The 57,671-nt window shown below is 35.7% G+C and carries 55 protein-coding genes and 1 pseudogene (2 of these 56 running past the window's edge); 51 read left to right on the top strand and 5 right to left on the bottom strand.

Annotation, left to right across the window (positions count from 1 at the left end; all coding sequences use genetic code 11):
• The 27 genes and pseudogenes from pgeF to A4G25_RS03265 form a co-directional block, all read left to right on the top strand.
• Nucleotides 1-702 carry the 3' portion of a peptidoglycan editing factor PgeF gene (pgeF, locus tag A4G25_RS03395; protein WP_047131320.1) on the top strand. 93 nt of this gene lie to the left of the window's left edge, so 702 of the gene's 795 nt are visible here — the last part of the coding sequence; the start codon falls outside the window, past its left edge; its stop codon occupies nucleotides 700-702.
• A gap of 12 nt (nucleotides 703-714) precedes the next feature.
• Nucleotides 715-1,389, top strand: coding sequence for a YggS family pyridoxal phosphate-dependent enzyme (locus A4G25_RS03390; protein ID WP_047131319.1), 675 nt, complete (start codon nucleotides 715-717; stop codon nucleotides 1,387-1,389).
• A 5-nt stretch (nucleotides 1,390-1,394) separates the two neighbouring features.
• Nucleotides 1,395-2,015, top strand: coding sequence for a cell division protein SepF (locus A4G25_RS03385; RefSeq protein WP_047131318.1), 621 nt, complete (start codon nucleotides 1,395-1,397; stop codon nucleotides 2,013-2,015).
• Nucleotides 2,016-2,027: 12 nt separating this feature from the next.
• A complete protein-coding gene (locus A4G25_RS03380; protein WP_047131317.1) occupies nucleotides 2,028-2,324 on the top strand; it encodes a YggT family protein in 297 nt (98 codons plus the stop codon).
• Nucleotides 2,325-2,445: 121 nt separating this feature from the next.
• Nucleotides 2,446-3,171 carry a YlmH family RNA-binding protein gene (locus tag A4G25_RS03375; protein ID WP_103163134.1) on the top strand — a complete coding sequence of 242 codons (726 nt, stop codon included), beginning with the start codon at nucleotides 2,446-2,448 and terminating at the stop codon, nucleotides 3,169-3,171.
• Between the two features lie 24 nt (nucleotides 3,172-3,195).
• Nucleotides 3,196-3,804 (top strand): DivIVA domain-containing protein, encoded by a 609-nt coding sequence (locus A4G25_RS03370; RefSeq protein ID WP_047131315.1) that lies wholly within the window; start codon nucleotides 3,196-3,198, stop codon nucleotides 3,802-3,804.
• Nucleotides 3,805-4,072: 268 nt separating this feature from the next.
• The gene (ileS, locus tag A4G25_RS03365) at nucleotides 4,073-6,820 is read left to right on the top strand and encodes an isoleucine--tRNA ligase (protein ID WP_047131314.1); all 2,748 of its coding nucleotides are present in this window, start codon (nucleotides 4,073-4,075) and stop codon (nucleotides 6,818-6,820) included.
• Between the two features lie 213 nt (nucleotides 6,821-7,033).
• Entirely contained in the window at nucleotides 7,034-7,828 is a 795-nt protein-coding gene (locus A4G25_RS03360) for a VOC family protein (protein ID WP_232011925.1), read from the top strand.
• Between the two features lie 8 nt (nucleotides 7,829-7,836).
• Nucleotides 7,837-8,325, top strand: a complete 489-nt coding sequence (locus A4G25_RS03355; protein WP_047131312.1) for a CHAP domain-containing protein — start codon at nucleotides 7,837-7,839, stop codon at nucleotides 8,323-8,325.
• Between the two features lie 106 nt (nucleotides 8,326-8,431).
• Entirely contained in the window at nucleotides 8,432-8,914 is a 483-nt protein-coding gene (lspA, locus tag A4G25_RS03350) for a signal peptidase II (RefSeq protein WP_047131311.1), read from the top strand.
• 12 nt (nucleotides 8,915-8,926) lie between these two features.
• Nucleotides 8,927-9,844 carry an RluA family pseudouridine synthase gene (locus A4G25_RS03345; protein WP_047131310.1) on the top strand — a complete coding sequence of 306 codons (918 nt, stop codon included), beginning with the start codon at nucleotides 8,927-8,929 and terminating at the stop codon, nucleotides 9,842-9,844.
• Between the two features lie 207 nt (nucleotides 9,845-10,051).
• Nucleotides 10,052-11,565 (top strand): annotated as a pseudogene (locus A4G25_RS03340) (class I SAM-dependent DNA methyltransferase).
• Nucleotides 11,555-12,823, top strand: coding sequence for a restriction endonuclease subunit S (locus A4G25_RS03335; protein WP_052766728.1), 1,269 nt, complete (start codon nucleotides 11,555-11,557; stop codon nucleotides 12,821-12,823). Before A4G25_RS03340 ends, A4G25_RS03335 begins: the two are co-directional and overlap by 11 nt.
• Nucleotides 12,813-15,932 carry a type I restriction endonuclease subunit R gene (locus A4G25_RS03330; RefSeq protein ID WP_047131309.1) on the top strand — a complete coding sequence of 1,040 codons (3,120 nt, stop codon included), beginning with the start codon at nucleotides 12,813-12,815 and terminating at the stop codon, nucleotides 15,930-15,932. The genes A4G25_RS03335 and A4G25_RS03330 overlap by 11 nt, the downstream gene beginning before the upstream one ends.
• Before the next feature lie 552 nt (nucleotides 15,933-16,484).
• Nucleotides 16,485-17,012, top strand: coding sequence for a bifunctional pyr operon transcriptional regulator/uracil phosphoribosyltransferase PyrR (gene pyrR / locus A4G25_RS03325; RefSeq protein ID WP_047131308.1), 528 nt, complete (start codon nucleotides 16,485-16,487; stop codon nucleotides 17,010-17,012).
• Nucleotides 17,013-17,236: 224 nt separating this feature from the next.
• Nucleotides 17,237-18,523 carry a uracil-xanthine permease family protein gene (locus tag A4G25_RS03320; protein ID WP_047131307.1) on the top strand — a complete coding sequence of 429 codons (1,287 nt, stop codon included), beginning with the start codon at nucleotides 17,237-17,239 and terminating at the stop codon, nucleotides 18,521-18,523.
• A gap of 41 nt (nucleotides 18,524-18,564) precedes the next feature.
• A complete protein-coding gene (locus A4G25_RS03315) occupies nucleotides 18,565-19,473 on the top strand; it encodes an aspartate carbamoyltransferase catalytic subunit (protein WP_047131306.1) in 909 nt (302 codons plus the stop codon).
• Entirely contained in the window at nucleotides 19,460-20,734 is a 1,275-nt protein-coding gene (locus A4G25_RS03310; protein ID WP_047131305.1) for a dihydroorotase, read from the top strand. Before A4G25_RS03315 ends, A4G25_RS03310 begins: the two co-directional genes overlap by 14 nt.
• A gap of 6 nt (nucleotides 20,735-20,740) precedes the next feature.
• The gene (locus tag A4G25_RS03305; RefSeq protein WP_047131304.1) at nucleotides 20,741-21,841 is read left to right on the top strand and encodes a carbamoyl phosphate synthase small subunit; all 1,101 of its coding nucleotides are present in this window, start codon (nucleotides 20,741-20,743) and stop codon (nucleotides 21,839-21,841) included.
• The gene (gene carB / locus A4G25_RS03300; RefSeq protein ID WP_047131303.1) at nucleotides 21,834-25,007 is read left to right on the top strand and encodes a carbamoyl-phosphate synthase large subunit; all 3,174 of its coding nucleotides are present in this window, start codon (nucleotides 21,834-21,836) and stop codon (nucleotides 25,005-25,007) included. Before A4G25_RS03305 ends, carB begins: the two co-directional genes overlap by 8 nt.
• A 186-nt stretch (nucleotides 25,008-25,193) precedes the next feature.
• The gene (locus A4G25_RS03295) at nucleotides 25,194-25,958 is read left to right on the top strand and encodes a dihydroorotate dehydrogenase electron transfer subunit (RefSeq protein WP_047131302.1); all 765 of its coding nucleotides are present in this window, start codon (nucleotides 25,194-25,196) and stop codon (nucleotides 25,956-25,958) included.
• On the top strand, nucleotides 25,955-26,872 hold the full coding sequence (locus A4G25_RS03290; protein ID WP_047131301.1) for a dihydroorotate dehydrogenase: 918 nt from the start codon (nucleotides 25,955-25,957) through the stop codon (nucleotides 26,870-26,872). Before A4G25_RS03295 ends, A4G25_RS03290 begins: the two co-directional genes overlap by 4 nt.
• Nucleotides 26,872-27,576, top strand: coding sequence for an orotidine-5'-phosphate decarboxylase (gene pyrF / locus A4G25_RS03285; protein ID WP_047131300.1), 705 nt, complete (start codon nucleotides 26,872-26,874; stop codon nucleotides 27,574-27,576). The genes A4G25_RS03290 and pyrF overlap by 1 nt, the downstream gene beginning before the upstream one ends.
• 1 nt (nucleotide 27,577) lies before the next feature.
• Nucleotides 27,578-28,189: an orotate phosphoribosyltransferase gene (pyrE, locus tag A4G25_RS03280; RefSeq protein ID WP_047131299.1), complete on the top strand. Its 612-nt coding sequence runs from the start codon at nucleotides 27,578-27,580 to the stop codon at nucleotides 28,187-28,189.
• A gap of 22 nt (nucleotides 28,190-28,211) precedes the next feature.
• Nucleotides 28,212-28,403, top strand: coding sequence for a hypothetical protein (locus A4G25_RS03275; RefSeq protein ID WP_047131298.1), 192 nt, complete (start codon nucleotides 28,212-28,214; stop codon nucleotides 28,401-28,403).
• Between the two features lie 347 nt (nucleotides 28,404-28,750).
• Nucleotides 28,751-29,152: a VOC family protein gene (locus A4G25_RS03270; protein ID WP_047131297.1), complete on the top strand. Its 402-nt coding sequence runs from the start codon at nucleotides 28,751-28,753 to the stop codon at nucleotides 29,150-29,152.
• Between the two features lie 159 nt (nucleotides 29,153-29,311).
• A complete protein-coding gene (locus A4G25_RS03265) occupies nucleotides 29,312-30,079 on the top strand; it encodes a tyrosine-protein phosphatase (RefSeq protein WP_306461138.1) in 768 nt (255 codons plus the stop codon).
• A 77-nt stretch (nucleotides 30,080-30,156) separates the two neighbouring features.
• On the opposite strand, the gene A4G25_RS03260 is transcribed toward A4G25_RS03265, so the two are convergent.
• The gene (locus tag A4G25_RS03260; RefSeq protein WP_047131295.1) at nucleotides 30,157-31,869 is read right to left on the bottom strand and encodes an Rqc2 family fibronectin-binding protein; all 1,713 of its coding nucleotides are present in this window, start codon (nucleotides 31,867-31,869) and stop codon (nucleotides 30,157-30,159) included.
• Between the two features lie 180 nt (nucleotides 31,870-32,049).
• Between A4G25_RS03260 and gmk the strand changes: the two genes are divergently transcribed.
• Both gmk and rpoZ read left to right on the top strand, forming a co-directional pair.
• The gene (gene gmk, locus A4G25_RS03255; protein ID WP_015900078.1) at nucleotides 32,050-32,673 is read left to right on the top strand and encodes a guanylate kinase; all 624 of its coding nucleotides are present in this window, start codon (nucleotides 32,050-32,052) and stop codon (nucleotides 32,671-32,673) included.
• Nucleotides 32,673-32,903, top strand: a complete 231-nt coding sequence (gene rpoZ / locus A4G25_RS03250; RefSeq protein ID WP_047131294.1) for a DNA-directed RNA polymerase subunit omega — start codon at nucleotides 32,673-32,675, stop codon at nucleotides 32,901-32,903. Before gmk ends, rpoZ begins: the two co-directional genes overlap by 1 nt.
• A 46-nt stretch (nucleotides 32,904-32,949) precedes the next feature.
• Here the strand turns inward: rpoZ and A4G25_RS03245 are convergent, their stop codons facing one another.
• Nucleotides 32,950-33,264: a thioredoxin family protein gene (locus A4G25_RS03245; protein WP_047131293.1), complete on the bottom strand. Its 315-nt coding sequence runs from the start codon at nucleotides 33,262-33,264 to the stop codon at nucleotides 32,950-32,952.
• Nucleotides 33,265-33,485: 221 nt separating this feature from the next.
• Between A4G25_RS03245 and coaBC the strand changes: the two genes are divergently transcribed.
• The 5 genes from coaBC to A4G25_RS03220 all read left to right on the top strand — a co-directional run bounded on the left by coaBC (nucleotide 33,486) and on the right by A4G25_RS03220 (nucleotide 39,457).
• Nucleotides 33,486-34,697: a bifunctional phosphopantothenoylcysteine decarboxylase/phosphopantothenate--cysteine ligase CoaBC gene (gene coaBC, locus A4G25_RS03240; RefSeq protein WP_047131292.1), complete on the top strand. Its 1,212-nt coding sequence runs from the start codon at nucleotides 33,486-33,488 to the stop codon at nucleotides 34,695-34,697.
• Nucleotides 34,698-37,106: a primosomal protein N' gene (gene priA, locus A4G25_RS03235; RefSeq protein ID WP_047131291.1), complete on the top strand. Its 2,409-nt coding sequence runs from the start codon at nucleotides 34,698-34,700 to the stop codon at nucleotides 37,104-37,106. It abuts the gene before it with no gap.
• A gap of 363 nt (nucleotides 37,107-37,469) precedes the next feature.
• A complete protein-coding gene (locus A4G25_RS03230; RefSeq protein WP_047131290.1) occupies nucleotides 37,470-38,102 on the top strand; it encodes an NAD(P)-dependent oxidoreductase in 633 nt (210 codons plus the stop codon).
• A gap of 195 nt (nucleotides 38,103-38,297) precedes the next feature.
• Entirely contained in the window at nucleotides 38,298-39,023 is a 726-nt protein-coding gene (locus A4G25_RS03225) for a tyrosine-protein phosphatase (protein WP_047131289.1), read from the top strand.
• Between the two features lie 116 nt (nucleotides 39,024-39,139).
• A complete protein-coding gene (locus A4G25_RS03220; protein ID WP_047131288.1) occupies nucleotides 39,140-39,457 on the top strand; it encodes a hypothetical protein in 318 nt (105 codons plus the stop codon).
• Nucleotides 39,458-39,556: 99 nt separating this feature from the next.
• Here A4G25_RS03220 and A4G25_RS03215 read toward each other — a convergent pair whose 3' ends face one another.
• A complete protein-coding gene (locus A4G25_RS03215; protein ID WP_047131287.1) occupies nucleotides 39,557-39,847 on the bottom strand; it encodes a hypothetical protein in 291 nt (96 codons plus the stop codon).
• 206 nt (nucleotides 39,848-40,053) lie between these two features.
• Here A4G25_RS03215 and A4G25_RS03210 point away from each other — a divergent pair, with 206 nt between their 5' ends.
• The 9 genes from A4G25_RS03210 (at nucleotide 40,054) to A4G25_RS03170 (ending at nucleotide 48,989) form a co-directional block, all read left to right on the top strand.
• Nucleotides 40,054-40,542, top strand: coding sequence for a peptide deformylase (locus A4G25_RS03210; protein WP_047131286.1), 489 nt, complete (start codon nucleotides 40,054-40,056; stop codon nucleotides 40,540-40,542).
• Nucleotides 40,535-41,467, top strand: a complete 933-nt coding sequence (gene fmt / locus A4G25_RS03205) for a methionyl-tRNA formyltransferase (RefSeq protein WP_047131285.1) — start codon at nucleotides 40,535-40,537, stop codon at nucleotides 41,465-41,467. Before A4G25_RS03210 ends, fmt begins: the two co-directional genes overlap by 8 nt.
• A complete protein-coding gene (rsmB, locus tag A4G25_RS03200; protein WP_047131284.1) occupies nucleotides 41,467-42,774 on the top strand; it encodes a 16S rRNA (cytosine(967)-C(5))-methyltransferase RsmB in 1,308 nt (435 codons plus the stop codon). The genes fmt and rsmB overlap by 1 nt, the downstream gene beginning before the upstream one ends.
• Nucleotides 42,774-43,868 (top strand): dual-specificity RNA methyltransferase RlmN, encoded by a 1,095-nt coding sequence (gene rlmN / locus A4G25_RS03195; protein ID WP_047131283.1) that lies wholly within the window; start codon nucleotides 42,774-42,776, stop codon nucleotides 43,866-43,868. Before rsmB ends, rlmN begins: the two co-directional genes overlap by 1 nt.
• Nucleotides 43,869-43,874: 6 nt before the next feature.
• Entirely contained in the window at nucleotides 43,875-44,618 is a 744-nt protein-coding gene (locus tag A4G25_RS03190; protein ID WP_047131282.1) for a Stp1/IreP family PP2C-type Ser/Thr phosphatase, read from the top strand.
• Nucleotides 44,618-46,657, top strand: coding sequence for a Stk1 family PASTA domain-containing Ser/Thr kinase (gene pknB / locus A4G25_RS03185; RefSeq protein ID WP_047131337.1), 2,040 nt, complete (start codon nucleotides 44,618-44,620; stop codon nucleotides 46,655-46,657). The genes A4G25_RS03190 and pknB overlap by 1 nt, the downstream gene beginning before the upstream one ends.
• Before the next feature lie 137 nt (nucleotides 46,658-46,794).
• Nucleotides 46,795-47,670 (top strand): ribosome small subunit-dependent GTPase A, encoded by an 876-nt coding sequence (rsgA, locus tag A4G25_RS03180; RefSeq protein ID WP_047131281.1) that lies wholly within the window; start codon nucleotides 46,795-46,797, stop codon nucleotides 47,668-47,670.
• The gene (gene rpe, locus A4G25_RS03175) at nucleotides 47,670-48,323 is read left to right on the top strand and encodes a ribulose-phosphate 3-epimerase (protein ID WP_047131280.1); all 654 of its coding nucleotides are present in this window, start codon (nucleotides 47,670-47,672) and stop codon (nucleotides 48,321-48,323) included. Before rsgA ends, rpe begins: the two co-directional genes overlap by 1 nt.
• A gap of 24 nt (nucleotides 48,324-48,347) precedes the next feature.
• A complete protein-coding gene (locus A4G25_RS03170; RefSeq protein ID WP_047131279.1) occupies nucleotides 48,348-48,989 on the top strand; it encodes a thiamine diphosphokinase in 642 nt (213 codons plus the stop codon).
• An 81-nt stretch (nucleotides 48,990-49,070) separates the two neighbouring features.
• Here A4G25_RS03170 and A4G25_RS03165 read toward each other — a convergent pair whose 3' ends face one another.
• Both A4G25_RS03165 and rpmB read right to left on the bottom strand, forming a co-directional pair.
• Nucleotides 49,071-49,433, bottom strand: a complete 363-nt coding sequence (locus tag A4G25_RS03165; RefSeq protein ID WP_047131278.1) for a hypothetical protein — start codon at nucleotides 49,431-49,433, stop codon at nucleotides 49,071-49,073.
• 184 nt (nucleotides 49,434-49,617) lie between these two features.
• The gene (rpmB, locus tag A4G25_RS03160) at nucleotides 49,618-49,806 is read right to left on the bottom strand and encodes a 50S ribosomal protein L28 (RefSeq protein WP_015900097.1); all 189 of its coding nucleotides are present in this window, start codon (nucleotides 49,804-49,806) and stop codon (nucleotides 49,618-49,620) included.
• Nucleotides 49,807-50,141: 335 nt separating this feature from the next.
• Between rpmB and A4G25_RS03155 the strand changes: the two genes are divergently transcribed.
• The 8 genes from A4G25_RS03155 to fabD all read left to right on the top strand — a co-directional run.
• Nucleotides 50,142-50,516, top strand: coding sequence for an Asp23/Gls24 family envelope stress response protein (locus A4G25_RS03155; RefSeq protein WP_047131277.1), 375 nt, complete (start codon nucleotides 50,142-50,144; stop codon nucleotides 50,514-50,516).
• Between the two features lie 12 nt (nucleotides 50,517-50,528).
• Nucleotides 50,529-52,172, top strand: coding sequence for a fatty acid kinase catalytic subunit FakA (gene fakA, locus A4G25_RS03150; RefSeq protein WP_047131276.1), 1,644 nt, complete (start codon nucleotides 50,529-50,531; stop codon nucleotides 52,170-52,172).
• 198 nt (nucleotides 52,173-52,370) lie between these two features.
• A complete protein-coding gene (gene sdaAB / locus A4G25_RS03145; RefSeq protein ID WP_047131275.1) occupies nucleotides 52,371-53,036 on the top strand; it encodes an L-serine ammonia-lyase, iron-sulfur-dependent subunit beta in 666 nt (221 codons plus the stop codon).
• A 16-nt stretch (nucleotides 53,037-53,052) separates the two neighbouring features.
• Nucleotides 53,053-53,922 (top strand): L-serine ammonia-lyase, iron-sulfur-dependent, subunit alpha, encoded by an 870-nt coding sequence (sdaAA, locus tag A4G25_RS03140; RefSeq protein ID WP_047131274.1) that lies wholly within the window; start codon nucleotides 53,053-53,055, stop codon nucleotides 53,920-53,922.
• A gap of 1 nt (nucleotide 53,923) precedes the next feature.
• Complete coding sequence (gene recG / locus A4G25_RS03135) at nucleotides 53,924-55,981, top strand: ATP-dependent DNA helicase RecG (RefSeq protein WP_047131273.1); 2,058 nt, start codon at nucleotides 53,924-53,926, stop codon at nucleotides 55,979-55,981.
• A 143-nt stretch (nucleotides 55,982-56,124) separates the two neighbouring features.
• The gene (fapR, locus tag A4G25_RS03130) at nucleotides 56,125-56,688 is read left to right on the top strand and encodes a transcription factor FapR (RefSeq protein WP_047131272.1); all 564 of its coding nucleotides are present in this window, start codon (nucleotides 56,125-56,127) and stop codon (nucleotides 56,686-56,688) included.
• A gap of 1 nt (nucleotide 56,689) precedes the next feature.
• A complete protein-coding gene (gene plsX / locus A4G25_RS03125; protein ID WP_047131271.1) occupies nucleotides 56,690-57,670 on the top strand; it encodes a phosphate acyltransferase PlsX in 981 nt (326 codons plus the stop codon).
• Nucleotides 57,670-57,671, top strand: partial view of an ACP S-malonyltransferase gene (gene fabD / locus A4G25_RS03120; protein ID WP_047131270.1) — a 2-nt sliver only. The gene runs 925 nt beyond the window's last position; a 2-nt sliver of its 927-nt coding sequence is all that appears in the window; the start codon is cut by the window's right edge — 2 of its three bases fall inside, at nucleotides 57,670-57,671; its stop codon lies beyond the right edge, outside the window. Before plsX ends, fabD begins: the two co-directional genes overlap by 1 nt.

Below are 57,671 nucleotides of genomic sequence, written 5' to 3'. Positions count from 1 at the left end.
GGAGAAAGCGATTATCCTAAAAATGCTTTTAATATGGCAAGATATATCGATGACAAGAGCGAAAATGTGACACAGCATCAAAAGCAGTTGGCTGAATTAATTGGCTACCCTAGAGAACAATGGGTATTTCCGATTCAAACACATGAAACAAAGGTAGTAGAGGTTACTAAAGAAGATGGTAATACGAATATCGATGCATTGACTGATGATCTTTATGGCGTAGATGGCATTTATACTTATGAATCTGATTTATTACTTACAATGTGTTATGCGGACTGCGTTCCTGTTTATTTTTATAGTAAAAAGCATCACTTTGTAGCACTTGCACATGCAGGATGGCGCGGTACTGTTGGTAGAATCGTAGAAGAAATCTTAAAACATGTCGATTTTGATTATGATGATTTAAAAGTGGTAATTGGTCCTGCGACTTCTAATAGTTATGAAATTAACGACGATATTAGATCAAAATTTGAAAACTTACCGATAGATACAACACATTTCATAGAAACACGCGGTCAGGATAAACATGGAATTGATTTAAAAGAAGCAAACAAGCAACTTTTGATTCAAGCAGGTGTCCCAGAATCACAAATTGATGTCACAAATTATGCAACTTCAGAGAATTTGGACTTATTCTTCTCATATAGGGTAGAAAAAAGTAAGACTGGCCGTATGCTTGCATTTATCGGACAGCATAAGTAAGGGGTAATTAATATGAATGTCGAACAAAATCTCGAAGAAATCAACAGCAATATTAATAAAAGTTTGGAAAGTGCTGAAAACGACACACGACCTAACGTGATTGCCGTTACAAAATATGTTACAATAGAGCGAGCTAAAGAAGCATATGATGCAGGAATTCGCAATTTCGGTGAAAATCGCTTAGAAGGCTTCCAAGCAAAAAAAGAAGCTTTGCCGAATGATGCGATTATGCATTTTATTGGAACTTTACAGTCTAGAAAAGTAAAAGAAGTCATTGATAATATCGACTACTTACATGCACTCGATCGCAAAAGCTTAGCAAAAGAAATTAATAAACGTGCAACACATACAGTTAATTGTTTTGTCCAAGTCAATGTTTCAGGTGAGGAATCTAAACATGGTATTGCATTGAATGAAGTGAATGACTTTATTGAAATGCTGAGTCAATACGAAAATATTCGTATAGTTGGTTTAATGACGATGGCACCTTTTACTGAAGATGAGGCACAAATCAGAAATGTATTTAAACAGTTAAGAGAAAAAAGAGATGAAATTAACAAACTGAATCTAGATTATGCGCCATGTACTGAGCTTTCAATGGGAATGAGCAATGATTATGAAATTGCAACAGAAGAAGGCGCAACTTATGTTAGAATCGGTACGAAACTAGTAGGAAAAGAGGAGTGAGCCACTTGGCTTTAAAAGACCTATTTAGCAACTTTTTTGTTATAGAAGAAGAGGAAGATGAAGTTGCTGACAATCAGCAGCATTCAAAGACAAATAGAGCTCAAGCTGAACCAGAAGCTGAAAGACCGGCACAACAAGATTCTTATTACGAACCTAATCAACAGCAGCAAAGTTCGCAACAATCTAATAATCATCAATATAATGAAAGACAGCGTGCAATTAGAACTGTTCCAAAACGCCAAACGCAAACAAACCGATTGCAATCGTCTTCCAATGAAAGGAAGTATCAACCAATGAATGAATCTACTGCAAGGAATGTGGTTAACATGAATGCTTCTAATTTACACGAAAGTTCTAAAATGTGTTTGTTTGAACCACGTGTATTTTCTGATACTCAAGATATTGCAGATGAATTAAAAAATCGTCGTGCTACTTTAGTTAATTTACAAAGAATTGATAACGTATCAGCTAAACGCATTATCGACTTTTTAAGCGGAACTGTATATGCAATTGGCGGAGATATACAACGTGTAGGTAATGATATTTTCTTGTGCACACCAGACAACGTAGAAGTGGCTGGCAGCATAACTGAAGATATGGAATCTACTGAATATGATTATGAATAGAGGTAAAAATCAATGAGTTTAGTTGAAGGTTTAAGTATTGTCTTTAATATCATAATGATTTTACTTCAAGTGTATTATTATGGCATGATTGTATACTTCTTTATGTCTTGGATTCCGAACGCCCAAAGTTCGAAATTCGGAAGATTTTTACAGAGTATCTATGAACCATTTTTATCACCTTTTCGTAAAATCATACCTCCAATCGGTATGATTGACATCTCAAGCCTTGTGGCGATTTTCGTCCTTATCTTTTTCCAAAAAGGACTTGGCGCGATATTCACTTTGATACTACAACAATTACTTAAATAAACATAAAGAAGGTTGGCCACTTCCTGAGAGGATTGTCGGCTTACCTTTTTCTATTTTAAAGAGGTGAATTAAGATAGATATTTACCAGCATTTTAGGCAAGAAGAACAACCTGTTATTACGATGCTGCTTGACAAAGTCAATCAAGCAGAACGTAATTATGCACCTGTACTCACTAATTTTTTAGATCCGAGAGAACAATATATATTAGAAGTTATTGTCGGAAGCTATCCTGAATTGAACCTTTCGTTTTATGGCGGAAATTCTGACAGCGAGCGCAAACGTGCCATGATTGCACCTGAATATTTTTCTCCGAAAGAGGAAGATTTCGAACTTGTATTGTTAGAATTAGAATACCCTGAAAAATTTGCGACGATAGATCATCGCAATGTTTTAGGTACTCTTATGTCTTTGAGTATTGAAAGAGATCAATTGGGAGACATTGTTGTGGGCGATAAAATTCAGTTTATTTTGACAAAGAATATTGAATCATATATAATGTTAGAATTAAAACGTATAAAAAATGTGCCGGTCAAACTGCATGAAGTTCCAATGCAAGATATGATACAATCAAAAGAGAATTGGACAACACATCAAGCAACGGTAAGTGCATTACGTTTAGACGTTGTACTGAAAGAAATGATTCGTAAATCGCGTTCAATTGCAAAACAGTATATTGAAAAGAAACGTATCAAAGTAAATCATACCATTATTGAACGTCCAGATTTCCAGCTTGAACCAGGAGATTTGCTGTCGATACAAGGACATGGCCGTGCGAGAATGACTGAAATTGGTCCTAAAACAAAGAAAGACAAACTGCGCATAGTATATGAAACTTTATTCAAATAGTGTATGATTAAGGAGGACAATCAAATGTCTTTTACACCAAGCGAAATTAAAAACAAAGAATTTTCCCGTACAAAAAACGGTCTTGAGCCAAGTGAGGTTGCTGATTATTTAAGCCAACTGAGTCAAGAAATTGAACACTTGAAAGATCAAAACAAACAATTAGAAACTGTCGTTCAAGAAAAAGAAAATAATTTAAAATCTTACAAAGAAGTACAACAATCAGTAAGTGATGCTTTAGTACAAGCACAAGCTGCAAGCCAAGAAACTAAAGCTGCTGCAGCAAAAGAAGCTGAAGCAATCATCAATAAAGCAAATGCGGATGCAGATCGCATTGTTAACGACGGTATTGAAAAAGCGAGACGTTTATCTTTCCAAACAGAAGATATGAAACGTCAATCAAAAATTTTCAGATCACGTTTTCGTATGTTAGTTGAAGCACAATTAGACTTATTGAAAAATGATGATTGGGATTACTTGTTAAATTATGATTTAGATGCTCAACAAGTGACTGAAGAAAATGTTCAACACTTGAATCAAAATGATTTAACAGAAGCTGAAAAACAACAAGCGCAACAAGCTAAAGCACAACAAACAGCTGCAGAAAACAAAGAAAGCAATAAAGAAAATAAATAGGTATATTATAATGTTGAACTAAGTACGCAAATGCTTATACAAACACAGAGACAGACGCGTAAGAATTAGCTGAACATATGAACACACAGCGAGTTAGGGATGGTGCGAGCCTAATATATGTTTAATTCTTATATCACTGTCTTTTTATTAATCATAGGATAAAGAATGAAGAGAACTCTAAGTTGAGTTAATCAGGGTGGTACCGCGGTCGTTCGCCCCTGTTAATTGAACTTAGAGTTCTTTTTTATATTTTTAAGGAGTGAAATAAATGAACTACAAAGACACGTTACTTATGCCAAAAACAGATTTCCCAATGCGAGGCGGGTTACCAAAAAAAGAACCTGAAATCCAAAAACAATGGGACGAACAAGATTTATATCACAAAATTTTAGAGAAAAACAAAGGTCATGAATCATATATTTTACATGACGGCCCTCCTTATGCGAATGGTAATTTACACATGGGACATGCACTCAATAAAATCTTAAAAGACTTTATTGTGCGTTATAAATCTATGCAAGGTTATTATTCACCATATGTACCAGGTTGGGATACACATGGTTTGCCGATTGAACAAGCATTAACTAAAAAAGGTGTTAAACGTAAAGAGATGCCGATTTCTGAATTCCGTAAACTCTGCGAAGAATTTGCGTTAGAACAAATCGACATTCAAAAGAAAGACTTTAAACGTTTAGGTGTAAACGGAGATTTCAACGATCCTTATATCACTTTAAAACCAGAATACGAAGCTGCACAAATTCGTTTGTTCGGTGAAATGGCGGATCGCGGCTTGATCTATAAAGGTAAAAAACCAGTTTACTGGTCACCATCAAGTGAATCTTCATTAGCAGAAGCTGAAATCGAATACCATGACAAACGTTCACCATCTATCTATGTTGCATTTGATGTTAAAGATGGTAAAGGTGTTGTTGATGAAGATGCGAAATTCATCATCTGGACTACTACGCCTTGGACATTACCTTCAAACGTAGCCATCACAGTTCACCCTGACTTGAAATATGGCCAATACAATGTCAATGGTGAAAAATATGTGGTAGGCCAAGACTTAGTAGAAGAAGTAGCTGAAGAATTAGATTGGGATAAAGAAGCTATCCAACTTGAAAAAGAATTCACTGGTAAAGAATTAGAATATGTTGAAACACAACATCCATTCATCGACCGAGTATCATTAGTAATCAACGGCTTGCACGTTACAACTGATGCAGGTACTGGTGCCGTTCATACAGCTCCTGGACACGGGGAAGATGACTATATCGTAGGACAAAAATATAACTTGCCAGTAATCAGTCCATTAAATGATAAAGGTGTCTTCACTGAAGAAGGCGGTCAATTTGAAGGTATGTTCTATGACAAAGCGAATAAAGCTGTAACAGACTTACTTAAAGAAAATGGCAGTCTTTTAAAATTAAAATTCATCACACATAGTTACCCACATGACTGGCGTACGAAAAAACCAGTTATTTTCCGTGCAACACCACAATGGTTTGCTTCAATCAGCAAAGTAAGACAAGATATCTTAGATGCGATTGAAGATACAAACTTCAAAGTAGATTGGGGTAAAACACGTATCTATAATATGATTCGTGATCGCGGTGAATGGGTAATTTCACGTCAACGTGTATGGGGTGTTCCTCTTCCAGTATTCTATGCTGAAAATGGCGACATCATCATGGATAAAGAAGTAATCTATCATGTAGCAAACTTATTTGAAAAATATGGTTCAAATGTATGGTTTGATCGTGATGCAAAAGATTTATTACCAGAAGGCTTCACACATCCAAGCAGCCCTAACGGCGAATTTACAAAAGAAGAAGATATCATGGACGTTTGGTTTGATTCTGGTTCATCACATCGCGGTGTATTAGAAACACGTCCAGAGTTATCATTCCCAGCTGACTTGTATTTAGAAGGAAGTGACCAATATCGTGGTTGGTTCAACTCTTCAATTACAACAGCAGTAGCAACTCGCGGTCAATCACCATATAAATTCTTATTATCTCACGGTTTCGTTATGGATGGTGAAGGTAAAAAAATGAGTAAATCATTAGGTAACGTTATCGTTCCAGATCAAATCGTAAAACAAAAAGGTGCAGATATCGCACGTTTATGGGTAAGTAGTGTAGACTATCTTTCTGATGTTCGTATTTCTGATGAAATCTTGAAACAAACTGCAGATGTTTATCGTAAAATCCGTAATACTTTACGTTTCATGTTAGGTAATGTGAACGACTTCAATCCTGAAACAGATGCTGTTCCTGAATCAGAATTGTTAGAAGTAGACCGTTATTTATTGAATCGTTTACGTGAGTTTACTGGAAGTATTATTGATCACTATGATAATTTTGACTACTTGAACATCTATCAAGAAGTTCAAAACTTTATCAATGTTGAGTTAAGTAACTTCTACTTAGACTATGGTAAAGATATCTTGTATATTGAAAAACAAGATTCACATAAACGTCGCAGTATGCAAACAGTGCTTTATCAAATCTTAGTCGATATGACTAAATTATTAGCGCCAATTCTTGCACATACTGCTGAAGAAGTTTGGTCATACATTCCTCATGTAAAAGAAGAAAGTGTTCATTTATCTGATATGCCAGAAGTGGTAAAACCAGATGAAGAATTACTTGAAAAATGGAATACTTTTATGAAATTACGTGATGATGTGAACCGTGCATTAGAAGAAGCACGTAACAATAAAGTAATCGGTAAATCATTAGAAGCTAAAGTAATTATCGGAAGCAATGAAAGTTTCGATGCTGCTGACTTCTTAAAAGACTTTGAGAATTTACATCAACTTTTTATCGTGTCACAAGTTGAAGTAGAAGAAAAAGTTGAAGATGGCAAAGAATATTACTATGGTGACATTAAGGTTGTTCATGCTGATGGTGAAAAATGTGAAAGATGTTGGAACTATAGCACTGAACTTGGCTCTGTCAATGGTTTAGACCACTTATGTCCGCGTTGCCAAGGCGTAGTAGCTGACTTGTAATCTGATTCAAATTAAAGAGTTTTTTAAGAAGAATACCTTGGAGTAACATCCACGGTGTTCTTCTTTTTTTATTTTTAGTATAATTTGTATTTATTTACAGAACATATGAGCGCCTTAGAAGTATTTAACAGCAAAAATAGTTATAATAAATATTACTTGTGTATTAAAGAACGAAAAGGTTATTAATAAATATAAATGAAAGGAGTAACAACCTTGGCAGCGTACAAACGAGATCATTACGCGAACGGTGTAACATTAAATGTCAGAGATAAAGAAGCGTTAAAACCGTTCTATGAAGATATATTAGGATTTACAGTCATGAATGAAACATATACCTCGATTCAGTACGAGGTAGGTGACTCAGGACATCGTATAACATTAAGACAATTAGATCATGGGAGAGAACCATTAGTGTCTGAAGCGGGATTATTCCATATTGGTATTAAATTACCGACACATGCTGATTTGGCAGATTTAATGGCACACTTAACAGAACAAGATATTGTGATAAATGGTGCTGAACATGACGTGAGTACTTCTTTATATTTAAGTGACCCAGAAGGCAACGGTTTTGAATTTTATGCAGACTTGCCAGAAGAAACGTGGGATTATGATAAAGAAAATCGTGTCATTATGGATACAAGACCTTTATATGCTTCTAAATTGATGAATTTAAGAACGCATAAAAATTGGGAAGCTTTACCTTCAGATACAAAAATAGGAAATGTGCATTTAAAAACAATTCGTTTAAAAGAAGTTAAAAATTTCTATTTAAAATATTTTGGTTTAGAAGAATCATCTTATGTAAACTCTTCATCACTTTTTATGGCTTCTGGTGGTTATCATCATCATTTAGCTGTGAATCATTGGATGTCGAGTATGAAAAGAATGGAAAGTTCTGAAACTTATGGTTTATCGTTTATTGATTATCACTACCCAGAAACTGCACATAAATGGATTAAAGGACCTGACGGTATTGAGTTCAGATTTAATTATTTGGGAGCTTAATTATAAAGATGAAAAAACTATTAAAAACAGTTGTTTTGCTGATTGTTCTTGTCGGTACTGCAATATTTCTTTATGAAAATAAAAATGAAGTCTCACGATGGATTGAAGAATTGAAACCTGATCCCATGCGTTTTAATGCGTATGAAGAAGGACAGTGCACGTATTATGCTTTTGATAAAGTTAAAAAAGACGGCAACATGATCAGCAATCGCTGGGGTGATGCTGAAAATTGGGCTAAGGACGCTAAAAAAGATGGCTATGTTGTTAATAATAAACCAGCTGCCCATGCTTTAATGCAGACAACGAAAGGTAAACTAGGACACGTGGCTTATATAGAACGTGTAAATAAAGATGGATCCTTTGATGTATCAGAAATGAATTATATTAAACCTTATAAAGTATCATCACGTCCTATTACAGCGGAAGAAGCAAAGAGTTACAACTATATTCATCCTAAAAAGAATCCCAAAGCTGAGGTTGAAAAAGAGCAAAATTAATTAATAGTGTTGGTTCGAATAACAATTTGTTATAATATAACATGTTGTAAAGAACATACGAAGAAAGTTGAAACAAGATGAATTACTTTTCTTCGGGGAGGAACACATGAAAAAACAATATTTTATAAGTGTCACATTGTTTATCACTATTGCTGTTTTGATTTTAGATCAAGTAACAAAAGCTGTGATTGCAAAGTCTATGGCAATCGGTGATTCTTATACAGTGATACCTAAATTTTTGTATATTACTTCACATCGCAATAATGGTGCAGCCTGGGGCATTTTAAGTGGGAGAATGAGCTTCTTCTTTATTGTAACTGTTGTTGTTTTAGGATTATTAGTCTTTTTCTACATCAAAGAAGCAAAGGGCAATTTCTTAATGCAAGTAGCCATCAGTTTATTATTTGCAGGCGCGCTAGGTAACTTTATAGACCGCATGTTGCATGGTGAAGTGGTTGATTTTATTGATACTAAAATTTTCAGTTATGATTTTCCAATCTTTAATGTCGCAGACTCAAGTTTAACGATTGGTGTTATTCTGGTATTAATTGCCTTATTATTTGACTCCCGCAAATCGAAAGTTCAGTAAAGGAGTATATACATGACAGAGTTTAACTATGAAATTACAGAAGCTGAGCAAGTAGGTCAGCGTATAGATAAACTGTTGCCAGAATTTAATTCGGATTGGTCTCGAAGTCAAATTCAAGATTGGATTAAAGAAGATTTGGTAACAGTGAACGGTAAGAAAGTGAAAGCAAATCACAAAGTGAAATTGAATGATAAGATTGAAGTGACAGAGAAAGAGACAGTTGAAGCGGATATCAAACCTGAAAACTTAAATCTTGATATCTACTATGAAGACTCTGATGTTGCTATTGTGTATAAACCAAAAGGTATGGTAGTGCACCCATCACCTGGTCATTATACTGGTACACTTGTGAATGGATTAATGTATCAAATTAAAGATTTATCAGGTATTAATGGTGAAATTCGCCCAGGTATCGTCCATCGTATTGATAAAGATACATCTGGTCTATTAATGGTTGCAAAAAATGATATTGCACATCGTAATTTAGTGGAACAATTGATGGCTAAAACAGTAACTAGAAAATACACTGCTTTAGTACACGGTAATATTCCACATGATTACGGCACAATTGATGCGCCAATCGGCAGAGATAAAAAAGACCGTCAATCTATGGCTGTAGTAGACGATGGTAAAGATGCGGTTACACACTTCAATGTCTTAGAACATTTCAAAGATTATACTTTAGTAGAATGTGAATTAGAAACAGGACGAACTCACCAAATTCGCGTGCATATGAAGTATATTGGCCATCCATTAGTAGGTGATCCAAAATACGGACCGAAGAAAACAATGGATATCGGCGGTCAAGCCTTACATGCTGGTGTGATTGGTTTTGAACATCCTGTTACTGGTGAATATATTGAACGTAAGACTGATTTACCAGAAGACTTCAAACAAGTTTTAGCAGATATAAGGTTGAGAGAAGCGTAAATAGGGCGAGACAGAGAAAAAACTCTGTCTCTTTTTTTATATACGATAAGTAAAAGAAAAGATGAAAAATTAGATAAAAATTCAGTTTTTAGCAATGATTTATTAGAAATACTTAAAATACTGATGTGCTTTCGTTATTATTAATAATATAATGAATATAAAGTGAAGAAAGAATAGTTAGAAACTAGCCAAACCAGGAGGATTATAATGGCAACAATTGGATTTGAAGAAAAATTATGGAAAACTGCAGACAAATTACGCGGCAGTATGGATGCAGCTGAATATAAAAGTGTTGCATTAGGTTTAATATTTTTAAAGTATGTGTCTGATGCATTTGAAGAAAAATATGAGGAATTACAAAAAGATGAGTATTCAGATGAAGAAGATAAAGATGAATACTTAGCAGAAAATATTTTCTGGGTGCCTCAAGAAGCACGTTGGTCATATATCAATGAAAATGCGAAAAAACCTGAAATTGGTCAAATTATAGATAGAGCGATGATCGCAATAGAGAAAGAAAATGAATCTTTAAAAGGCGTTTTGCCGAAAAATTATGGACGTCAAGATTTAGATAAAGAAAAGCTTGGAGATATTATTGATTTATTTACCTTTAAAGTTGGAGATTCTAACGCTAAAAAACAAGATGTGTTAGGACGAGTTTATGAATACTTTATTGCTAAATTTGCAAGCGCTGAGGGGAAAATGCTGGTGAGTTCTATACGCCATCTTCAATTGTAAAATTATTAGTTGAGATGATTGAACCATATGAAGGTAGAATCTATGACCCTTGTTGTGGATCTGGCGGGATGTTCGTACAAAGTGAAAACTTTATTGCCAATCATCAAGGGAGATTAGACGATATTTCAGTTTATGGTCAAGAATCTAACCCGACGACATGGAAATTAGCAAAAATGAACTTAGCTATTCGTGGAATAGATAATGATTTAGGAGAAAGAAATGCGGATACATTCCATAACGATCTACATAAAGGTTTAAAAGCAGACTTTATACTAGCGAATCCACCTTTCAACGCGAGTGATTGGGGACAAGAACGCTTATTAGATGATTATCGTTGGAAATTTGGTATCCCGCCAAAAGGAAATGCCAACTATGCATGGATAGAACATATGATTTCTAAATTAGCGCCAAGTGGCACAGCAGGGTTTGTTTTAGCCAATGGTTCCATGTCTACAAGTAATAAAGAAGAACTTGCTATACGTAAGAATTTAATAGAAGAAGATTTAGTAGAATGTATCGTAACTTTACCAGGTCAACTTTTCTATTCCACACCAATTCCAGTTTGTCTCTGGTTTATTACTAATAACAAAGGGCAAAATGGTAAAAAAGAACGTCGTGGAGAAATTTTATTTATTGATGCTAGAGATCTTGGTCATATGGTTTCACGTACATTAAAAGAATTTTCTCAAGAAGACATTCAAAAAATTGCTGGTATCTACCATGCCTGGAGAGGTACAAGTGAAGAGGAATATAAAAACGAAGCAGGCTTAAACCAAGTCGCAACTCTTGAAGAAGTACGTAAAAACGAATATATCTTAACGCCAGGACGATATATTGGGCTAGCAGAAATTGAAGAAGACAGTGAACCATTCGAACAAAAAATGGATTGCATTACTTCAGAACTCAGCGAACAATTCGCCAAATCCAAAGAACTTGAAGAACAAATTAGAAAGTCATTGGAGGGAATAGGGTATGGAGTTTAAGGAGTATGAAATAAAAGATTTAGGAAATGTAGTAGGAGGAGGAACTCCATCAACCAAACAAGTAGAATATTATAATGGTGATATAGCATGGATTACTCCTAAAGATTTATCTGATTTTAGTGGAAAGTATATTTCTCATGGAGAAAGATATATAACTGATAAAGGTTTAAAGAAGTCTAGTGCAAGAATGCTACCTAAAGGAACAGTCTTAATGACTTCAAGAGCACCGATTGGATATTTAGCTATTGCAAAAAATGAATTATGTACCAATCAAGGGTTTAAAAGTGTAATTTGTGATGAGAAACTAATTATACCTGAATATTTGTATTATAAGTTGCAATATAAAATGGAATATATAAAAGGCTTAGGCACAGGATCTACTTTTAGTGAAGTATCTGGCAAAACAGTGAAAGGAATATCATTGAAAATACCAAGTATTGAAAATCAAATAAAACAAATTCATGTTTTGAAAAATATAGATGATAAAATAAGTTTAAACAATAAAATCATTGCAAACCTTGAAGAACTTTCTCAAACACTATTTAAACACTGGTTTGTTGATTTTGAATTTCCTGATGAGAATGGTAATCCGTATAAATCTAGTGGTGGGGAAATGAAAAAGAGTGAATTGGGAGAGTTACCTAAAGGGTGGAATTACGAAAAAGCGCAAAATCTTTATAAAATTACAATTGGCAAAACGCCTCCCAGAAAGATTCGAGAACTTTTTAGCTTTAAAGAAGGGGTTGATTGGGTATCAATTTCTGATATGAAAGATGAAGAATCTTTTATAACTAAGACAAAAGAAAAACTTACAAATGAAGCAGTAAAGGACTATAGAGTTAAAGTAATACCTGAAGGAACTGTTTTATTAAGCTTTAAATTAACGGTCGGACGAGTGAAAATTGCTAGTAAAAATTTAGCTACTAATGAGGCAATTGCTCATTTCGTATCTAATGAGATTGGTAAGGCATTCACTTACTTTTATTTACAACAATTCAATTTTGAATCATTAGGAAATACTTCGTCTATTGCGAATGCAGTTAACTCTAAAATAATTAAAAACATGCCGTTTTTACATCCTAATGAAAAGGTTTTAAAAAATTTTGTTGAAATAGTCAATCCATTTATAGATAAAATAGAAGCATTACAAAGAGAAAATATAGAGTTGACTATTCTTCGTGATACTCTTCTCCCTAAGCTTATGTCTGGTGAAATTGAAATACCTGATGAAGTGGAGGTGGATGAAAATGAGTTATAGATTTAGTGAAGATGATTTGGAACAAGTGGCTTTAGAATGGTTTAGTGAATTGGGGTATGAAGTAAAAGATGTTACAGATTCTAACGGTACAAGCATCTCTACTGAGAGAGAGGGCGATAAAGATGTTGTGTTGAATGGAAGATTAGAAGCGGTCATGCATAAGATAAATCCTAATGTTCCTTCTAAGGTAATTCAACAAGCCATTCATGAATTAACAGTTGAGAAGTCACCGAGTTTACTAGAAAATAATCGTAACTTTCATGAACTACTGATTAATGGTATCGAAGTTGAATATTATAATGATAATGGCGAAACTGTTTATTATTTGGTCAATATTTTTGATTTTCAAAACCCTGAAAACAATGATTTTTTAGCTGTGAATCAGTTAACAGTTGTAAATGGTGATTATAATAAGCGTCCAGATATCGTATTATTTATTAATGGTTTACCTGTAGTTGTGATTGAGTTAAAGAATGTTACGAATGAAAATGTAGGTGTTGAAGAAGGTTATCATCAGCTTCAAACATATAAATCTACAATTCCTCAATTGTTTACTTACAATGAAGTGTTAGTGACAAGTGATGGTGTGAATACGAAAGCAGGGTCTTTAACTGCTGATTATGATCGTTTTATGACGTGGCGGACGAGAGATGGTAAAACGGAGGCTTCATCTAATACTGAAAGTCTAAGTGTGCTTATTCACGGTATGTTAAACAAAACGGTACTTTTAGATTTAATTCGTTATTTTGTTTTGTTTCAAGATGATAACGATGATGTTGTTAAAATTTTAGCTGCGTATCATCAATATTACGCAGTAAATAAAGCAGTCGAAAGTGCGATAGATTCATCATCTGAATACGGAGACGGTAAAGCGGGAGTTGTATGGCATACGCAAGGTTCAGGTAAAAGTTTAACTATGGTGTTTTTCACAGGTAAGATGATCCAAAAAATGAACAATCCAACAATAGTAGTTGTTACAGATAGAAATGATTTAGATAATCAATTGTTTGGAACCTTCGCAAAATCCAAAGGTCGTTCTGGTAAAGGATTGTTGAGACAAACTCCTAAACAAGCAGATACTTCAAAACATCTGAAAGAGTTATTATCTGTGGAGTCGGGTGGTATTATTTTCACCACAATGCAGAAATTCGAACCTGAAGAAGGACAATCTTCTATGGAAGCCTTAACTGAAAGAAAAAATGTAATTGTCATCGCAGATGAAGCACATCGAACGCAGTACGGTTTTAAAGCTAAACTTGATGAAACGACAGGCCGAATGAAGTATGGCTATGCGAAATATTTAAGAGATGCTTTACCAAATGCTTCCTTTATTGGTTTTACTGGTACACCTGTAGCTTCTACAGATAAGAATACTCAAATGGTGTTTGGTCATTATATTGACGTGTATGATATGACGCAATCTGTTAAAGACGGCAGTACTGTTAAAATTTTCTATGAAAGTCGTGTCATCCCATTAAATCTTCCAGAAGACTTAAATATTGATGATTCCTATGAAGAAATTACAGAAGGTCAAGAGGAAGATATCAAGAGCAAGTTGAAATCTAAGTGGTCCCGTGTTGAGGCTTTAGCCGGGGCAGATGATCGAGTTAAGACGCTAGCAAACGATATTGTTATGCATTTTGAAGAAAGACAAAAAGCTATCTTCGGTAAAGGCATGATTGTGACGATGAGTCGTCGTATTGCTGTGAAATTATACGATGCAATTATTAAGCTTAAACCAGAATGGCACTCTGATGACGACCATAAAGGTGCCATTAAAATCGTTATGACTGGTTCTTCAAGTGATCCAGAAAAATTTCAAAAACATATTGGACCCAAAAAGCGTAGAAACGAATTAGAAAAACGTATGAAAGATGTAAATGATGAACTTAAATTAGTCATCGTCTGCGATATGTGGCTAACAGGTTTTGATGTTCCTTCATTACACACAATGTATATTGATAAAGCGATGCAAGGTCATAACTTAATGCAAGCAATCGCGCGAGTAAACCGTGTATTTAAGGATAAACCAGGTGGCTTAATTGTTGACTATATTGGTATTGCGGATAGTTTGAAAGAAGCACTTAAAGAATATACAGAATCCGATAAAGACCAAACAGGTATTGATACTAAAAAAGCATTAGAAGTATTATTGACGAAATATGATGTGGTTAAAGATATTATGCATGGTTTTGATTATTCTAACTTTAACTCAAGTAAGAAGTCAGAACGTTACTATGTTATTTCTAACACGATGAACTATGTTCTTGGGTTGAAAAAAGATGATCAAAAGTTGTTTATTGATACGGTTACTGAATTAGGAAAAGCTTACGCATTATGTGCAACAGAAGTAGAAGCTCAAAAATTAAATGATGAAATTGCCTTTTTAAAAGCAGTGAAAGCTGCTGTTGTAAAGTTGATACAGCCACCTAAAAATGATGGAGGTAACAACAAAACACCTGCTGAAATAGAAGCTGAGATTAAACAGCTTATTTCAAAATCTGTAGTGACTGAAGAAGTTGTTGACGTTTATAAAACTTTAGGACTAGAAAATCCTGATATTTCAATTTTATCTGATGATTTCTTAAAAGACGTTGCTGCATTAGAGCAAAAAAATGTTGCGATAGAGTTGTTGAATAGATTGCTTAAAGGTAAAGTAAAAGCGCTGTTGAAAACAAATGCGATATCATCTAAAAAGTTCTCTGAAATGCTAGATAACTCTATTCAACGATATAACAACCGCTCAATTCAAGCTTCTAAAGTTATCGAAGAATTAATACAATTAGCAAAACAAATGCAGGAAGATCAAGCGAAAGGTAAAAACCTTGGATTAAGTACAGAAGAAATTGCATTTTATGATGCATTAGCCTCACATGAGACTGCTAAAAAAGTCATGGAAGATAAAGAGTTAAGAGTAATTGCACATGAACTTGCTAAAACAGTTAGACAAAATATGAGCCTTGATTGGCAGTATAAAAAAAGTGCTAAAGCTAAAATGCGCTCAGCTGTTAAACGATTGTTAAGAATATATGGTTATCCTCCAGATTTAGAAACAACTGCAACAAAACAAGTGGTTGAACAGGCTGAATTAATGGCGAATAGTTTGTAAATGTTATATTATAAATATAATTAGAAAACAGTAATCATTCTATTTTTCGATGCATAGTTTGGATAAGCTTAATTATACTCTTTTAGAATGAAGTAGAACGTTTTAGAATTTTGATCTTTTAGAATTTAAAATTTAATATGAGTTTAAACTTTAAACATACAAGTTCTTTATTTATCTTTTAAAAGATAGGTAAAGAGCTTGTTTTAAGTTAATTCAAGTTGTAGCAATACATAATTTTATTATGTAAACTACACAAACCAATAACCTTTCCCCCAAATTTCTCTTTGACTTTTCCTTAATCTATGATAAACTTATTACAGTTTAATAAAGAAATCGTAAGTCTTTAATTGAGAGTACAGAGATGCTCCGAAGACAGGAAGTTTCAACAAGTGTAGTTAGAATAAATGTATCTACGCCTCTAACTATATTTGGGTCATTATGCCTAAGCAGACGTGTTAACGTAGACGGTGTAATGGATTCTGACAGGAATCGGGTTCCCGTGTCTCTCAATGAGAAGACACGGGATTTTTTTATAGAAAGGTGAGGGCGAGAATGTCAGAACGTATTGTGTTAGATGAAGCAGCAATGAAACGTACGTTAACGCGTATGGCACATGAAATTTTAGAGTACAATCGAGGGACGAAAGACCTTGTATTGCTCGGTGTGAAAACGCGCGGCGAGTTTTTAGCAAAAAGTATTCAAAGCAAAATTCAACAAATTGAAAATACAACTGTTCCAACAGGCACAATTGATATCACACAGTTCAGAGATGATTTAGAATTACCTACGCCAAAGATTTCAGAGAAGTCATTTGTGATTGATGTTGATATCACAGATAAAGTAGTCATCATAATTGATGATGTACTTTACACTGGAAGAACAGTGAGAGCTTCACTTGATGCGATACTCTTGCATTCACGCCCTCAAAAAATCGGATTAGCTGCTTTGGTAGACCGCGGTCATCGCGAACTTCCAATTAGAGCTGATTTCGTTGGGAAAAATATCCCAACTGCACGCGATGAAGCTGTTTCTGTATACGTTAAAGAAACAGACGGCCGCAACGCAGTCATAATTGAATAGCCGTACCCTTTTAAATCAGTACGAGAGACTGACAAAGGGTTTGATAAGAAAGCATTGAAAGAAACTTGCATGGCACGAGAGGTCAACAAGTTTCTGGGTAACATGCATCGTCTATATGCTTGAAACCTTAACTTCAATGAACCACTTTCTTATCTCTCCCCTTAAGTCTCTTTGCCAGCTGATTGCTGTAAAGAGATTTTTTTCATGAAAGGAAGAAAAAGAGAATGGAAAATGAACAAATGTTTGAACGTACTGTGAAACCAGTACTAGATGTGAATGAGAAACCGAAGCCAGCCCAGTGGGCATTCTTAAGCTTACAACATCTCTTCGCAATGTTCGGTGCCACAGTATTAGTACCATTCCTGACAGGATTGCCGATTTCAGCAGCGCTTCTTGCATCAGGTATCGGAACATTATTGTACATTTTAATCACAAAAGCGATGATTCCAGCCTACCTTGGATCTAGCTTTGCCTTTATTACACCGATTATTACAGGATTAAGTACTCACAGCTTAGGAGACATGTTAGTCGCACTCTTCATGAGTGGTGTGATGTATGTCATCATCGGAATCTTAATTAAATTAAGCGGCATCGGTTGGTTGATGCACTTGTTGCCACCTGTAGTAGTTGGACCAGTCATCATGGTAATCGGTTTAAGCTTAGCGCCGACAGCAGCCAATATGGCAATGTTTGAAAACAGTGCCGACATGAAAGGCTACAATGTCACATATTTAATTGTTGCGATGATAACTTTAGTTACAACATTAGTTGTACAAGGTTACATGAAAGGTTTCTTCTCACTGATTCCAGTATTAATCGGAATTATAGTCGGATATATCGCAGCGACCATCCTAGGCATCGTAGATTTCAAACCAGTTATGAAGGCATCATGGTTAGATTGGCCGCACATATACTTGCCATTCAAAGACTATACACCAAGTTTTCACATGGGATTGATACTGTTGATGCTCCCAATCGTATTTGTCACAGTCAGTGAACATATTGGCCATCAAATGGTTATCAACAAAATTGTGGGACGTAACTTCTTTGAAAAACCAGGTTTGCATCGTTCAATCATTGGTGATGGTGTTTCAACAATGTTTGCGAGCTTGATCGGTGGGCCGCCAAGTACAACTTACGGTGAAAATATCGGCGTGCTAGCTATCACAAAGATTTACAGTATTTATGTAATTGGTGGAGCTGCAGTGATTGCAATCATCTTAGCCTTTGTTGGAAAGTTCACAGCATTGATTTCATCAATCCCAACTCCTGTTATGGGCGGAGTATCCATTCTCTTATTCGGTATTATTGCTTCAAGCGGCTTAAGAATGCTGGTTGAAAGCAAGGTAGATTTTTCAGAAAACCGTAACCTAGTTATCGCATCTGTCATTCTTGTTGTAGGTATCGGAAACTTAATGTTCGATATCCACGGCGTCAAAGTAGAAGGAATGGCACTAGCAGCTTTGTCAGGCATTATTTTAAACTTGATTTTACCTAAAGCTAAAGCGTAAAAATAACAAATAATATAATCAAATCTTAGGGGGATTTAACAATGAAACAATTAGTATCTATGGAAGATTTAACAAACGAGGAAATTTATTCACTTATCGAGACTGCAATCGAATATAAAAAAGGTAATAAACCAAATAAATTTACAGACAAATACGTGTCAAACTTGTTCTTTGAAAACTCAACACGTACAAAATGCAGCTTTGAAATGGCTGAACGTCAATTAGGTTTACAAGAAATTCCATTTGAAACTAGTACTTCATCTGTTAAAAAAGGTGAATCATTATACGATACTTGCAAAACATTAGAAAGCATCGGTGTAGACGCACTTGTTATCCGTCATCCACAAAATGATTACTATAAAGAATTAGAAGGATTAAACATTCCAGTGATCAATGGCGGAGACGGAAGTGGACAACATCCTACACAAAGCTTACTAGATATTATGACTATTTATGAAGAATATGAAAACTTCGAAGGCTTAAACGTATTGATTTGCGGAGATATTAAAAATTCACGCGTAGCACGCAGTAACTACCAAGCACTTACAGCATTGGGCGCAAATGTAAAATTCGCAGCTCCTGATGAATGGGTTGATGAATCACTAGACGCACCATATGTCAAAATTGATGATGTTATCGAAGAAACAGACATTGTAATGTTATTACGTGTACAACACGAAAGACATGATGGCGAGTTGAGCTTTGATCCACATGAATACCATGAAAAATATGGGTTAACAAAAGATAGATATAACCGTATGAAATCTGAAGCTATCGTAATGCATCCAGCACCTGTAAACCGCGGTGTAGAAATTGATTCTGAGTTAGTAGAAGCACCGAAAGCACGCATTTTCAAACAAATGAAAAACGGTATGTTTTTACGTATGTCAGTAATCACACATATCTTAGCTGAAAAAGAGGAAGGGGTTATCTACGATGTTGCTAATTAAGAATACCAAAGTATTAAATAACAATGGTGAGTTGACAGAAGCATCTATCTTAGTAGAAAACGATAAAGTAAAAGAAATAGCACCTGAAATTGTTGTCGGCAATGAAGTTGAAGTTGTCGACGCAAAAGGTCGCTTTGCAGCACCAGGCCTTGTGGACGTCCATGTTCACTTGAGAGAACCAGGCGGTGAGCATAAAGAAACAATTGAAACAGGTACAAAAGCAGCAGCACGCGGTGGATTTACAACAGTTTGCCCAATGCCGAATACACGCCCTGTACCAGATACTGTAGAACATTTAGAACAACTTAACAAGCTGATTGATGAGAATGCAAGTGTACGTGTATTACCTTACGCTTCAATTACTGTAAGACAAGCAGGCAGCGAATTAGTAGATTTCAAAGGTTTAGCAGATCACGGCGCATTTGCTTTTACTGATGACGGTGTAGGTGTACAAACAGCTGGTACAATGTATGAAGCAATGCAGCAAGCAGCAAAAGTCAATAAAGCAGTTGTTGCACACTGTGAAGATAACAGTTTGATTTATGGCGGAGCAATGCACGAAGGTAAACGCAGTGAAGAATTAGGTATTCCAGGTATTCCTAATATTTGTGAAGCTGTACAAATCGCGCGTGACGTATTATTAGCTGAAGCAGCAGATTGTCATTATCATGTCTGCCACGTTTCTACAAAAGAAAGTGTACGCGCTATCCGTGATGCGAAACGTGCAGGAATTCGTGTGACTGCAGAAGTTACACCACATCATTTATTAATGACAGAAGATGATATTCCTGGAGACAATGCAATGTTTAAAATGAATCCTCCATTAAGAAGCAAAGAAGACAGAGATGCATTGATTGAAGGATTACTTGACGGCACAATCGATTGTATCGCAACAGACCATGCACCGCATGCAGCTGAAGAAAAAGATCAACCAATGACAAAAGCACCATTCGGAATTGTGGGTAGCGAAACTGCATTCCCATTATTGTACACACACTTTGTTAAAAATGGTGATTGGTCATTGCAACAGTTAGTTGAATATTTAACAATCAAACCATCAAAAATCTTTGACTTGCCATACGGCACTTTAGAAGAAGGTAAAACAGCGGATATTACTTTAATCGATTTAGAGGAAGAGCGTGAAATCAAAGCAGAAGATTTCCATTCAAAATCAAGCAATACACCATTTATCGGTTATAAAGTATATGGCAATCCAGTATTCACTATGGTAGCTGGAGAAGTGGCATTCAAGGAGGATTAATTAAGCATGTTAGCAAAACGATATCTTGTATTTGAAGATGGTTCAATATATGAAGGCAGAAAGCTTGGATCAGACAATTTAACTAAAGGCGAAATCGTATTTAATACTGCAATGACGGGTTATCAAGAAACAATTTCTGACCCGTCTTATACAGGTCAAATTATTACATTCACTTATCCTTTAATTGGTAATTATGGAATTAACAGAGATGATTTTGAATCTCTTGTACCTACATTAAGTGGCGTAGTGGTAAAGGAAGCGAGTACACATCCAAGCAATTTCCGTAAGCAGAAAACATTTGACGAAGTTTTAAAAGAATTCGATATTCCGGGGATTTCGGGTGTAGATACGAGAAGTATTACTCGTAAAATTCGTGAGCATGGTGTTTTGAAAGCAGGTTTTACAGATCATGCAGAAGATATTCCGCAACTCATTGAATCATTAAATCAATTTGAACTATCTCGCGATGAAGTACCGACTGTATCGACGAAAACACCGTATGTTTCAACTGGTTTTGACTTAAGTGTCGTACTTGTGGACTTTGGAAAGAAACAAAATATCGTTAGAGAATTAAATGCACGTGGTTGTAATGTAACAGTAGTTCCTTACAATACGTCTGCAGAAGATATTATTCGTATGTCACCTGATGGTGTCATGTTGTCAAATGGACCAGGAGATCCTGAAGATGTGCCTGAAGCAATCGAAATGATTAAAGGTATTCTTGGTAAAGTTCCGTTCTTTGGAATTTGTCTTGGTCATCAATTATTCGCACTTTCACAAGGTGCAACATCATTCAAAATGAAATTCGGACATCGCGGAGCGAACCATCCAGTTAAAGATTTAGCTACAGGAAAAGTCGCTTTAACCAGCCAAAATCATGGTTATGCTATCGATGCTGATTCAGTTGTTAATACAGATTTAGAAGTAACACATATCGCGCTGAATGACCAAACAGTTGAAGGTTTAAAACATCAAACGCTTCCTGCCTTTTCAGTACAATATCATCCAGAAGCTTGCCCAGGACCGACTGATTCAAATTATTTATTTGATCAATTTGTGTCTATGATGAATGAATTCAAAGAGAAGGAGCGTTTCGCAAATGCCTAAAAATAACGACATTAATACGATATTAGTAATCGGTTCAGGGCCTATTATTATAGGACAAGCAGCCGAATTTGATTATGCTGGAACGCAAGCTTGCCTTGCTTTAAAAGAAGAGGGATACAAAGTAATCCTTGTGAATTCTAATCCAGCGACGATTATGACGGATAAAGAAATTGCAGATAAAGTTTATATTGAACCTTTAACACATGACTTTATTGCACGCATTATTCGCAAAGAACAACCGGACGCATTGTTGCCAACTCTTGGTGGTCAAACAGGATTGAACATGGCCATTCAATTACACGACAGTGGTGTTTTAGAGTCTAATAACGTTCAATTGTTAGGAACAAAATTAAGTTCAATTCAGCAAGCTGAAGACAGAGAATTATTCAGAAGTTTGATGAATGAGTTAGATGTTCCTGTACCAGAAAGTGATATTGTCAACACAGTAGAACAAGCCTTTGCTTTTAAAGAACAAGTCGGTTATCCATTAATCGTAAGACCTGCTTTTACGATGGGCGGTACTGGCGGCGGTATCTGCCATAATGATGAAGAACTAAAAGAAGTTGTGACAAATGGTTTGCATTATAGTCCCGCAACACAGTGTTTGATTGAAAAATCAATTGCAGGTTTCAAAGAAATCGAATACGAAGTAATGCGAGACAAAAATGATAATGCGATTGTTGTTTGCAACATGGAAAATATTGACCCAGTAGGTATTCATACAGGTGATTCAATAGTTGTAGCACCGAGTCAAACATTGACTGATGTAGAATATCAAATGTTGCGTGATGTGTCATTGAAAGTGATTCGCGCATTAGGTATTGAAGGTGGTTGTAATGTACAGCTTGCATTAGATCCGCATTCTATGAATTACTACATTATTGAAGTGAATCCGCGAGTATCTCGTTCATCTGCTTTAGCTTCTAAAGCCACAGGTTATCCAATCGCAAAATTAGCAGCTAAAATTGCTGTCGGTTTAACATTAGATGAAATGTTGAATCCAGTAACAGGTACATCATATGCAGCTTTTGAACCTGCCTTAGATTATGTTATTTCTAAAATTCCACGTTTCCCATTCGATAAATTTGAAAAAGGAGAACGTGTACTTGGTACTCAAATGAAAGCTACTGGCGAAGTCATGGCTATCGGAAGAACGTACGAAGAATCATTATTAAAAGCCATTCGTTCATTAGAATATGGCGTGCATCACTTAGGTTTGCCAAATGGAGAAAGTTACGAGTTAGACTACATAAAAGAACGTATCTTACAACAAGATGACGAACGTCTCTTCTTTATTGGAGAAGCGATTCGTCGCGGCACTACTTTAGAAGAAATACATGAGATGACAAAAATTGATTATTTCTTCCTAAACAAATTCCAACATATTATTGATATTGAACATGAACTAAAAGAACATAAAGGTGATATCGAGTATTTAAAATATGCTAAAGATTATGGTTTCAGCGACAAAGTAATTGCACACCGTTTTGACATGACAGAAGATGAAGTGACTGAATTACGCAAAGCAAATGACATCAAACCTGTGTATGAAATGGTCGATACGTGTGCTGCAGAATTCGAATCTTCAACACCATATTATTATGGTACTTATGAAAGAGATAATGAATCTGTTGTGACAGAAAAAGAGAAAGTGATTGTATTAGGATCAGGTCCAATTCGTATCGGTCAAGGGGTTGAATTCGATTACGCAACTGTGCATGCAGTATGGGCGATTCAAAATGCAGGTTATGAAGCAATTATTGTAAATAACAATCCAGAAACAGTTTCAACTGACTTCTCGATTTCTGACAAGCTTTACTTTGAGCCATTAACTGTCGAAGATGTGATGAACATTATCGATTTAGAACAGCCTAAAGGTGTTGTCGTTCAATTCGGCGGACAAACTGCGATTAATTTGGCAGAAAAATTAGCAGAAAAAGGCGTACAAATTTTAGGAACTTCTTTAGAAAATTTAAATCGTGCTGAAGATAGAAAAGAATTCGAAGCATTATTAAATAAAATCGATGTACCTCAACCTAAAGGTAAAACAGCAACTTCTCCTGAAGAAGCTTTAGAAAATGCACGAGAAATTGGTTATCCAGTTGTTGTGCGTCCATCGTATGTACTAGGCGGACGTGCAATGGAAATTGTCTATAATGATACAGAACTTGGAAATTATATGAGAGAAGCAGTAAAGGCAAGTCCTGAACATCCGGTGCTTGTAGACCGCTATCTGACAGGAAAAGAAATCGAAGTAGATGCAATTTGCGATGGAGACACTGTGATTATTCCTGGAATTATGGAACATATTGAACGTGCTGGTGTACACTCAGGTGACTCAATTGCTGTATATCCGCCTCAGACGTTATCTGAAGAAGATATTAAAACACTTGAAAGTTATACAACGAGATTAGCAAAAGGTTTAGATATTATCGGCTTAATCAATATTCAATTTGTACTTGCACATGATGGGGTGTATGTATTAGAAGTGAATCCGAGATCAAGTCGTACAGTACCATTCTTAAGCAAGATTACGAATATTCCTATGGCACAACTTGCTATGCGTGCGATTTTAGGAGAAAAATTAAGTGATTTAGGTTATCAACCTGGACTTCAACCTTATACAGAAGGTGTGTTCGTTAAAGCGCCTGTCTTCAGTTTCAACAAACTGAAAAATGTAGATATTACATTAGGACCTGAAATGAAATCAACAGGAGAAGTTATGGGTAAAGATTTAACACTTGAAAAGGCGTTATTCAAAGGGTTGACTGCAAGTGGTGTAGAAGTAAAAGATCACGGTACAGTCTTAATAACAGTAAGTGACAAAGATAAAGATGAAATGGTTAAGGTCGCGAAACGTTTAAATGAAGTCGGCTATAAAATTTTAGCAACAGAAGGTACAGCTCAAAAACTAGCTGATAATCATATTCCAGTTGAAACTGTTGGTAAAATTGGTGGGGAAGACGACTTATTGACACGTATTCAAGATGGTGAAGTTCAAATTGTCATTAATACGATGACAAAAGGGAAAACAATCGAAAGAGATGGATTCCAAATTCGCCGTGCATCTGTTGAAAACGGTGTACCTTGCTTAACTTCTTTAGATACAGCAAATGCACTTACAAACGTTATTGAAAGTATGACATTTACAATGAAACAAATGTAGAAAAGCAGCTTCTGAAATCTCTTTTACTAAAAGGAGGTGGAAGAAGCGCTTCGCTATGTAATAATGAAAGATAAGTGAGTGGATTTTTTATCCAGACACACATTTTTTACGGGAATTCATGTACAATAGAGAAAGCGATTAGATGAACGACAACCAAGTAATTTATATTGAAGGAGGATATTTGCGGTGGAAGAAAATATTATCGTATCCAATCAGGAAATTGCGGACCGCATTTTCGAAATTAAAGTTAAAGGCCCTGTGACACGGAAAATGAAACAACCTGGTCAATTTGTGCATATTAAAGTAGGAGAAGGTTCATTGCATATGTTGCGCAGACCTATTTCAATTTGCCATATCGAACCAGAACTTGATACATTTACGATGTTATATCGTGCAGAAGGTGCTGGAACACAGCGTCTATCTGAGATGAAAGCAGACGATACGATTGATATCATTGCACCTTTAGGTAACGGCTTCCCAATTGAAAAAGCAGAACGTAAAGCTTTATTAGTCGGTGGCGGTATCGGTGTTCCTCCACTTTATGAATTATCAAAACAATTAAATCGACTTGGTATTGAAACTGTACACGTCCTTGGATTCAGAAGTAAAAAAGATGTCTTTTACGCAGAACAATTTGAAAAATTAGGAGAAACACATATCGTAACAGAAGATGGTTCGATGGGTACCAAAGGTTTTGTGACGAATGTGATTTCTGATCTTCCTGTAGATTACGATATTTACTATACATGCGGGCCTAAACCAATGTTGAAAGCAATTAAAGAACATGAGAAACTTGCTGATGTTGAAGGCTTTTTATCTTTAGAAGAACGTATGGGATGTGGAATTGGTGCTTGTTATGCGTGCGTATGCCATACACCTGAGTCTGATACAAGTTACGTAAAAGTTTGTACAGATGGACCGGTATTTGAGAAAGGAGCAGTCATCTTATGAGCCGATTAAATGTTGAATTACCTGGATTAGATTTGAAAAATCCTGTTATGCCCGCAAGTGGTTGCTTTGCTTTTGGTGCAGAGTTCAGCCAATTTTATGATTTAAGCGAACTTGGTGCCATCATGATTAAAGCAGCTACAAAAGAAGCACGTTATGGTAATGAAACACCGCGTGTAGCTGAAACAGATAGCGGTATGATTAATGCGATTGGTTTGCAGAACCCTGGTGTACATCACATTATTGAACATGAATTAAAAAAACTTGAACAATTTGATGTACCAATTATTGCGAATGTAGCGGGTTCAGTTGAAGAAGACTACGTTTATGTTGCAGAACATATTTCAAAAGCGCCCAATGTTAAAGCGTTAGAATTGAATATTTCTTGTCCAAATGTCAAAGAAGGCGGAATGCAGTTCGGTGTTGATCCACAAGTTGCTGCTGAATTAACACGCAAAGTAAAAGCAGTTTCTGAAGTGCCTGTTTACGTTAAATTGTCGCCGAATGTGACAAATATTGTAGACATGGCCAAAGCGATTGCAAAACATGCAGATGGTTTAACAATGATTAATACGCTAGTAGGCTTACGTATTGACGGCAAATCAGGAAAACCTATTATAGCAAATACTATTGGCGGTTTAAGCGGACCAGCAATCAAACCTGTAGCGCTACGCATGGTTTATGAAGTGCGTAAAGCAATAGATATTCCTATTATCGCAATGGGCGGTGTGCAAAATGCACAGGATATTATAGATTATATTTCAGTTGGCGCAAATGCAGTAGCAGTCGGCACAGCGAATTTCCAAAATCCAATGGTTTGTAAAGAAATCATTGATGAATTACCAACTTTATTAGACAAACTTGGTGTAGACCATATTAATGAATTGTACGGAAGAACTCATGAGGTGACGAAATAATGACAAACACAAATTTACCTTTACCGATTATTGCACTTGATTTTGCAACAGCAGAAGAAGTGGAAAATTTCTTAGATTTATTTGATGAACCTTTATACATCAAAATCGGAATGGAACTTTATTATCAAACTGGACCAGAATTAATCAATCGTATTAAAGAACGCGGACATCATCTCTTCTTAGATTTGAAATTACATGATATTCCAAATACAGTAAAACAAGCTATGGCAGGACTAGGCCGTTTAAATGTAGATTTAGTTAATGTACATGCTGCTGGCGGCACAGAAATGATGCGTCAGGCAGTTGAAGGTTTGCGCAGTGTGAATCAAGATACGAAGATTATTGCAGTTACACAATTAACTTCTACAACTGAAGAAATGTTGAATAAAGAGCAAAACATTCAAACTTCAATTGAAGAAGCTGTTTTGAACTATGCTAAATTAACAAAACAAGCTGGTTTAGACGGCGTGGTTTGTTCACCTCTAGAAGCGAAATTGTTAACAGAGGAACTTGGGTCAGACTTCTTAAAAGTAACGCCAGGTATTCGTCCTGCTGATTATGCACAAGACGATCAAAAACGTATTACTACACCAGACGATGCGCGTAAGTTAGGTTCTACACATATTGTAGTAGGACGTCCAATTACACAAAGTGACAATCCTGTCGAAAGTTATCATCAAATTAAAGAAAGTTGGTTAGGTTAATATGTCAAAGAAAATTGCACAATCATTATTAAATATCGGAGCAGTAGCACTTTCACCCAATGATTTATTCACATGGAGTTCTGGTATCAAATCACCTATTTATTGCGATAACCGTGTGACTTTAGGATATCCAGCAGTACGAAATGAAATCAGAGACGGCTTGATTGATTTGATTCAAACACATTTCCCAGAAGCTGAAATTGTATCTGGAACAGCGACAGCGGGCATTCCGCATGCAGCTTTTATTTCTGAGAAATTAGAGATGCCAATGAGTTATGTACGTTCTAAAAGTAAAAGTCATGGTAAACAAAACCAAATCGAAGGTGCACCAAGTAAAGGTAAAAAAGTAGTTGTAGTTGAAGATTTAATTTCAACAGGTGGCTCTTCATTAGTAGCTGCTGAAGCATTAAAAGAAGCAGGTGCAGATGTTTTAGGTGTTGTTGCAATCTTCACTTATGGTTTAGCTAAAGCAGACACTATGTTCAAAGAAGCAGATTTACCTTTATACACATTAAGTAATTATAATGAACTGATTGATGTGGCTGAAGACGAAGGAAAAATTTCTACTGAAGATATTAAATCTTTAGTTGAATGGCGCGATAATTTAGCATAAGATGTAATTGGAGGGGATGACCATGTCCAATACAGATGCTCAGACAGTACAAAATCCATTTGCACATTTAAATAAGTTCTTATCGGCAAATGAGGATTATCGCAGTCAAGATGACAACCAAGAGAATACAGAAAACCATTGGTTATCAAATGAACAAAACAAAAATATATTCAAAAAAGCAAAATCAGATATTAAAGATAAAGGTTATATTTAAAAATTGAGACAATGCAGTCCGTAGTAAGCTACTGGTTTAATAGATTCAGCAGTTTATGGCGGGCTGTTTTGTTTTTGAGTTATTAAAAAACACTTGTGTTTCAGAAGACAACACAAGTGTTTAAATCTATTATCTAAGATACCATCTAACAAAGAGGTAGCCGAGCAATACGATTAAAACCATAACTATAATAGGCCAAATTAAATAAGACAAAATTAATCAACCTCCATTTATATTATCTCGAATCGGCTTTCGCTTATCAATTTATAATAAACGTATTATACTATGAATAGTGAAATACATATACTGAAAAGGGTTTCGGTATGCAAAACAGTAGGAGGGGTATTGTGCAAATTCCAAAAGTTACGACTTTTTTAATGTTTGATAATCAAGCAGAAGAAGCAATTGAATTATATACATCATTATTTGAAGATAGTGAGATTATTTCTATGGTGAAATATGATGAGTTCGGCAGTGGTGAAGCAGGTGCTGTACAGCATTCGATTTTTCGTTTAAAAGATCAAATTCTAATGGCAATTGATAACACAAATGGAACTGAAATTCCTATGAACCCATCTATTTCATTATTTGTAACAGTAGATAATGCGATGGAAATGGAACGTCTATATAGTGGTTTGAAAAAAGGTGGCGCTATTTTAATGGCCAAATCTGAATTAGGACCTTACCGTGAGTTTGCATGGGTGCAAGATCGTTTTGGCGTTAACTTCCAACTTGCATTAATGGATTAATATACAAAATAATTAAAGTTTTAAAATGAAAGCTCATCCTACAAGATTTTTTGTAATCAAGCTGGGAAGAGCTTTTTTGCATGCCATTTATTATAATAATATTGTATAATTATAGAGTGATATACAATATTATTGGTGGAGATGAGCAAAGTGATTGATATGCATAGCCATATTCTTATTAATGTCGATGATGGCGCACAAAACAACAAAGAAGCAATTCAACTTATTCAACAAGCAAAGGATGAAGGTATCACTGGTATTATCGCAACACCTCATTTCACCTCGCATTATTTCAACACTTTTGAGAAAGTTGAGTTGAAAATAAAAGAATTATGTAACCTAAAGAAAATTGAACAATTAAAAGTTAAAATCTATCCTGGACAAGAAGTCAGAATTAGTGAGAATTTGATTGACCATATTCAAAATGGAAATATTAAAGGCTTGAATCACTCACATTATCTTTTAATTGAATTTCCACCGAATGAGATTCCAGATTATACACAGTCAATATTTTCTGAATTACAAGAGATGGGTTATGTACCTATTATTGCTCACCCTGAACGTAATCAAGCGATAATGCAAGATATGAATCTGTTATTTGAATTAGTTAGTGCAGGTGCACTTAGTCAACTTACTTCATCTTCACTTGAAGGATATTTTGGAAAGGCGTTGCAAAAAGCATCGATTGAAATGATGGAATGCAATCTTGTTCATTTTATTGCTTCAGATGCACATCATTTAGAGTACAGACCATTCATAATGCAATCATTGTTTGAGAAAAAAAGGTTAATCAAACTACAACCTCAAATGTCTGAGTTAATACAAAATGCTGAAGCAATTATTCATAATCAAACAATAAAGCGTAAAACACCTCTGCTTCCTGGAAAAAATGGTAGTTTTAGAAAGTTTCGTTTTTTTAATAATTGAAGCAAACAACTTCATAATTATATGAAATAAAAGCAGTAGAACAGAAATTGTAGTTTCGTTCTACTGCTTTTTATAAGTTATTTTGCATTGACTGCGTTGTTTTTCATTTCTTGGATTTTATCGTAATCAGGTGTTGCATATAATGTCTTCTGATTATCATAAGTAACAAAACCAGGTTTTGCTCCTGAAGGTTTGTGGACATTGCGGATTTCAGTGAAATCTACTGGCACTTGTGCAGAACTGCCTGCTTTAGAAAAGTAAGCTGACAGCATTGCAGCTTCTTCAATCGTATTTTCGCTTGGGTCATCCGCAAAAATAACAACATGAGAGCCTGGGATGTCTTTTGTATGGAACCATAAATAACTTTTTCTTGATTTTTTATTGGTTAAGTAGTCATTTTGCTTATTATTTTTACCAACATAAATTATATCTCCGTCAGTAGAGAGATATGTTTGCAGTTGAATTTTCGGTTGTTTCTTTTTCTTACGACTATTACGTTGTTTCATAAATCCTTGTTCCGCTAATTCTTCACGAATTTCATCTATATCTTCTACAGTAATATGAGCAAGTTGTTGTTCTATCGATTCAAAGTAAGTGATATTTTCTTCAGTTAATTGAATTTGACGTTCTAATTCATGTTCGCGGGTTTTTAAGCGATTGTATTGTTTGTAGTAATATTGTGCATTCACTGAAGGGGACTTAGTCGGGTCTAAAGGAATAGTTACATCTTCACCTGTATAGTAATTTTGAGTTGTTAAAGATTTGTCGCCTTGTTGAATACGATAAATATTTGCAGTGATTAATTCGCCATATAGTTGTTGTGTTTCTTTTGATTGTGTCCCTTCATATTCTGCATGTAATTTTGTGAGTTTATTACGATTTTTCTGTAACTGTTGTTGTACGAATTTCACTAAATCATTGGCACGCTGTTTTACGCGTTCTCGTTCACCGCGTGCATCATAGAAACGATCCAGCAATTCATCTAATGAACTATAAACCACACTGTCATCATCAAATTGTTTTAAACGCATGAAATAAAAATCTTCTTTTCCAGTTTCATGGTTTTTGTGGAAAATAGGTACAGGTTCTAATTTTGTTTCAGCCATCACTTCATCATAAGCAGCAGGCAATGTATCAGAAGTCATAAACTGACGACGTTCTGTAATTTCTTTGGTAATAAGCGGACTGAAACCTTCAAAATTCTGAAGTAACTGACGGGCAATATTTCCTTGGTTAAAATCGATATGCTTCAGTACTTCTTGACCTGATACTTCGTAAGGATTCAATTTATTTTGTGTTGGCGGCGCTTCATATTGAAAGCCCGGCATTACAGTACGGTATTGATTGGTATTTGGTGTCAGATGTTTAAATCCTTCTATAATTTTACGGTTATCGTCAACAAGGATTAAGTTACTGTGTTTACCCATAATTTCTAAAATGACAGTACGATATATTTTATCTCCAAGTTCATCTGTACTTTGAATGTCGATTTCAATATGTCTGTCATTGCCGATTTGGCGAATATCTTGAATAATTCCACCATCTAAATGTTTGCGGAATACGCGCGTAAACATTGGCGGGTCGAAAGGGTTATTATATTTCTTTTCAGTAATATGCATACGTGAAAAGTTTGGATGTATTGAGAGTAATAATTGATGGTTTTTACGGTTCTGACGCACAACCATAATAATGGTATCATTATCAGGCTGATTGATTTTATGAATGCGTCCACCTTTGAGAAACTGAAGTTCTTCGACCATCTTTCTAGTAAAAAGGCCATCATAAGCCATTGTCATCAGCCACCTTTAGTAGTTTCGTTGTACTTAATACGTTCTTATTATTGTATCATGCAATGATAGAGTTGACACGTGTAGGGCTTATATAGAATTTTGCATGTGGCATCTATACAATTTTATAATAGATATGGTATCATTATATAATACAACAATAGCTTAGAGAGGTCGTAAGGCATGGATAATGAAAAAGGTTTACTGATTGTCTTATCAGGTCCATCTGGAGTCGGTAAAGGCACGGTTCGTAAAGAAATATTTGATGATCCAGCAACATCATATAAATATTCTATCTCAATGACGACACGTGAAATGCGTGAAGGCGAACAAGATGGCGTTGATTATTTTTTCAAGACAAAACGAGAATTTGAACAACTCATTGCTCAAGATCAGTTCATAGAGTATGCGGAGTATGTAGGAAACTATTACGGAACACCTGTTCAATATGTAAAAGACACAATGGACCAAGGACACGATGTCTTCCTGGAAATTGAAGTCGAAGGTGCGAAACAAGTACGCAAAAAATTTCCTGATGCACTATTTATCTTCCTCGCACCGCCAAGTTTAGACCACCTAAGAGAACGTTTAATCGGTCGCGGTACTGAATCTGATGAAAAAATTCAAAGCCGTGTCAAAGAAGCGCGCAAAGAAGTCGAAATGATGAATCTTTATGACTATGTCGTGGTAAACGATGAAGTGGAACTCGCGAAAGAGCGTGTTCAATCTATCGTAGCAGCCGAACATCTAAAACGAGAACGTATCGAAGCAAAGTATAGAAAAATGATATTGGAGGCCAAAAAATAATGTTATACCCACCGTTAAACCAACTCACTTCAAAAGTAAGTTCAAAATATTTAATCGCTACAGTGGCAGCCAAACGCGCACGTGAATTATACGATAAACCTGAAACAGCACTTTTAGAGCAATACCGCTCAGTTAAAACTGTAGGTAAAGCTTTAGAAGAAATTGCTGCTGGTAAAATCACTCCGATTGAACCAGAATTGAACGAAAGTGAATTTGAAACAAAAGACTGATTATATAAAATACCGTAAAAGTTGGCAATTAACTTTTACGGTATTTTTATAACATTTTAAGTTGTTCCATAGAACGTTTTAATTTTTCAAAATCAATAATGCGTGCTTGACGATGAAATTCTTTACCTTGTTTAAACAAAATAACAACAGGTGATGTAAAGAGTGAAAGTTGTCCGGCTGCTTCAGGCATCTGATTAACAGTAATTTGTACAGCAGGTAAATCAATATCTTCAACTAACGATTGCACTCTCGGTTGGTCAGCATGGCAAATTGTACATCCATCAGACATTACAAATAACAGTAATTTATCATTATTGTTTATTTCGTATTGCAAATTTTCAAAGGTAGAAATTGTTTTCAATTGAGAAACTCCTTTCGTTTTCTAGTCTGAAGATAGATTACTGAATCAAGATGAAAAATACAATAAAAGCGACTTGCAAAGCAAAGGACTTTTTTTGCATAGAGTGTTAAAATAATGTGTGAACATAAAAGAATGAGACATGTGATTTTATATCCATGGCCTCATTTTTTATTGTAAATACGTGATACATAGATAGAAATCAATCATGGAGGAAAAGATCTATGAAGAATATATTACTGGCAGTATCAGGGGGCATTGCAGCCTATAAAGCCATCGACTTAACAAGTAAATTAACACAAAACGGTTATGAAGTGCGTGTCATGTTGACTGAACATGCACAAGAATTTGTAACACCGCTTGCTTTTCAAGCGATTAGCAGAAATCCGGTATACACAAGTACATTTGTTGAAGAAAATCCTTCTGAAATTCAACATATTGCATTAGGTGATTGGGCAGATGCTGTGATTATTGCGCCAACAACTGCAAATCTATTAGGCAAACTCGCTAATGGTATTGCAGATGATATGATAACTTCAACTTTATTAGCTACTACTGTACCTAAATTTGCTGCGCCAGCAATGAATGTGCATATGTATGAAAATCCACGTGTACAACATAATATGCAAGTTTTAGTACAAGATGGTTACCGTTTTGCTGAACCTGGTGAAGGTTTCTTAGCATGTGGTTATGTTGCAAAAGGTCGTATGATGGAACCTTTAGATATCATGGCATTTGTGGAACGTGAAATGAATGAGAATAAAGATTTAAATCAAGTGTCACAAAGCCAGTGGTATCAAGATAAACATATTTTGGTGACTGCAGGGCCGACTGTAGAAGTTATTGATCCAGTCCGTTATGTTTCTAATCGTGCTTCTGGAAAAATGGGATATGCTATTGCAGATGCTTTACAAAAAAGAGGCGCCAATGTCACGCTTGTCAGTGGACCTACTTATCTTACTCCTCCAGAAAATGTAGAATTTGTACCAGTAACGAGTGCCGAAGATATGTTTAATGCAGTGACAGAACGTTATGAAGCTCAAGATATGGTGTTTAAATCGGCAGCAGTGTCTGATTATAAGCCATCTGAAAAATTAGAGCATAAAATGAAAAAACAAGACGGAGATTTATCGATTACTTTTACAAGAACACAAGATATTTTAAAATACTTGGGTGAACATAAAACACATCAAAAACTTATAGGGTTTGCAGCTGAGACACAAGATGTTGAAAAATATGCAAAAGATAAATTAGAACGTAAAAATGCTGATGTTATTATTGCTAATAATGTCGGTGATACGTCAATCGGATTTAATTCTGATGACAATGAAGTCACTCTCTTTTTCAAAGATGATGAAGCAGTTAGTATTGAGAAAGGGAAAAAGCAGCAGTTAGCTGAACGAATTTTAGATGAATTAGAACGTAGGTGGAAATAAATGATCGCAAAGGTTATCGTTGATGTACCCGCAAAGAATGTAGACTTTACCTTTGATTATTTGATACCGGAACGACTCGCACCCATCATCCAAGTTGGCGTGCGAGTCATTGTTCCTTTCGGACGCAGAACGATACAAGGGTATGTAATGGAAATTGTAGATGAACCAGATCCTGAACTGGATTTGAATAAATTAAAAGAAATCAAAGAGATTCAGGATATTAAACCTGAACTTACACCGGAATTGGTGAAATTAAGTGAATGGTATGGAAAATATCATGTGACAAAACGTATTTCTATATTAGAAGCAATGTTGCCGAGTGCAATCAAGGCAAAATATACGAAAGCATTTGAAATTGCAGAAGATGAATTGATTCCAGATGATTTGTTGAAGAAATTTGATAGAGAAGGTCATTATGCTTATAAAGCAGCACAACAAAATGGTGATTTAGATCGATTAGTGCCTTTAATGAAAGAAGCAGCAATTCGTGAAATTACGTTGCTTTCTCAAAATACGAGAAAGAAAACGCAACGCGCAATTCGAATTTCACCTGAACACAATCCAGATGATGTGTTAGCCATGTTAGAAAAACATCCGAAACAATATGATGTATATGCTTATTTGTTGAATGAACAACAACGTGACGTGCCATTAAAAGAAATTGGTGAAGTTGGTTTATCACCATCGAGTGTAAAAACATTAGAAAAAAATGGGTTTGTTGAAAAATATGACGCGATTGTAGAACGAGATCCATATGCTTCTCGTGTGTTTGAACAAGAAGAAAAACGTCAATTGACACCTGGCCAACAAGAAGCCTATGATGCGATTAAAAAAGTCATTGATGAAGAAAAGCAAGAGACATTTTTACTACATGGTGTCACTGGTTCTGGTAAAACAGAGGTTTACTTGCAGACGATTGAAGCTGTATTGCAACAAGACAAACAAGCGATGATGCTAGTACCTGAAATTGCATTAACACCGCAAATGGTTTTGCGATTTAAAAAACGTTTTGGTGATGAAGTAGCTGTTTTGCACTCAGCATTATCAAAAGGTGAACGTTATGATGAGTGGCAAAAAATTCGTGATGGAAGAGCGCGTGTAAGTGTAGGTGCACGTTCAAGTGTCTTCGCACCCTTTACTAATTTAGGCATGATTATTATTGACGAAGAACATGAAGCAACTTATAAACAAGAGGACTATCCTCGTTATCATGCAAAAGATATTGCGTTATGGCGATCTGAATATCATAATTGCCCTTTGATTTTAGGAAGTGCGACACCAAGCTTAGAAACGTATGCACGTGCTGAAAAAGGTGTTTATCATTTATTGAGTTTACCAGAGCGTGTAAACAATCAACCGCTTCCCTCAATCAACATTGTCGACATGCGCGAAGAATTAGCAAACGGGAACCGTTCTATGTTCTCGACATCCTTGCGAGAAGCGATTGAAGAGCGCCTTGCCCGCAATGAACAGATTGTCTTATTCTTAAATCAACGCGGCTACTCATCTTTTATATTATGCCGCGACTGCGGTCACGTGCCGCAATGTCCGAATTGCGACATTTCACTCACTTACCACAAGTCAAGCGACCAATTAAAATGTCACTATTGCGGATACCAAGAAACACCGCCGAACAAATGCCCGAACTGTGAAAGCGAGCACATTCGTCAAATGGGAACAGGCACGCAAAAAGTAGAAGAACTCCTAAACCGTGAGTTTGAAGATGCCAAAATCATTCGCATGGATGCTGATACTACATCACGAAAGGGCGCACATGAAAAATTATTAAACGATTTCGGCGAAGGGAAAGGTGACATTCTGCTTGGAACACAAATGATAGCAAAAGGGTTAGATTTCCCGAACATTACTTTAGTTGGTGTATTAAATGCTGATACAATGTTGAATCTGCCTGACTTCAGAGCAAGTGAACGTACCTTCCAATTACTGACACAAGTATCTGGACGTGCAGGCCGTCATGAAAAAGAAGGGGAAGTCATCATACAAACATACAACCCTGATCACTATGCGATTCAAGATGTACAACTCAACGATTATCTGTCTTTCTATCAAAAAGAAATGAAATATCGTCAAATTGGCAAATATCCGCCGTATTATTTCTTAATTAACTTCACTATTTCTCATGTGAATATGAAAGAAGTCATGCAAGCAGCAAACCATGTGCATCAAATATTGTTGCAGCATTTAACAGATAAAGCTTTAATACTTGGACCATCTCCAGCAGCTTTAGCACGCATTAACAGAGAGTACCGCTTCCAAGTTCTAGTCAAATATAAAAGTGAACCAGAACTCCATAAAGCATTGCAATATTTAGACGATTATTATCATGAAAAGTACATTAAAGATAAATTGTCATTGAAGATAGATATCAACCCTTACATGATGATGTAATGTCATACTAAGATAGTTAAAAAGCGCAATAAAAAAGAAAAAAACTTCATGGATAAGTGGCTATGTAGAAAGTGATTTAAAACTTCTAATAGTTGCTTATCCATTTTTATTAAATAAAATAAGCAAAACTAGCCTGTTAACTATTGTAATAAGTCATTTCCGTTGTGTGAAATACTAAAAATAAGGGTATAATAATTTGAAATATATGTGTGTTTACGCATACATATAAAATATATCTAGACACTTAAGTAAATAGGTGCATTTAAACCGTTCATATAATTATTTGTACAATGTTAAAAAGATCTGCTCAATAATCACTAAAAAAATGAACGATACACGCATTCTAATTAGGAGATGATGGATTTGAAAATCGCAATCATTAGCGCAACAGGCAAACAAGGCACAATACTAACAGAAAAAGCATTAGAACGAAATCACGAAGTAACAGCATTTGTCCGCAACCATAATAAACTGCAATTCGATGTTCCTTATGTAGAAAAAGATATTTTAGATATTACTCGTGAAGATTTAGAAGGATTTGATGCCGTATTCGTCGCATTCGGAGCGCCACAAGGTAAAGAAGAATTATATGTCGATACGACAAAACATTTTATCGATATTCTTGCTGATGTCGATGTAAAATTAATGTTGGTCAGCGGTACTGGTAGACTGTATGTTAATAACAATAGAACATTACGTGTAGCAGACAATCCGAATATGCCGGAATCAATCAAAGCAACCGCTCATAAAATGGCAGAAGCCTATGATCTGCTTGTAGAACAAAATCAATTGAAAGATTGGACTGCGGTAAGTCCAGCAAGTATGTTTGATTTCAATGGACCTGAAACAGGCGACTATCAAATCGGAACGGACACCATTATTTTAAATTCTGAAGGTCGGTCATATGTGTCTTATAGTGACTTCGCAAATGCATTTATAGATGTTGCAGAACAAGATGCATATCCAAACCAAGGTATTACAGTGGTTTCTGGTTAATATCCTACGTAAGTAAACACTGATTGCATCATCACATTCAGATTTATACCAAACACCTCCACTAAGTAATCATTTTGATTTAACGAACTTAAGGAGGTGTTTTTCATATTTTTATCAAAACAAGTCAGCTCACAGATTAAACAACTATTTAATACGTGCAAATAAAACGATGAGATTTAAGGGAGGAAAGGTAAAATGATTGATTTGCATAACCACATTATTTACGGCATTGATGATGGTGCTCAAGATATTGAAGAATCTATAAAAATGGCAAAAGCAGCTCAAAAAACAGGCGTCGATAAAATTATCGCCACACCCCATTATAAAACAAATTCATTTATGTCAGATAAAGATGAGATTATACATAAAATAGAAAAGCTGAATCAACAGCTGCAAGCTTTAAATATAGATATTGAAATCAAAGGCGGACAAGAAATTCATATTGAACCTTATACAATAGATTATTTAGAAAAAGGACAATTATTATCACTTGCTGATAGTGAGAAATACTATTTAATCGAACCGCCGTTTAAAGGTTTTCCAGATTTCATTGAAACAACAGTAGATGGTTTTATTCAAAAAGGGTTGCAGCCTGTTATCGCCCATCCTGAACGCAATGATTATATTCGAGAACATTTGGAAGTGTTAGATGAATTAGTCGAAAAAGGCTGTTTATTACAGATGAATGCGGCATCCATATTAGGAGAATATGGACCTGATATTCAAGAAACAGCAAATTATATCATCGAAAATAAAAAATGCCATTTAGTCGGCAGTGATGCACATCATGTAGATTATCGTGTATTTTGTATGGATCAATGCTTAAACCAGATTGAAGATGTATCATTCAAAGATTATCTGATTAATAACAATCAAAAAATATGGAGTGGAGGAGACATAAATAGTAAGAAATATTTTTAAAGAAAACAATGTCTTTTTAAGCAATTTGTTAAGCGAAATATTCAAAGTAAGTATCGATAAGTTTCACATACTTTGTGATAGATTTCATGTATAATGGTTAACTAAGAGGTGATAAAATGATCGTTCTTAAAACGCTGATTATTGTGATTTCTGTCTTTAATTTCTTACAAGCTATATTATTGTTAACTAAAAATGAAATGACGCCGAAGTATACATTGATCTTATTAATCGGCGGAAGTATCTTATTAGATATCGGTGCCATCATCTATCCATTTGCGGCTGCTGTAATTTTGTTAATACTTGGCTTTGCAGCAATCCAAATCGGTGTGATTTTGTACCAAAAATTATACAGACATAAAATCAACTATTTAGAACAAAGTGTCAGATTAGTCATTAATATTTTGATTATCGTCGCATATATTGTTTTAAGATAGTTTCAATTGTGAGTTTAAAACGATATCACAAATTTAAAACGCGCTTGCTGAAGTAACTGCCCAGTTACTCTATGCAAGCGCGTTTTTTTAATCCCTGATTTAATTACTTAATAAGTTCGTATCGACTGCGTCAAAACCTTTTTGAGAGATACGAATATTATCTACTTTTTCGCCATCCCAATCGCCGTCAATATAACCTTTGTCCCACAACACTTTACTGTTTTCCAAGAATTCATCTAAATCTTTATCACAGAAATAATTTTCTTGGAGTGAGTATTGGTCTTTAAAATCATTTGCTTCTTCAGGCGTTGAGCCGGCATTAACTTTTTCAGTATAATATTTATAAAGCACAGCGACTACGAAAGCTTGATCGCGATTAATATCATCCAAGATAATTCACCACCTTAAATCTTTACCCGTATAAACTTAAACTTTATACAATATTAATAGTATACCCGTTTAAATTGATTTTAATTCTTTGCCGTAAAGATGTTAGTGCACTATGCAGTCAGCTTTGAAGATTCATGATGTACTATCGCTTTTCAGCAGAATTTACGCTATAATGTAAGGATGAATTTTTTAAGGAGACGATAAAGATGGCAGTGAAACAATTAGTTCCAGCAAACAGTTCGAAGTTGCGTGAACCAGCAGCTGAAGTAAGAAAGTTTGATGATAGCTTAAAACAGTTATTATTAGATATAGAGGATACTTTATATGATACAGAAGCTTCTGCATTAAGCGCACCGCAAATCGGTGTTTCACTGCAAGCGGCTATCATAGATATGGAAGCAGAAGGTTTACTGCAGTTGATTAATCCTACAATTATCCGTCAGTCTGATGAAACAGTGACAGATTTAGAGGGCAGTATTTCATTTCCAGATGTGTTCGGGACGGTGACACGCAGTCAGATGATAGTTGTTCAAAGTTACGATTTACACGGAAATAAGGTAGAATTAACAGCATATGATGATGTAGCACGCATGATTCTGCATATTGCAGATCAATTAAACGGCATTCCATTTACCGAAAAAATGGAAAAACAATTAACAGAAGAAGAATTGGAGGCGTATTTAGAAGATGAGTAGAATAATCTTTATGGGAACACCTGATTTCTCAACAAAAGTATTAGAAATGTTGATTGCTGAAGAAGATGTAATTGCAGTTGTCACACAACCGGACCGCCCAGTCGGACGTAAACGTGTGATGACACCGCCGCCTGTTAAGAAAGTGGCATTAGAAAATGGAATAGAAGTGTATCAACCAGAAAAAATCTCTCAATCAGACGACCTTCAAACTTTGATTGATATGGAACCTGATTTAATTGTGACAGCAGCGTTCGGTCAGATATTACCAAAATCATTATTAGATGCTCCGAAATTAGGGGCAATTAATGTGCATGCCTCATTATTGCCGAAATATCGCGGGGGTGCGCCGATTCATCAAGCGATTATCGATGGTGAAAAAGAAACAGGTGTAACGATTATGTATATGGCGCCGAAATTAGATGCTGGTGATATTATTTCACAACAAGCTATTGAAATCGAACCGAATGATAATGTGGAATCTATGCATGATAAATTAAGCTTTTTAGGTGCAGATTTATTGAAGAAAACATTGCCGGAAATTATTAACGGCACAAATGACCGAATTGAACAAGATGAAAGCAAAGCCACTTTTGCTTCTAATATCAGTCGTGAAGATGAACGTATTGATTGGACACAATCGGCACAGCAAATTTATAACCATATTCGCGGTTTATCTCCTTGGCCTGTGGCTTATACAAAATTAGATGATACGAATATGAAACTTTATGCAGCGCGTATTGAAGAAGGCAAAAATGGAAATCCAGGTGAGATTCTTGAAACGACTAAAAAAGCAATTATTGTCGGAACGGGTTCTGATGATGCGATTGCATTAACTGAAATTCAGCTTTCAGGTAAAAAACGTATGCCGACAGCTAACTTCTTAAGCGGTTATCAAGAAGATTTAGTCGGGAAGGAATTGAAGTAATGGAAAATGTGAGAACGCTGGCTTTTGAAACTTTAGAGGCGATTTTTCAAGATAAAGCTTACAGTAACTTAAAGCTGAATGAAGTACTGAAAGCAAATGAGTTGAGCAGGGCGGATAAAAATCTGCTGACTGAATTAGTTTATGGCACGATTAAAAGAAAAATCACGCTAGAGTATTATTTGAAACCTTTTGTACAGACGAGAATTAAAGGGTGGATGCGTCATTTATTGTGGATGAGTATTTATCAATACCAGTATTTAGACAAAGTACCGGATCATGCGATTATTAATGAAGCGGTTGAAATTGCGAAAGTACGTGGCGGATTGCATAATAGTAAGGTAATTAACGGCATTTTGCGCAATATGATGCGATCTGAATTGCCGAATCCTGCTGATATCAAAGATGATAAACAACGCATATCGATTATGTATAGCATGCCGAAATGGATTGTGAAACATTGGGTGACGCATTATGGCGCTGAAACAACAGAACGTATTGCGCAATCAATGCTTGAACGACCTGGACAAACGGTGCGTGTCAATCTTACAAGAAAGTCAGTAGCACAGGCGATTCAACAATTACAAGACGAGGGTTATACGGCAGTTCAAGATTCAGATATTGAGTATTGTCTGCACGTTTCAGGCAAACCTGTAGCTGAAAGTCGTGCCTTTAAAGACGGCATTGTATCGATTCAAGATAAAAGTTCAATGTTTGTGGCTCAAATATTAGATCCTACTGAAGGTGAAAATATTTTAGATGCCTGCAGTGCACCAGGCGGTAAAGCATGTCAAACAGCGGAGTTATTAGATGGCACAGGGCATGTTGATGCAACGGATATTCATGAACACAAAATTGAGTTAATTGAACATAATATTCGCAAGTTGCGTTTGAAAAATGTCACTACTTTTCAACATGATGCTACAAAACCGTATCAAAAAACATATGATAAAATTTTAGTAGATGCACCTTGCAGCGGATTAGGTGTATTGCGCCATAAACCTGAAATTAAATATATGCAGACGCCTGAAACGATTGATAAGTTAGTTGAATTACAGCTTGAAATTATGAATAATGTTAAAGATTCAGTAAAGCCGGGTGGCGTAATTGTCTATTCAACATGTACAATAGAACAGATGGAAAACGAAAATGTGATTTACACATTTTTAAAACAAAACAAAGACTTTGAATTTGAACCATTTCTACATCCTAGAACTAAAGAGGAAGTAAAGACTCTACAAATCTTACCGCAAGACTTTGATTCAGATGGTTTCTTTATTACAAAGATAAGAAGAAAGGAAAATAAGTAATGATTACTACCCAAAAGAAGAAAAAGAATCGTTTTCTTCCTGATTTTGATAAACAATCAATCTATTCATTGCGTTATGAAGAAATGCAGGATTGGTTGGTAGAACATGGCCAACAGAAATTTAGAGCAAAACAGATTTTTCAATGGCTCTACGAAAAACGTGTCGACAGTATCGATGAAATGACGAACTTATCTAAAGACTTGCGAGAAGTATTGAAAGACAATTTTACAATGACGACTTTAGAAACGGTTGTAAAACAAGAAAGTCGTGATGGTACAATCAAATTCTTATTTGAATTACAAGATGGTTATACAATTGAAACTGTATTGATGCGTCATGAATATGGGAATTCTGTTTGTGTAACAACACAAGTAGGCTGCCGTATTGGTTGTACGTTCTGCGCTTCAACACTTGGCGGTTTGAAAAGAAACTTGGAAGCTGGGGAAATTGTTTCTCAAGTGTTGACAGTTCAAAAAGCGCTTGATGAGACAGATGAACGCGTTTCTCAAATTGTTATTATGGGTATCGGCGAACCGTTTGAAAATTATGATGAAATGATGGATTTCTTGAAAATCGTTAATCATGATAATGGCTTGAATATCGGCGCACGTCATATAACAGTTTCAACTTCTGGTATTATTCCGCGTATTTATGATTTTGCGGATGAAGATATTCAAATTAATTTTGCAGTCAGCTTACATGCGGCAAATGATGAAATTCGTTCTAAATTAATGCCGATTAACCGTGCTTATTCTATTGATAAATTGATGGAAGCCATTCAATATTATCAAGAAAAAACAAATCGTCGTATTACGTTTGAATATGGTTTATTCGGTGGTGTTAATGATCAATTGACACATGCACGTGAGCTTGCGCATTTAATTCAAAACTTAAATTGCCATGTCAATTTAATTCCAGTCAACCATGTACCTGAGCGTAATTATGTTAAAACACCTAAAGAAGATATTTTCAAATTTGAAAAGGAATTAAAACGACTTGGTATCAATGCTACAATCAGACGTGAGCAAGGTTCAGATATAGATGCAGCTTGTGGACAATTGAGAGCGAAGGAACGTCAAGTAGAAACGAGGTAGAAACCTATGCTAAACGCACAATTTTTTACAGACACAGGACATCATAGGGAGAAAAATGAAGATGCAGGCGGCGTATTTTACAACCAAACGGATCAACAACTGCTTATTTTATGCGATGGAATGGGCGGACATAAAGCTGGCGAGGTTGCAAGTCAATTTGTAGTCAACAGAATTCAAGAATTATTTGAAGAAGAAAACCTTGTGGAAGAACATCAAGCTGAAGATTGGTTGCGTAAAACGCTGCAGCAAATAAATAGAGAATTATATCATTATGCTTCAACAAATGATGCTTATCGCGGAATGGGGACAACTGCTGTTGCGGCACTTGTCTTCGATAACCGCGTAGTAGTTGCTAATATCGGAGATTCACGTGCTTATTTAGTGAACTCGCGCAATATTGAACAAATCACAAGCGACCACTCTTTTGTGAATCATCTGGTTATGACGGGACAAATTACAGAAGAAGAAGCGTTTACTCATCCCCAACGTAATATTATTACGAAAGTGATGGGAACGGATAAAATGGTCATTCCAGATATTTATATTAAGCGAATGAAATTTTATGATTACCTCTTATTAAATTCTGATGGATTGTCTGATTTTGTCCGTCCAAAGATTATTCAACAACAATTATCACAACCCATTTCTCTTGAGGAACAAGGGCAAGCCCTTTTAAATTTAGCTGATGAATATCATTCAACAGACAATGTCAGCTTTGTTTTAGCTGAAATAGAAGGTGACAGGGTATGATGATTGGTTTAATAATCAGTGATCGATATAAAATTGTAGAATTTCTCGGCGGGGGTGGCATGAGTAATGTCTATCTTGCTGAAGATTCAATTTTAGATCGTAAAGTCGCTGTTAAAATGATTCATATCGCACCGCATGAAAAAGAGGAAATGATTCGTCGATTTGAACGTGAAGTTCATAATACTTCACGCTTATCGCATGAAAACATTGTGAATGTGATTGATGTTGGGGAAAATGATGAATACTTTTTCTTAGTTATGGAGTATATAGAAGGTCCTACATTATCGGAATATATTAAAACACATGGCCCGTTGAGTATTGAGACTGCGGTCAATTTTGCTGAACAAATATTGAATGGGATTCAACATGCGCATGAAGCAGGGATTGTACATAGAGATATAAAGCCTCAAAATATTTTAGTTGACCGTCATAAAACATTAAGAATTTTAGATTTCGGTATCGCAAAAGCGTTAAGTGAGACAGCTATGACACAAACAAGTCATGTTTTAGGTACCGTTCAGTATTTGTCACCAGAACAAGCTAAAGGCGAATCAACTGATATGCGCACAGATATTTATTCTATCGGTATTGTGCTGTATGAAATGTTGGTTGGTGAACCGCCATTTACTGGTGAAACTGCAGTCAGCATTGCAATCAAGCATATTCAAGATCCGATGCCGAATGCATCAGATAAACGTTCTGAAATTCCGCAAGCACTTAGTAATGTGATTTTAAAAGCAACTGAAAAAAATAGAAATGACCGTTATCAAGATACAGAAAGTATGAAAAAAGATTTGAGCAGTGTGTTGAAAACATCACGTGCGAATGAATCAAAATATATTTCTGATGAAGCCGCTACGCAAACTATTGCGATTGATAAAAATGCGATTGCTAAGCAAGCAAGTCCTGGACCAGAAGCTGAAAGAAATGAAGCTAAGAAAGAATCTGAACAGTTGGATGAAACGATGCAGATTCCAATTATGCAGCAGCAAAATTTCCAAGGCGGCGAAGGTCATGTGTATGAAATCCCTAAGAAAAAACGTTCTAAAAAGAAAAAGTTTTTCTTTGCGTTGATTTTCTTAGTTTTACTTGCAGGTTTGATTACATTTTTAGCTTTCGGTATGTTTGGCGACAAATATATTGAAGCGCCTGATTTACGTGGAAAAACTGAAGCACAAGCCCAACAGATTTTAAAAGAGCATCATATTAAAGTAGGAAAAACAACGAGGGCTTATAGCGATAAATATCAAGAAAATCAAATTGTGAATACGGATCCTGCACCTGGAGAACGTCTTGCTGAACATGGAACGGTTAATATTGTTCTCTCAAAAGGTCCTAAAAAAGCACATATGCCTAATTTATATGGTATGACAAAAGCAGCTGCATTAGAGGAATTGAAAAAATTAGGTTTTGAAAAGATTTCTATGAACCAAGCCTATTCTAAAACGAAGCTTGATCGTGGTTTAATCGAAAATCAAAATATTGCTGCGGATGCTTATGTACCTATTAAAGATACAGCGATTGTATTAACGGAATCGTTAGGTATAAAACAAGTTTATGTTAAGGATTACACTGGCGAATCTTATGAAAAAGCATCTAAGGAATTAGAACAAAAAGGTTTGAAACCAGTAAAAGAAAAAGAAGAGAAAAGCGATAAGATTGAAAAAGGCAAAATTATCTCTCAATCACCGATAAGTAAATCAGTCGATGAAAATTCTACGGTCACATTTATTGTTTCGTCTGGAAAAGAAGACAACTCAGATAGTGAAGAAAAAGAAGGTACTTCAGCAAATTCTGATGATATAAAACAAGTCACTGAAACAGTTAAGGTGCCTTATTCTGGGAAAGACGGCGATAGCCAGAAAGTAGAAGTATTTGTAAGAGATAAAGATCATCCTGGTACATCATCTTCACAAACGTATAACATCACAAGCAGTCGCTCAGTATCTATTCCATTAAAAATAGAAAAAGGCAAAACAGCAGGTTACACAGTACGCGTGGATGATAAAATCGTAGCAGACAAAGATGTAGGATATTAATAGTAAGAACTTCATTTATTAATTTAAATGAGGTTCTTTTTTCATCATATAAACGCAAATGTCAATATTTTCGTTAAATGGACAAACCTTTGATATAATGGGGTGAAGAATATGAACGTAATAAGAGAGGTGTCTCGGTGAGAACAGGACGTATAATTAAGTCATTGAGCGGTGTTTATCGTGTTGATTCAGATGGAGAGATGTTTGATACGAAACCGCGCGGCTTATTCCGCAAGAAGAAATTTTCTCCGATTGTAGGAGATATTGTTGATTTTGAAATTGAAAATGTAACAGAAGGTTATATTCAACATGTGCATGAAAGGCAAAATGAGTTGAAGCGCCCGCCGGTCAGTAATATTGATCATTTAGTAATTGTGATGAGTGCAGTTGAACCTGATTTTTCTACACAACTGGTCGATCGTTTTTTAGTTATTGCACATTCTTATGGGTTGAATCCGCGTATTGTCGTGACTAAAAAAGATATGGCTTCTGATTTCCAAATTGAACAAATTGAAAAAGATTTAGATGTCTATCGCGCGATTGGGTATGCGATACAATTTGTCGGTAAAGAAGATGACATTAAAACAATCTTTGATGAATGGGGCAGCGGATTAGCAGTTTTAAGCGGACAATCTGGAGTGGGTAAATCTACGCTACTTAATGCATATCGTCCTGATTTAGCATTAGAAACGAATCAAATTTCAAAATCACTTAATCGCGGGAAGCATACAACGCGTCATGTAGAGCTATTTGAACGTAAAGGTGGATTTGTTGCGGACACACCAGGTTTTAGTGCCCTTGATTTTGATCATATCCATAAAGATGATGTAAAAGATTACTTTTTAGAAATTCAAGAATACGGACAAGGATGCAAGTTCCGAAACTGCAATCATATCAAAGAACCGCAATGTAATGTAAAAGCACAAGTTGAGGCAGGTAACATTGCGCAATTTCGTTATGATCACTATGTGCAGCTTTTTGAAGAAATTGCAAATCGAAAGGAAAGATATTAATGGTTAAAGTATACCCATCGCTGTTATCAGCTGACTTTTTAAACTTGAAAGCAGAATTAGAAGCATTAGAGCAAGCCGGAGTGGACGGTGTACATTTTGATGTAATGGATGGTCAATTTGTACCGAATATTTCAATCGGATTGCCGATATTAGAAGCAGTTAATGCGGGTACTGATTTAACAATAGATGTACATTTAATGATTGAAGACCCTGAAAATTTCATTCCAGAGTTTGCAGCTAAAGGTGCAGATATGATTTCAGTACATGCAGAAGCGACACCGCACATTCATCGTGCAATTCAACTTATTCATGCTCATGGAGCTAAAGCAGGTGTAGTTATTAATCCAGGAACGCCTGTTGCAATGATTGAACCGATTTTACATGATGTTGATTATGTTTTGATTATGACAGTTAATCCTGGATTTGGAGGACAAGCATTTATCTCGCAAAATATTGATAAAGTCAGAGCGTTGCATGCTTTTAAGGAAAAACATGACTTAGATTTTGATATCGAAGTGGATGGCGGTATCAATGAAGTAACGGCTGAGCAATGTGTGAATGCGGGAGCAACAATGCTTGTTACAGGTTCTTATTTCTTTAAACAAACAGATTACGGCAAGGTCGTAAGCGCTTTAAAAGCACAAGATAATTAAATAATTTGATGGCAGGTGAAAAGAATGAAAATCAATTTATTATGCGGCAACCGCAATCTTCCTTCAGATTTATTTAAAAACAAAGCCGATGAAACATGGGGCGGTATTGATCGCGGAGCTTTAATATTAGTGCAGCAAGAGATTCAACCTGTTTTTTCACTAGGAGATTTTGATTCTGTTAATGAAAAAGAACGTGCAGAATTAAAAACAAAATTGGATATTCATCCGGTCAAAGCTGAAAAAGCAGATACAGACCTTGGTTTAGGTGTTGCTGAAGCAGTATCTCGAGGGTTTGATGAAATCGATATTTATGGTGCTACAGGTGGCAGATTGGATCATTTTTTAGGTGCACTACAGCTTTTGCAAATTCCTGATTATTTAAAAAGAGGCATTGAGGTTTCACTTATTGATGACCAAAATGAAATTACTTATTTAAAACAAGGTATTTACCGCATTGAGAAATGGGAAGATTTTCCTTATATTTCTTTTATACCTGCAAGGGAAAAAACAATTATTTCACTTCGCGGTTTTAAATATCCGCTAGATCAAGAATCTTTGCTGCAAGGGTCGACGTTGACTATCTCTAATGAGGTTGAAGCATCTATTGCTGAGATTGAAATAGAGGCTGGTGCTTTGATTTGTATTCGAAGCCGTGATAATCGATAAATAAAAAAGGATGAAACAATCTATAGTTGAATTGTTTCATCCTTTTAATTTAATTGAAATAACATTAATAATACCTCACGTTCAGCAATATAGTGCAGCCGCTGCTGCGTTATACGTTTCTTCTGGTATAATCGCACTTTTACGTTTTATGCCGATATCTTCTTTGATGATACCATTTCTCGTTTTAGCATATTTTTTAACTTTCGCTTTGAATTTAACACGTTGATGTAAATAATCTTCAGCTAATGCATAATACTTATTTTTCTCGTGGAGCCACAAATGATCTGTCTCGATGCCGTTAATCGTCACATCTTTTAACAGAATTTTGACATTAGACTTTGTGGTACTATAACGGTCAAGTTGATTTATAAGAACGACTTCTTTGATGACACCAGTCACTGTAGCTTTTTTATTGAGAAGCGGTTTAAGTTCTGTACGCGACATTTCAGCACCTCTTTTCTAAATGAGCTACTTTCATAATAGCATGTTAATAGAAAAAAGTCGGTTAAAATGATTTGAATAATCTGAAAATTAAACATTTATTATTAATGCATTTAATTTATAAGAGAATATGCACATAAAAAAACGACCCGCCACATACGAGTCGTTTTTTCTGTGCATATATTTATTAAACTCTAGTAACTTTACCAGATTTTAAAGCACGTGCAGAAACCCAAACTTTTTTAGGTTTTCCGTCTACTAGGATTCTAACTTTTTGAAGGTTAGCATTCCATCTACGTTTCGTAGAGTTTAAAGCGTGTGAACGACGATTTCCAGTCGATGCTTTACGACCTGTTACGTAACATTGTTTACCCATGAAAGTACCTCCTTTAATAAATATAAACACACTGACTTATGATATACTTTGTAAATTTAACACATTTGGGGCGAAATAGCAATAAAAAAATTGTGGCATTAGAAAATGATTTCAGTTATTCTATACAAAGTAGAAAGTATGATATAATTCTTAAATGTGTATGTATGCGTTTTATATACGCTACATGTATGGGAAAGATAACTAAATATTGGGTTTGCCAAACAATCCGGCATATTAAATAAAGGCATAGAAGCTTAATTCATTATATAATAATAGTAATGAATGTAAGCCTTTATCCAACAGCTTACCATACCTATTTTAAGGAGGAACAAACAATGACATTAGAAATTAACAATGAATACGGCAATATTGATGTTTCGAATGAAGTGATTGCTTCAGTAGTAGGCGGTAAAGCCATAGAATGTTATGGTATTGTCGGAATGGCATCTAAACATCAAGTCAGAGATGGCATTGCTGAAATTTTAGGCCAAGAGAATTATGCACGCGGAATCGTTGTGCGTTCTAATGAATCAGCAATCGATGTTGATATGTATATTATCGTAAGTTATGGAACTAAAATTTCTGAAGTTGCCAATAATGTGCAATCAACAGTTAAATATACTTTGGAAAAAACTTTGAATTTAAAAGTCAATTCTATAAATATCTATGTACAAGGTGTACGAATTAATAATCACGGCAAGAAACATTAGGAGGAACACACAATGATCAGCAGAATAGATGGTAAATTATTTGCCGACATGGTAGTCCAAGGGGCACAAAATTTATCTAATAATGCAGAAATCGTGAATTCATTAAACGTCTATCCTGTTCCAGATGGCGATACAGGGACGAATATGAATTTAACAATGACTTCAGGGAGAGAAGAGGTCGAACAAAATGCATCTAAACATATCGGGGCTTTAGGAAAAACTTTTTCTAAAGGCCTATTAATGGGTGCACGCGGAAATTCCGGCGTTATCTTATCACAAATCTTCAGAGGATTTTGTAAAAATATTGAAGACGCTGAAACAATTGATGCCAAAACTTTTGCTGAAAGTTTTGAAGCGGGTGTAGATACAGCGTATAAAGCAGTCATGAAACCAGTTGAGGGGACAATTCTAACTGTTGCACGTGAATCAGCTGTTGCAGGTATTGAAAGTGCCAAAAATACTGAAGATTGCTTAGAAGTATTATCAGCGATTATTGAAAAGGGTGAAATCGCACTTGAAAATACACCTAATCAACTTCCAGTATTAAAAGAAGTTGGCGTGGTTGATAGCGGCGGTAAAGGTTTATTATGTGTCTATGAGGGCTTCTTAAAAGCAATGAAGGGTGAAAAAGTTGAAACGACTGTACCTAAATTAGATACAGAATCATTTGTAAATGATGATCACGATTTTCATGGAGTTATTAATACTGAAGATATCGTCTACGGCTATTGTACAGAAATGATGGTACGCTTTGGTAAGGATAAAAAACCTTTTGATGAAAAAGAATTCCGCGAGGACATGGCTCAATTCGGAGATTCTTTATTAGTTATAAATGACGATGAGATTGTAAAAGTGCATGTGCACTCTGAACATCCAGGTGATGTATTCAATTATGGTCAACAATATGGTGAATTAATCAAACTTAAAGTTGAAAATATGCGTGAACAGCATCGTAATGTTGTTAATAAAGAAAAAGCAAACGAAGGAAAATCTGAACCAGTTGAAACAGCGATTATCGCAATTTCAATGGGTGATGGAATTTCTGAGATTTTCAAATCAATGGGTGCGACTTCGATTATAAATGGCGGTCAAACAATGAACCCATCTACGAATGATATTGTGAAAGCAATTGAAGAATCAGGGGCTAAAAAGGCAATTATTTTACCGAATAACAAAAATATTCAAATGGCGAGTGATCAAGCAGCAAAAATTGCAGATGCTGAAACTGTAGTCATTCCAACTAAATGGATTCCTCAAGGTATTGCTGCATTATTCCAATATCTTCCTGATGCTTCATTAGAAGATAATAAAAATACAATGACAGAAGCTATCGAAGATGTACAATCAGGTGCGATTACAAATGCAGTGCGTAATACGACGATTGATGGTATCGATATTAAAGAAGGCGAATTTATGGGGCTTAAAGAAGGTAAGATTGTAGTAAGCAATCCGACTCAATTAGAAGCTTCTAAAGTACTGCTTTCAAAAATGATTCAAGATGATAGCGAAATCGTTACAATTTTAACAGGTGAGGATGCAGAATCTGAAACTACAGAAGCATTGACAGAATGGTTAGAAGCTGAATATCCTGATGTTGAAATAGATGATCAAGTAGGTTCTCAACCTATTTATCCTTATTTATTCTCAGTTGAATAATATTAGTTTAAGTTGATAATAAGAGCAGTAAAATTCACTTGAGGCAAATCGCCTTAAGTGGATTTTTCTGTGTATAATGATTTTATTTCGATTTTTATAGTCTTGAAAAGTTCAAATATTAAATTAATTGGTTTAAAGATATGAGCATTATAACGGTTTAAATTTTTGCAATAATCAAATAACTTAAAAGGAGAAAATATGAAATTTAAAAGTGTGTTTGAAATTATTGGTCCCACAATGGTAGGTCCTTCTTCTTCACATACAGCAGGTGCTGTGAGAATCGGCCTTGTAGCAAGGGCTTTGTTTGAAGGACTTCCAGAGCAAGTTGACATTGATTTATATGGTTCTTTTATGGAAACGTATCGCGGACATGGTACTGATGTAGCGTTAGTAGGAGGATTGCTAGGTTATGATACAGATGATGATCGTATTATAACAAGTTTAGAAACTGCTGAAGCTGAAGGAATGATTATAAACTTTATTGAAATGTCTGAGGAAAAACCCAATCCTAATACTGCTGTTTTACATTTACAAACAGAACAAAAATCACTTTCAATCGAAGGTGTATCAATAGGTGGCGGTAAGATTGAGATAACTGCAATTAATGATTTTCCTATAAGTGTAAGTGGGGACTATCCAGCTTTACTTGTTTTCCATCAAGATACTTTCGGAACAATCGCAAGAGTTACAAATATTCTTTTGAATGAAAGTATTAACGTAGGTGCAATGCAAGTGACTCGTAAGGAAAAAGGGGATTCAGCATTGATGATGTGCGAGTTTGATGAAAAACCTCCAATTACAATATTGGATGAGATGCGACAAATTGAAGGCGTAACAGATGTTTACTTGATGGAAGATGCATAAAGCGGGAGGATGGAGAATGTTTAAATCAGTAGAAGAACTCGTACGAAAGTGCGAGGTTGAACATAAAGCGATACATGAAATTATGTTAGAACAAGAAATGGAAGTAACAGGAATGTCAGCAGAAGATGTTTATGCTGGAATGAGCCATCATTTTCAAACAATGGAAAACGCATTAGATAAAGGATTGAACGGTGTGACATCGGCCACAGGTTTGACTGGAGGAGACGCTGTATTGATCCGTAAATATTTAGAAAGCGGACAAGCTCTGTCAGGACCGATATTGCTAGATGCTGTAAGCAAAGCAGTAGCAACCAATGAAGTGAATGCTGCAATGGGGAAAATTTGCGCGACTCCTACTGCAGGTTCAGCAGGTGTGGTACCTGGAGTACTTTTTGCAATCAGACAGCGTTTCAACCCTACAAAAAGAGAGATGTTGAACTTTTTATTAACAGCTGGCGCTTTTGGTTTTGTGATTGCGAATAACGCTTTCATTTCAGGTGCAGCAGGAGGATGTCAAGCAGAAGTAGGCTCAGCTGCAGCGATGGCAGCAGCTGCAACTGTTGAAATGGCTGGAGGAACACCGCAACAGTCAGCTGAAGCTTTTGCAATTTGTATGAAAAATATGCTAGGTTTAGTATGTGACCCAGTAGCGGGACTGGTAGAAGTGCCTTGTGTAAAGCGAAATGCAGCAGGTGCTTCAAATGCAATTGTGTCAGCAGATATGGCACTTGCAGGTGTATCTTCGCGTATTCCGACTGACGAAGTGATAGATGCGATGTATCGTATTGGAAAAACGATGCCTTCAGCACTTCGAGAAACGGGGCGTGGAGGCTTAGCTGGCACACCAACCGGCCAACGCTTAAAACAAAAAATATTTGGTGATTAACATGTCTAAAGTAAATCTCATTGATCAACCCTATGCGTTAGAACACATTAAAGGACTAGGACCTAAACGCATTGCGGTGTTAAATGAATTAAATATATATAATGTAGAAGATTTAGTGCTCTATCTGCCAGTTCGCTATGAAGACAATAGTATCGTAGATTTGAATGAAGCAGAGGATCAATCCACCGTGACAGTGACCGGCGAAGTTTATTCTACGCCCACTGTCGCTTTTTTTGGTAGAAACCGTTCTAAAGTAACAGTGCATCTTATGATTAATAATATTGCGGTTAAAGCAGTCTTTTTTAATCAGCCTTATCTTAAAAAGAAAATTAATTTACATGATCAAGTAACAGTTAAAGGGAAATGGAATCGTGCAAAACAGGAAATAAATGGCATGCGTATGTTTACAACAGGTGCAGAAGACATACAAAATAATGATGGTGAACAATTAGATCCAGTCTATCGCATTAAAGAAGGTATTAAACAAAAAACGATGCGAGATATTATCCGAAAAGTGTTGGATGATATTGAAATTCGTGAATGGCTGTCTGATGATTTACGTGAAAAATATAAATTAGAATCACTGGCAACTACAATTCGTGCATTGCATTATGCAGATAACAAAAAAGAATTACTAAAAGCACGCAGAACTTATGCGTTTACAGAACTTTTCTTGTTTGAATTGCGTATGCAGTGGTTGAACAGATTAGAAAAAGCTAGTGATGAAGCAATAGAAATTAATTATGACTTAGCAGAAGTTAAAAAGTTTATTGATGATCTGCCTTTTGAATTGACTGATGCTCAAAAGCATAGTGTGAATGAAATTTTCAGAGATTTGAAAGCACCTATTCGCATGCATCGCCTACTACAAGGTGATGTAGGTTCAGGGAAAACAGTTGTCGCAGCACTCTGTATGTTTGCATTGAAAACAGCAGGATATCAATCGGCATTAATGGTACCGACAGAAATATTAGCCGAACAGCATGCAGAAAGTTTAACCGAACTTTTTGGAGATAGAATGAATGTAGCCTTGTTGACCGGCTCTGTTAAAGGGAAGAAACGCAAATTGTTATTAGAACAGCTTGAAAACGGTACGATTGATTGTCTGATTGGTACTCATGCTTTAATTCAAGATGATGTTTCATTTCAAAATGTGGGTCTGGTAATTACTGATGAACAGCACCGTTTCGGTGTTAACCAAAGACAAGCATTGCGAGAAAAAGGCGCGATGACGAATGTCTTGTTTATGACAGCAACCCCGATTCCAAGAACATTGGCGATTTCAGTATTTGGAGAAATGGATGTTTCTTCTATTAAGCAACTGCCAAAAGGAAGAAAACCGATTAAAACCATGTGGGCAAAACATGAACAGTATGATACGGTATTGAATCAAATGACTTCAGAGTTAGAAAAGGGGCGACAAGCATATGTTATTTGTCCTTTAATTGAGAGCTCTGAACATTTAGAAGATGTTCAAAATGTGGTCGCATTATACGAGTCATTAGAAGAACATTACGGAACAGGGCGTGTGGGTTTATTGCATGGTAAAATGCCTGCAGATGAAAAAGATGACGTCATGCAGCGTTTTAATCGACACGAAATTGATATTTTAGTATCAACTACAGTTGTTGAAGTAGGTGTTAATGTTCCGAATGCTACATTTATGATTATCTATGATGCCGATCGTTTCGGCTTATCTACTCTGCACCAATTACGTGGGCGTGTCGGTCGTAGTGATCATCAAAGTTATTGTGTACTCATTGCTTCGCCTAAAACAGAAACCGGTATAGAGCGTATGAACATTATGACTCAGACAACAGATGGTTTTGAATTAAGTGAGCGTGACTTAGAAATGCGCGGCCCAGGTGATTTCTTCGGTGTGAGACAAAGCGGGCTGCCTGATTTCTTAGTTGCAAACATTGTAGAAGATTATCGTATGTTAGAAGTAGCGAGAGATGAAGCGGGCGAACTCATTCAATCTGGAAAATTTTTCACAGATGAGTATGAAGTATTGCGCAACTTTGTTGAAGAGAATTTATTGCATACAAGTTTTGATTAAAGTTTAAATGACACATCGTACATTTTTAGTTAAACTATTTTTAACACATGTATGATGTGTTTTTTGTTGAGCATTTTTAAAAGAAAATGATATGATATGAAGGTAGTCTTAAGACTTGGTACTAAAAAGAAAGGGGCAGAGAAATGAAATTGAAAAAACAAGCAAGACGTGATGCTATCAAGGAACAATTACAACAAAACCCCTTTATGACTGACAATGAATTGAGTGAGATGTTTTCAGTAAGTATCCAAACAATCCGTTTAGATCGAACTTACTTGAAAATTCCAGAATTAAGAAAACGTATTAAATCTGTAGCAGAACATAATTATAAACATATTCGTGCAATTGAAGGAAACGAAATTATTGGTGACTTAATTCGGGTAGAACCGAATGTAACTGCAGAATCATTGATTTATATCACAGAAGACTCAGTGTTTACACGAAATGATATTGCGCGTGGTCATATTTTGTTTGCACAGGCGAATTCTTTATGTGTAGCCTTGATTCAAAAAAATATGGTCCTAACACGTGATAGCCAAGTGAGCTTTTTGAGACAAGTCAAGTTGCATGACACTGTGCATGCTTTTGCACAAGTGACAGATTTCGGCAAAAAATATATTACAGTTGCCGTATCATCATATGTGAAAGATAAATGCGTATTTAAAGGTACATTCAAAATGTATTATTATAGCGAGGAGGAATCATGATATGGTGACTTTAGCCATTGACATGATGGGTGGAGATGACGCACCTGGTATCGTATTAGAAGCGGTAGAGAAAGCGTTGAATGACTTCCCTGATTTACATATTATTTTATTCGGAGATGAAAAGCAGTGCAATATTAAACATTCACGCTTAGAATTCCGTCATTGTACAGAAGAAATTGAAATGACTGACGAACCTGTTCGTGCCATCAAACGTAAAAAAGACAGTTCTATGGTAAGAGCAGCACAAGCAGTTAAAGATGGAGAAGCATCAGGTTGTGTTTCTGCAGGGAATACAGGCGCTTTAATGTCTGCAGGTCTATTTATCGTAGGACGTATCGAAGGTGTATCGCGTCCTGCTTTAGTGGTGACTTTACCGACAATTTCAGGAAAAGGATTTACATTCTTGGATGTTGGGGCAAACGCAGATGCTAAACCTGAACATTTATTACAATATGCACAATTAGGTAATATCTACGCAGAAAAAATCCGAGGTATCGGAGCACCTAAAGTGGCATTATTAAATATTGGAACTGAACCGAAAAAAGGTAACAGTTTAACTAAAGAAGCTTATAAATTAATGAGTGAAGATACTTCATTCCATTTCTCAGGCAATGTTGAAGCTAAGACATTGATGGATGATGCAGCAGATGTAGTCGTAACTGATGGCTTTACAGGCAATATGGTATTAAAAAACTTAGAGGGCACTGCTAAATCAATTGGCAAAATGTTCAAATCTACATTGTTAAGTAGTGTTAAAAATAAATTAGCGGCACTTATTTTGAAAAAAGACTTGAATGAAGTCATGAAGAAGATGGATTACGCTGAATACGGCGGTTCTGTTTTACTTGGATTAGACGGCATTGTAGTAAAAGCGCACGGCGGTTCTAATGCCAGAGCGTTTTACTCAGCAATTCGCCAAGCTAAAATCGCTGGTGAAGAACGTATAGTTGAAATCATGAGAGAAACGGTGGGTGAAGCATAAT

The sequence above is a fragment of the Staphylococcus condimenti genome, from assembly GCF_001618885.1.
In the GTDB taxonomy this organism is placed as follows: domain Bacteria; phylum Bacillota; class Bacilli; order Staphylococcales; family Staphylococcaceae; genus Staphylococcus; species Staphylococcus condimenti.
The sequence above is the reverse complement of the archived record's forward strand: the minus strand, read 5'-3'. Positions and strand labels throughout refer to the sequence as shown.

Excerpts from the sequence above, each read along its gene's own strand:
- A4G25_RS03390 (WP_047131319.1), top strand. The coding sequence starts at position 715 with ATGAATGTCGAACAAAATCTCGAAGAAATCAACAGCAATATTAATAAA.
- A4G25_RS03380 (WP_047131317.1), top strand. The coding sequence starts at position 2,028 with ATGAGTTTAGTTGAAGGTTTAAGTATTGTCTTTAATATCATAATGATT.
- A4G25_RS03375 (WP_103163134.1), top strand. The coding sequence starts at position 2,446 with ATGCTGCTTGACAAAGTCAATCAAGCAGAACGTAATTATGCACCTGTA.
- A4G25_RS03370 (WP_047131315.1), top strand. The coding sequence starts at position 3,196 with ATGTCTTTTACACCAAGCGAAATTAAAAACAAAGAATTTTCCCGTACA.
- ileS (WP_047131314.1), top strand. The coding sequence starts at position 4,073 with ATGAACTACAAAGACACGTTACTTATGCCAAAAACAGATTTCCCAATG.
- A4G25_RS03355 (WP_047131312.1), top strand. The coding sequence starts at position 7,837 with ATGAAAAAACTATTAAAAACAGTTGTTTTGCTGATTGTTCTTGTCGGT.
- lspA (WP_047131311.1), top strand. The coding sequence starts at position 8,432 with ATGAAAAAACAATATTTTATAAGTGTCACATTGTTTATCACTATTGCT.
- A4G25_RS03345 (WP_047131310.1), top strand. The coding sequence starts at position 8,927 with ATGACAGAGTTTAACTATGAAATTACAGAAGCTGAGCAAGTAGGTCAG.
- A4G25_RS03335 (WP_052766728.1), top strand. The coding sequence starts at position 11,555 with ATGGAGTTTAAGGAGTATGAAATAAAAGATTTAGGAAATGTAGTAGGA.
- A4G25_RS03330 (WP_047131309.1), top strand. The coding sequence starts at position 12,813 with ATGAGTTATAGATTTAGTGAAGATGATTTGGAACAAGTGGCTTTAGAA.
- pyrR (WP_047131308.1), top strand. The coding sequence starts at position 16,485 with ATGTCAGAACGTATTGTGTTAGATGAAGCAGCAATGAAACGTACGTTA.
- A4G25_RS03320 (WP_047131307.1), top strand. The coding sequence starts at position 17,237 with ATGGAAAATGAACAAATGTTTGAACGTACTGTGAAACCAGTACTAGAT.
- A4G25_RS03315 (WP_047131306.1), top strand. The coding sequence starts at position 18,565 with ATGAAACAATTAGTATCTATGGAAGATTTAACAAACGAGGAAATTTAT.
- A4G25_RS03310 (WP_047131305.1), top strand. The coding sequence starts at position 19,460 with ATGTTGCTAATTAAGAATACCAAAGTATTAAATAACAATGGTGAGTTG.
- A4G25_RS03305 (WP_047131304.1), top strand. The coding sequence starts at position 20,741 with ATGTTAGCAAAACGATATCTTGTATTTGAAGATGGTTCAATATATGAA.
- carB (WP_047131303.1), top strand. The coding sequence starts at position 21,834 with ATGCCTAAAAATAACGACATTAATACGATATTAGTAATCGGTTCAGGG.
- A4G25_RS03290 (WP_047131301.1), top strand. The coding sequence starts at position 25,955 with ATGAGCCGATTAAATGTTGAATTACCTGGATTAGATTTGAAAAATCCT.
- pyrF (WP_047131300.1), top strand. The coding sequence starts at position 26,872 with ATGACAAACACAAATTTACCTTTACCGATTATTGCACTTGATTTTGCA.
- pyrE (WP_047131299.1), top strand. The coding sequence starts at position 27,578 with ATGTCAAAGAAAATTGCACAATCATTATTAAATATCGGAGCAGTAGCA.
- A4G25_RS03275 (WP_047131298.1), top strand. The coding sequence starts at position 28,212 with ATGTCCAATACAGATGCTCAGACAGTACAAAATCCATTTGCACATTTA.
- A4G25_RS03265 (WP_306461138.1), top strand. The coding sequence starts at position 29,312 with ATGCATAGCCATATTCTTATTAATGTCGATGATGGCGCACAAAACAAC.
- A4G25_RS03260 (WP_047131295.1), bottom strand. The coding sequence starts at position 31,869 with ATGGCTTATGATGGCCTTTTTACTAGAAAGATGGTCGAAGAACTTCAG.
- gmk (WP_015900078.1), top strand. The coding sequence starts at position 32,050 with ATGGATAATGAAAAAGGTTTACTGATTGTCTTATCAGGTCCATCTGGA.
- rpoZ (WP_047131294.1), top strand. The coding sequence starts at position 32,673 with ATGTTATACCCACCGTTAAACCAACTCACTTCAAAAGTAAGTTCAAAA.
- coaBC (WP_047131292.1), top strand. The coding sequence starts at position 33,486 with ATGAAGAATATATTACTGGCAGTATCAGGGGGCATTGCAGCCTATAAA.
- priA (WP_047131291.1), top strand. The coding sequence starts at position 34,698 with ATGATCGCAAAGGTTATCGTTGATGTACCCGCAAAGAATGTAGACTTT.
- A4G25_RS03225 (WP_047131289.1), top strand. The coding sequence starts at position 38,298 with ATGATTGATTTGCATAACCACATTATTTACGGCATTGATGATGGTGCT.
- A4G25_RS03220 (WP_047131288.1), top strand. The coding sequence starts at position 39,140 with ATGATCGTTCTTAAAACGCTGATTATTGTGATTTCTGTCTTTAATTTC.
- A4G25_RS03210 (WP_047131286.1), top strand. The coding sequence starts at position 40,054 with ATGGCAGTGAAACAATTAGTTCCAGCAAACAGTTCGAAGTTGCGTGAA.
- fmt (WP_047131285.1), top strand. The coding sequence starts at position 40,535 with ATGAGTAGAATAATCTTTATGGGAACACCTGATTTCTCAACAAAAGTA.
- rsmB (WP_047131284.1), top strand. The coding sequence starts at position 41,467 with ATGGAAAATGTGAGAACGCTGGCTTTTGAAACTTTAGAGGCGATTTTT.
- rlmN (WP_047131283.1), top strand. The coding sequence starts at position 42,774 with ATGATTACTACCCAAAAGAAGAAAAAGAATCGTTTTCTTCCTGATTTT.
- A4G25_RS03190 (WP_047131282.1), top strand. The coding sequence starts at position 43,875 with ATGCTAAACGCACAATTTTTTACAGACACAGGACATCATAGGGAGAAA.
- pknB (WP_047131337.1), top strand. The coding sequence starts at position 44,618 with ATGATTGGTTTAATAATCAGTGATCGATATAAAATTGTAGAATTTCTC.
- rpe (WP_047131280.1), top strand. The coding sequence starts at position 47,670 with ATGGTTAAAGTATACCCATCGCTGTTATCAGCTGACTTTTTAAACTTG.
- A4G25_RS03170 (WP_047131279.1), top strand. The coding sequence starts at position 48,348 with ATGAAAATCAATTTATTATGCGGCAACCGCAATCTTCCTTCAGATTTA.
- A4G25_RS03165 (WP_047131278.1), bottom strand. The coding sequence starts at position 49,433 with ATGTCGCGTACAGAACTTAAACCGCTTCTCAATAAAAAAGCTACAGTG.
- rpmB (WP_015900097.1), bottom strand. The coding sequence starts at position 49,806 with ATGGGTAAACAATGTTACGTAACAGGTCGTAAAGCATCGACTGGAAAT.
- A4G25_RS03155 (WP_047131277.1), top strand. The coding sequence starts at position 50,142 with ATGACATTAGAAATTAACAATGAATACGGCAATATTGATGTTTCGAAT.
- fakA (WP_047131276.1), top strand. The coding sequence starts at position 50,529 with ATGATCAGCAGAATAGATGGTAAATTATTTGCCGACATGGTAGTCCAA.
- sdaAB (WP_047131275.1), top strand. The coding sequence starts at position 52,371 with ATGAAATTTAAAAGTGTGTTTGAAATTATTGGTCCCACAATGGTAGGT.
- sdaAA (WP_047131274.1), top strand. The coding sequence starts at position 53,053 with ATGTTTAAATCAGTAGAAGAACTCGTACGAAAGTGCGAGGTTGAACAT.
- recG (WP_047131273.1), top strand. The coding sequence starts at position 53,924 with ATGTCTAAAGTAAATCTCATTGATCAACCCTATGCGTTAGAACACATT.
- fapR (WP_047131272.1), top strand. The coding sequence starts at position 56,125 with ATGAAATTGAAAAAACAAGCAAGACGTGATGCTATCAAGGAACAATTA.
- plsX (WP_047131271.1), top strand. The coding sequence starts at position 56,690 with ATGGTGACTTTAGCCATTGACATGATGGGTGGAGATGACGCACCTGGT.